This window comes from Thiomonas sp. DCM-2, assembly GCF_056820905.1.
Genome location: NZ_CM165962.1, coordinates 2297041 through 2352897, shown reverse-complemented (window position 1 = coordinate 2352897; position 55857 = coordinate 2297041). Strand labels below are relative to the sequence as shown.

The 55857-nt window shown below is 64.4% G+C and carries 54 protein-coding genes and 2 tRNA genes (2 of these 56 cut by a window edge); 31 read left to right on the top strand and 25 right to left on the bottom strand.

Annotated features, from left to right (window positions below; genetic code table 11):
* The 3 genes from AC1ZQA_RS11310 to AC1ZQA_RS11300 all read left to right on the top strand — a co-directional run.
* Window positions 1-830, top strand: the 3' portion of a protein-coding gene (locus AC1ZQA_RS11310) for an aspartate kinase (RefSeq protein ID WP_482676998.1). 424 nt of this gene lie to the left of the window's left edge; only the last 830 of its 1254 coding nucleotides appear in the window; its start codon lies off the left edge, out of view; its stop codon occupies window positions 828-830.
* Window positions 831-929: 99 nt separating this feature from the next.
* Window positions 930-1020 (top strand) — tRNA-Ser (locus AC1ZQA_RS11305).
* A gap of 241 nt (window positions 1021-1261) precedes the next feature.
* Window positions 1262-2110 carry an undecaprenyl-diphosphate phosphatase gene (locus AC1ZQA_RS11300; protein WP_482676997.1) on the top strand — a complete coding sequence of 283 codons (849 nt, stop codon included), beginning with the start codon at window positions 1262-1264 and terminating at the stop codon, window positions 2108-2110.
* A gap of 34 nt (window positions 2111-2144) precedes the next feature.
* Here AC1ZQA_RS11300 and trmB read toward each other — a convergent pair whose 3' ends face one another.
* The 3 genes from trmB to AC1ZQA_RS11285 form a co-directional block, all read right to left on the bottom strand.
* Window positions 2145-2855 carry a tRNA (guanosine(46)-N7)-methyltransferase TrmB gene (gene trmB, locus AC1ZQA_RS11295; RefSeq protein ID WP_482676996.1) on the bottom strand — a complete coding sequence of 237 codons (711 nt, stop codon included), beginning with the start codon at window positions 2853-2855 and terminating at the stop codon, window positions 2145-2147.
* Window positions 2856-2954: 99 nt separating this feature from the next.
* Complete coding sequence (locus AC1ZQA_RS11290) at window positions 2955-3185, bottom strand: hypothetical protein (RefSeq protein ID WP_482676995.1); 231 nt, start codon at window positions 3183-3185, stop codon at window positions 2955-2957.
* Window positions 3186-3256: 71 nt separating this feature from the next.
* A tRNA-Gly gene (locus AC1ZQA_RS11285) sits at window positions 3257-3330 on the bottom strand.
* Between the two features lie 89 nt (window positions 3331-3419).
* Between AC1ZQA_RS11285 and AC1ZQA_RS11280 the strand changes: the two genes are divergently transcribed.
* The 4 genes from AC1ZQA_RS11280 to AC1ZQA_RS11265 are packed head-to-tail and all read left to right on the top strand — an operon-like array spanning window position 3420 to window position 7444.
* Window positions 3420-3953: a DNA-deoxyinosine glycosylase gene (locus AC1ZQA_RS11280; protein WP_482676994.1), complete on the top strand. Its 534-nt coding sequence runs from the start codon at window positions 3420-3422 to the stop codon at window positions 3951-3953.
* 6 nt (window positions 3954-3959) lie between these two features.
* Window positions 3960-4745 (top strand): class I SAM-dependent methyltransferase, encoded by a 786-nt coding sequence (locus AC1ZQA_RS11275; protein ID WP_482676993.1) that lies wholly within the window; start codon window positions 3960-3962, stop codon window positions 4743-4745.
* A gap of 36 nt (window positions 4746-4781) precedes the next feature.
* The gene (tfpB, locus tag AC1ZQA_RS11270; RefSeq protein WP_482676992.1) at window positions 4782-6617 is read left to right on the top strand and encodes a type IV pilus assembly ATPase TfpB; all 1836 of its coding nucleotides are present in this window, start codon (window positions 4782-4784) and stop codon (window positions 6615-6617) included.
* Between the two features lie 20 nt (window positions 6618-6637).
* The gene (locus AC1ZQA_RS11265; protein ID WP_482676991.1) at window positions 6638-7444 is read left to right on the top strand and encodes a DUF4197 domain-containing protein; all 807 of its coding nucleotides are present in this window, start codon (window positions 6638-6640) and stop codon (window positions 7442-7444) included.
* 93 nt (window positions 7445-7537) lie between these two features.
* Here the strand turns inward: AC1ZQA_RS11265 and AC1ZQA_RS11260 are convergent, their stop codons facing one another.
* The 5 genes from AC1ZQA_RS11260 to AC1ZQA_RS11240 all read right to left on the bottom strand — a co-directional run bounded on the left by AC1ZQA_RS11260 (window position 7538) and on the right by AC1ZQA_RS11240 (window position 10834).
* Window positions 7538-8641, bottom strand: a complete 1104-nt coding sequence (locus tag AC1ZQA_RS11260) for an NAD(P)/FAD-dependent oxidoreductase (RefSeq protein ID WP_482679317.1) — start codon at window positions 8639-8641, stop codon at window positions 7538-7540.
* 69 nt (window positions 8642-8710) lie between these two features.
* The gene (fdxA, locus tag AC1ZQA_RS11255) at window positions 8711-9034 is read right to left on the bottom strand and encodes a ferredoxin FdxA (RefSeq protein ID WP_482676990.1); all 324 of its coding nucleotides are present in this window, start codon (window positions 9032-9034) and stop codon (window positions 8711-8713) included.
* Window positions 9035-9454: 420 nt separating this feature from the next.
* A complete protein-coding gene (locus AC1ZQA_RS11250; RefSeq protein WP_482676989.1) occupies window positions 9455-9916 on the bottom strand; it encodes a DUF6691 family protein in 462 nt (153 codons plus the stop codon).
* 3 nt (window positions 9917-9919) lie between these two features.
* A complete protein-coding gene (locus tag AC1ZQA_RS11245; protein ID WP_482676988.1) occupies window positions 9920-10369 on the bottom strand; it encodes a YeeE/YedE family protein in 450 nt (149 codons plus the stop codon).
* 120 nt (window positions 10370-10489) lie between these two features.
* Window positions 10490-10834 (bottom strand): ArsR/SmtB family transcription factor, encoded by a 345-nt coding sequence (locus AC1ZQA_RS11240; RefSeq protein ID WP_482676987.1) that lies wholly within the window; start codon window positions 10832-10834, stop codon window positions 10490-10492.
* Between the two features lie 93 nt (window positions 10835-10927).
* Here AC1ZQA_RS11240 and AC1ZQA_RS11235 point away from each other — a divergent pair, with 93 nt between their 5' ends.
* From AC1ZQA_RS11235 to clpB, 3 genes are all read left to right on the top strand, one after another.
* Window positions 10928-11794 carry an MBL fold metallo-hydrolase gene (locus AC1ZQA_RS11235; protein WP_482676986.1) on the top strand — a complete coding sequence of 289 codons (867 nt, stop codon included), beginning with the start codon at window positions 10928-10930 and terminating at the stop codon, window positions 11792-11794.
* 51 nt (window positions 11795-11845) lie between these two features.
* On the top strand, window positions 11846-14260 hold the full coding sequence (locus AC1ZQA_RS11230; protein WP_482676985.1) for a Tex family protein: 2415 nt from the start codon (window positions 11846-11848) through the stop codon (window positions 14258-14260).
* A gap of 98 nt (window positions 14261-14358) precedes the next feature.
* A complete protein-coding gene (gene clpB, locus AC1ZQA_RS11225) occupies window positions 14359-16947 on the top strand; it encodes an ATP-dependent chaperone ClpB (RefSeq protein ID WP_482676984.1) in 2589 nt (862 codons plus the stop codon).
* 12 nt (window positions 16948-16959) lie between these two features.
* Here clpB and AC1ZQA_RS11220 read toward each other — a convergent pair whose 3' ends face one another.
* Window positions 16960-18072: a hypothetical protein gene (locus tag AC1ZQA_RS11220; protein WP_482676983.1), complete on the bottom strand. Its 1113-nt coding sequence runs from the start codon at window positions 18070-18072 to the stop codon at window positions 16960-16962.
* Between the two features lie 32 nt (window positions 18073-18104).
* On the opposite strand from AC1ZQA_RS11220, the gene AC1ZQA_RS11215 reads away from it, so the two are divergent.
* A complete protein-coding gene (locus tag AC1ZQA_RS11215; RefSeq protein ID WP_482676982.1) occupies window positions 18105-18734 on the top strand; it encodes an SCO family protein in 630 nt (209 codons plus the stop codon).
* Here AC1ZQA_RS11215 and AC1ZQA_RS11210 read toward each other — a convergent pair whose 3' ends face one another.
* Window positions 18735-18977 (bottom strand): hypothetical protein, encoded by a 243-nt coding sequence (locus AC1ZQA_RS11210; RefSeq protein WP_482676981.1) that lies wholly within the window; start codon window positions 18975-18977, stop codon window positions 18735-18737.
* A 160-nt stretch (window positions 18978-19137) separates the two neighbouring features.
* On the opposite strand from AC1ZQA_RS11210, the gene AC1ZQA_RS11205 reads away from it, so the two are divergent.
* Window positions 19138-19752 (top strand): SCO family protein, encoded by a 615-nt coding sequence (locus AC1ZQA_RS11205; RefSeq protein WP_482676980.1) that lies wholly within the window; start codon window positions 19138-19140, stop codon window positions 19750-19752.
* 69 nt (window positions 19753-19821) lie between these two features.
* Here AC1ZQA_RS11205 and AC1ZQA_RS11200 read toward each other — a convergent pair whose 3' ends face one another.
* The 4 genes from AC1ZQA_RS11200 to AC1ZQA_RS11185 all read right to left on the bottom strand — a co-directional run bounded on the left by AC1ZQA_RS11200 (window position 19822) and on the right by AC1ZQA_RS11185 (window position 24429).
* Complete coding sequence (locus AC1ZQA_RS11200; protein WP_482676979.1) at window positions 19822-21627, bottom strand: TRAP transporter large permease; 1806 nt, start codon at window positions 21625-21627, stop codon at window positions 19822-19824.
* Complete coding sequence (locus AC1ZQA_RS11195; protein ID WP_482676978.1) at window positions 21628-22221, bottom strand: TRAP transporter small permease subunit; 594 nt, start codon at window positions 22219-22221, stop codon at window positions 21628-21630.
* A gap of 220 nt (window positions 22222-22441) precedes the next feature.
* A complete protein-coding gene (gene selD, locus AC1ZQA_RS11190; protein WP_482676977.1) occupies window positions 22442-23509 on the bottom strand; it encodes a selenide, water dikinase SelD in 1068 nt (355 codons plus the stop codon).
* Window positions 23510-23538: 29 nt separating this feature from the next.
* Entirely contained in the window at window positions 23539-24429 is an 891-nt protein-coding gene (locus tag AC1ZQA_RS11185; RefSeq protein ID WP_482676976.1) for a LysR family transcriptional regulator, read from the bottom strand.
* A 278-nt stretch (window positions 24430-24707) separates the two neighbouring features.
* On the opposite strand from AC1ZQA_RS11185, the gene iscR reads away from it, so the two are divergent.
* From iscR to fdx, 7 genes are all read left to right on the top strand, one after another.
* Window positions 24708-25244 carry a Fe-S cluster assembly transcriptional regulator IscR gene (gene iscR, locus AC1ZQA_RS11180; protein WP_482676975.1) on the top strand — a complete coding sequence of 179 codons (537 nt, stop codon included), beginning with the start codon at window positions 24708-24710 and terminating at the stop codon, window positions 25242-25244.
* 127 nt (window positions 25245-25371) lie between these two features.
* Window positions 25372-26592, top strand: a complete 1221-nt coding sequence (locus AC1ZQA_RS11175; protein ID WP_482676974.1) for an IscS subfamily cysteine desulfurase — start codon at window positions 25372-25374, stop codon at window positions 26590-26592.
* 123 nt (window positions 26593-26715) lie between these two features.
* Entirely contained in the window at window positions 26716-27141 is a 426-nt protein-coding gene (gene iscU, locus AC1ZQA_RS11170) for a Fe-S cluster assembly scaffold IscU (protein WP_482676973.1), read from the top strand.
* 48 nt (window positions 27142-27189) lie between these two features.
* Entirely contained in the window at window positions 27190-27513 is a 324-nt protein-coding gene (iscA, locus tag AC1ZQA_RS11165; protein WP_482676972.1) for an iron-sulfur cluster assembly protein IscA, read from the top strand.
* A 38-nt stretch (window positions 27514-27551) separates the two neighbouring features.
* Window positions 27552-28124 carry a Fe-S protein assembly co-chaperone HscB gene (gene hscB / locus AC1ZQA_RS11160; RefSeq protein WP_482676971.1) on the top strand — a complete coding sequence of 191 codons (573 nt, stop codon included), beginning with the start codon at window positions 27552-27554 and terminating at the stop codon, window positions 28122-28124.
* Window positions 28125-28203: 79 nt separating this feature from the next.
* Window positions 28204-30111: a Fe-S protein assembly chaperone HscA gene (gene hscA, locus AC1ZQA_RS11155; protein ID WP_482676970.1), complete on the top strand. Its 1908-nt coding sequence runs from the start codon at window positions 28204-28206 to the stop codon at window positions 30109-30111.
* Window positions 30112-30136: 25 nt separating this feature from the next.
* Entirely contained in the window at window positions 30137-30475 is a 339-nt protein-coding gene (fdx, locus tag AC1ZQA_RS11150) for an ISC system 2Fe-2S type ferredoxin (protein WP_482676969.1), read from the top strand.
* Here the strand turns inward: fdx and AC1ZQA_RS11145 are convergent.
* From AC1ZQA_RS11145 to argA, 4 genes are all read right to left on the bottom strand, one after another.
* Window positions 30472-31881, bottom strand: a complete 1410-nt coding sequence (locus AC1ZQA_RS11145) for an exonuclease domain-containing protein (RefSeq protein WP_482676968.1) — start codon at window positions 31879-31881, stop codon at window positions 30472-30474. The two genes, fdx and AC1ZQA_RS11145, sit on opposite strands and share 4 nt — an antisense overlap.
* A gap of 74 nt (window positions 31882-31955) precedes the next feature.
* Entirely contained in the window at window positions 31956-33230 is a 1275-nt protein-coding gene (locus AC1ZQA_RS11140) for an OmpP1/FadL family transporter (protein WP_482676967.1), read from the bottom strand.
* A 267-nt stretch (window positions 33231-33497) separates the two neighbouring features.
* Window positions 33498-33770: an oxidative damage protection protein gene (locus tag AC1ZQA_RS11135; RefSeq protein WP_482676966.1), complete on the bottom strand. Its 273-nt coding sequence runs from the start codon at window positions 33768-33770 to the stop codon at window positions 33498-33500.
* Window positions 33771-33836: 66 nt separating this feature from the next.
* Window positions 33837-35162, bottom strand: a complete 1326-nt coding sequence (gene argA, locus AC1ZQA_RS11130) for an amino-acid N-acetyltransferase (RefSeq protein WP_482676965.1) — start codon at window positions 35160-35162, stop codon at window positions 33837-33839.
* A 50-nt stretch (window positions 35163-35212) separates the two neighbouring features.
* Here argA and hrpA point away from each other — a divergent pair, with 50 nt between their 5' ends.
* From hrpA to AC1ZQA_RS11085, 9 genes are all read left to right on the top strand, one after another.
* Window positions 35213-39103, top strand: a complete 3891-nt coding sequence (gene hrpA / locus AC1ZQA_RS11125; protein WP_482676964.1) for an ATP-dependent RNA helicase HrpA — start codon at window positions 35213-35215, stop codon at window positions 39101-39103.
* An 81-nt stretch (window positions 39104-39184) separates the two neighbouring features.
* Window positions 39185-41695, top strand: coding sequence for a heavy metal translocating P-type ATPase (locus tag AC1ZQA_RS11120; protein WP_482676963.1), 2511 nt, complete (start codon window positions 39185-39187; stop codon window positions 41693-41695).
* Window positions 41696-41704: 9 nt separating this feature from the next.
* The gene (gene ccoS, locus AC1ZQA_RS11115; protein WP_482676962.1) at window positions 41705-41914 is read left to right on the top strand and encodes a cbb3-type cytochrome oxidase assembly protein CcoS; all 210 of its coding nucleotides are present in this window, start codon (window positions 41705-41707) and stop codon (window positions 41912-41914) included.
* 157 nt (window positions 41915-42071) lie between these two features.
* The gene (gene ccoN / locus AC1ZQA_RS11110) at window positions 42072-43514 is read left to right on the top strand and encodes a cytochrome-c oxidase, cbb3-type subunit I (RefSeq protein ID WP_482676961.1); all 1443 of its coding nucleotides are present in this window, start codon (window positions 42072-42074) and stop codon (window positions 43512-43514) included.
* Window positions 43515-43533: 19 nt separating this feature from the next.
* Window positions 43534-44175: a cytochrome-c oxidase, cbb3-type subunit II gene (ccoO, locus tag AC1ZQA_RS11105; protein WP_482676960.1), complete on the top strand. Its 642-nt coding sequence runs from the start codon at window positions 43534-43536 to the stop codon at window positions 44173-44175.
* Window positions 44176-44184: 9 nt separating this feature from the next.
* Window positions 44185-44379: a cbb3-type cytochrome oxidase subunit 3 gene (locus AC1ZQA_RS11100; protein ID WP_482676959.1), complete on the top strand. Its 195-nt coding sequence runs from the start codon at window positions 44185-44187 to the stop codon at window positions 44377-44379.
* Complete coding sequence (ccoP, locus tag AC1ZQA_RS11095; RefSeq protein ID WP_482676958.1) at window positions 44376-45320, top strand: cytochrome-c oxidase, cbb3-type subunit III; 945 nt, start codon at window positions 44376-44378, stop codon at window positions 45318-45320. Before AC1ZQA_RS11100 ends, ccoP begins: the two co-directional genes overlap by 4 nt.
* A gap of 104 nt (window positions 45321-45424) precedes the next feature.
* Complete coding sequence (gene ccoG / locus AC1ZQA_RS11090; protein ID WP_482676957.1) at window positions 45425-46843, top strand: cytochrome c oxidase accessory protein CcoG; 1419 nt, start codon at window positions 45425-45427, stop codon at window positions 46841-46843.
* A gap of 23 nt (window positions 46844-46866) precedes the next feature.
* Window positions 46867-47346 (top strand): FixH family protein, encoded by a 480-nt coding sequence (locus AC1ZQA_RS11085; RefSeq protein ID WP_482676956.1) that lies wholly within the window; start codon window positions 46867-46869, stop codon window positions 47344-47346.
* Between the two features lie 234 nt (window positions 47347-47580).
* Here AC1ZQA_RS11085 and AC1ZQA_RS11080 read toward each other — a convergent pair whose 3' ends face one another.
* Window positions 47581-48285 (bottom strand): helix-turn-helix domain-containing protein, encoded by a 705-nt coding sequence (locus tag AC1ZQA_RS11080; protein WP_482676955.1) that lies wholly within the window; start codon window positions 48283-48285, stop codon window positions 47581-47583.
* A gap of 91 nt (window positions 48286-48376) precedes the next feature.
* Between AC1ZQA_RS11080 and AC1ZQA_RS11075 the strand changes: the two genes are divergently transcribed.
* Window positions 48377-49117, top strand: coding sequence for a sulfite exporter TauE/SafE family protein (locus AC1ZQA_RS11075; RefSeq protein WP_482676954.1), 741 nt, complete (start codon window positions 48377-48379; stop codon window positions 49115-49117).
* A 6-nt stretch (window positions 49118-49123) separates the two neighbouring features.
* On the opposite strand, the gene AC1ZQA_RS11070 is transcribed toward AC1ZQA_RS11075, so the two are convergent.
* The 5 genes from AC1ZQA_RS11070 to kynB form a co-directional block, all read right to left on the bottom strand.
* Complete coding sequence (locus AC1ZQA_RS11070; RefSeq protein ID WP_482676953.1) at window positions 49124-49666, bottom strand: NUDIX hydrolase; 543 nt, start codon at window positions 49664-49666, stop codon at window positions 49124-49126.
* 70 nt (window positions 49667-49736) lie between these two features.
* Complete coding sequence (locus tag AC1ZQA_RS11065; protein ID WP_482676952.1) at window positions 49737-50225, bottom strand: Lrp/AsnC family transcriptional regulator; 489 nt, start codon at window positions 50223-50225, stop codon at window positions 49737-49739.
* Between the two features lie 7 nt (window positions 50226-50232).
* Window positions 50233-51090: a tryptophan 2,3-dioxygenase gene (kynA, locus tag AC1ZQA_RS11060; RefSeq protein ID WP_482676951.1), complete on the bottom strand. Its 858-nt coding sequence runs from the start codon at window positions 51088-51090 to the stop codon at window positions 50233-50235.
* Window positions 51087-52370, bottom strand: coding sequence for a kynureninase (gene kynU, locus AC1ZQA_RS11055; RefSeq protein ID WP_482676950.1), 1284 nt, complete (start codon window positions 52368-52370; stop codon window positions 51087-51089). Before kynU ends, kynA begins: the two co-directional genes overlap by 4 nt.
* Entirely contained in the window at window positions 52367-53023 is a 657-nt protein-coding gene (kynB, locus tag AC1ZQA_RS11050) for an arylformamidase (RefSeq protein ID WP_482676949.1), read from the bottom strand. Before kynB ends, kynU begins: the two co-directional genes overlap by 4 nt.
* Window positions 53024-53198: 175 nt before the next feature.
* Here kynB and hppD point away from each other — a divergent pair, with 175 nt between their 5' ends.
* Complete coding sequence (hppD, locus tag AC1ZQA_RS11045) at window positions 53199-54305, top strand: 4-hydroxyphenylpyruvate dioxygenase (protein WP_482676948.1); 1107 nt, start codon at window positions 53199-53201, stop codon at window positions 54303-54305.
* Between the two features lie 14 nt (window positions 54306-54319).
* Entirely contained in the window at window positions 54320-55192 is an 873-nt protein-coding gene (gene phhA / locus AC1ZQA_RS11040) for a phenylalanine 4-monooxygenase (RefSeq protein WP_482676947.1), read from the top strand.
* Window positions 55193-55261: 69 nt separating this feature from the next.
* Here phhA and maiA read toward each other — a convergent pair whose 3' ends face one another.
* Window positions 55262-55857, bottom strand: partial view of a maleylacetoacetate isomerase gene (maiA, locus tag AC1ZQA_RS11035; protein WP_482676946.1) — the 3' portion only. Its footprint extends 49 nt past the window's final position; only the last 596 of its 645 coding nucleotides appear in the window; its start codon lies off the right edge, out of view — the gene reads right to left on this strand; it ends in the stop codon at window positions 55262-55264.

Below are 55857 nucleotides of genomic sequence, written 5' to 3'. Positions count from 1 at the left end.
ACGGCAACATCACCACCCTGGGGCGTGGCGGCTCGGACACCTCGGGCGTGGCGCTGGCGGCAGCGCTGCAGGCCGATGAATGCCAGATCTATACCGATGTCGATGGCGTTTACACCACCGACCCGCGCATCGTTCCCGAAGCCCGTCGGCTGGACACCATCACCTTCGAGGAAATGCTGGAAATGGCCAGCCTGGGCTCCAAGGTGCTGCAGATCCGCTCGGTGGAATTCGCCGGCAAGTACAAGGTGCGCCTGCGCGTGCTCTCCAGCCTGACCCCCTGGGACCTTCCGCTGGACCAGGAATCGCGCAGCGGCACACTCATCACCTTCGAGGAAGACGACAACATGGAACAAGCCGTGGTATCGGGCATCGCCTTTGCCCGCGACGAAGCCAAGATCATCGTGGTCGGTGTGCCCGACCGTCCAGGCATCGCCTATCAGATTCTCAGCGCCGTGGGCGACGCCAACATCGAAGTCGACATGATTCTGCAAAACCAGAGCGTGGCCGGCTTCACCGATTTCACCTTCACCGTCGGCCGCGGCGACTACGCCCGCGCCCTCGACATTCTCAAGACCACCGTACAGGCGCACATCGGTGCCAAGGAAATCCTGGGCGATCCGAAAGTCTGCAAGGTCTCCATCGTCGGCATGGGCATGCGCTCGCACGCAGGTGTGGCCAGCAAGATGTTCCGCACGCTGTCAGAAGAGGGGATCAACATTCAGATGATCTCCACCTCGGAAATCAAGGTCTCGGTGGTGATCGACGAAAAGTACATGGAACTCGCCGTGCGCTCCCTGCACAAGGCATTCGACCTGGAACAAACAGCCTGAGCGCCCAAAGTTTTTACAAAAAGGGCAGCAACAGCGCATTGCATGTAATAATTGCGGACTTTGCTGATGGCGTCCCCAAAACGGATTGCCGGGAGCAACGGAGACGTGACCGAGTGGCCGAAGGTGCTCCCCTGCTAAGGGAGTATGCGCCAAAAGCGCATCAAGGGTTCGAATCCCTTCGTCTCCGCCAAGTTCTCTATTCAAGCCCATGATTTCATGGGCTTTTTTCTTTTTTTGTCAAGTGCGGCCTTGCCTGCGGTCTCACTCGCATGTGGAGATGAACGAATTGTCCACAGGTCGCGTCCGCCATGCGCTTTGATTTTGTTTGCAGGCCGCATCCATAGGGGTGTACCCATGTCTGAGCAGACGACGCTGACTTGCAGTGACATCGAGTGCGCGGATAATCGCAACTTTTTGTCACAAGGGTCAGCATGGACGCGCATTCCGCCATCGTGGTGGTCATACTCGGACTGGTCGAGGGCATCACCGAGTTCCTGCCCATTTCCTCCACCGGACATCTCATTCTCGCCGGCAGTCTGCTGGGCTGGGTCAGCGACAAGGCCAAGGTGTTCGAGATCGCCATCCAGAGCGGGGCGATTCTGGCTGTGATGTGGCACTACCGCGCGCGCATCGGCGAGGTGCTTGCCGGACTGGGGGCAAGCGATGCCGCGCGCCGCAACACCGCCTGGCGCTTTGCCGCCAATGTGCTCATCGGCTTCCTTCCGGCGGCCCTCTTGGGACTGCTGTTCGCCAGTGCGATCAAGCGCTGGCTGTTCGCGCCGGTGCCAGTGGCACTGGCCTTCATCATCGGCGGGTTGGTGATTCTCTGGGCCGAGGCCTGGCAGAAGCGCTCGGCGCAGCATGTGCGGATCCACCAGGTGGACGACATGCGCGCGGCCGATGCGCTCAAGGTCGGCCTCGCACAGGCGTTTGCCCTCATCCCGGGCACCAGTCGCTCGGGGGCGTCGATCATCGGCGGCATGTTGTTTGGCCTGAGCCGCGCTGCGGCCACCGAGTTTTCCTTCTTCCTCGCCATTCCCACCCTCTTGGCCGCGACTGTGTACGACCTGGTCAAACACCGCGCCCTGCTCAGCCTGAGCGACCTGCCCACCTTCGGCCTGGGCATGGCAGTGGCTTTCGTCTCGGCCTTGATGGTGGTGCGTTGGCTGCTTCGCTATGTGGGTGGCCACAGCTTCGTGCCATTTGCGTGGTACCGGCTGGTGTTCGGAGCGCTGGTGCTGGTCACCGCCTGGGGCGGCTGGGTGAACTGGTCGGGGTGAGTGCGCCGGGGAAAGGCGCCTGGGGGAAGACGCCTTACCGCGCGGTGAACAACAGATCCCACACGCCGTGGCCGAGGTTCAGGCCGCGGCGCTCGAACTTGCTGACCGGGCGCCAGCTTGGGCGCGGAGCGTAGTCTGCTGCAGTATTGGTCAGCCCGGGGTCGGCGCGCAGCACCTCGAGCATGTGCTCGGCATAAGGTTGCCAGTCGGTCGCGCTGTGCAGATAGCCGCCAGGCCGCAGCCGACTGACCGCAAGTCGCACGAACTCCGGCTGGATCAGCCGACGCTTGTGGTGACGCTTTTTCGGCCAGGGATCGGGAAAGTAGATGTGCAGCCCGGCCAGACTGTGTGGCGCGATCATGTGCTGCAACACCTGCACCGCGTCGTGCTGCACGATGCGCAGATTGGTGAGCTGCGCATCTTCGATGCGCGCAAGCAGCGCGCCCACGCCGGGTGGGTGGACTTCCACACCGATGAAATCGGTCTCGGGCCTGCAGGCTGCGATCTGCGCCGTGGCATCTCCCATGCCGAAGCCGACCTCGAGCACCATCGGCGCAGCGCGGCCGAACACGGCGGGCCAATCCATCGCGGCATCGGCATACGGCACGATCCAGCGCGGACCCAGTTCGGCCAGCGCGCGGCGCTGCGCCTCGGTGGTGCGACCGGCGCGCAGCACAAAGCTGCGGATGCCGCGATTGCGAAGCGCGGCGCGGTCGGAGTCATCGGGTGGGAGGTCTGCCGTCATGGCGAAAGAATCTGGCACGCGCCGGAAGGATGTTGAGTTGAAGGGAATCGAAGGGAGCGATCGTTTCATGGGGCATTTGGCATGTCGTCATGCCGCCAGTTACCCCAGGCAATACCCCGCGAAAAAATCAAGGCGGGGTTCGTTTCCCCCCCCCCCGCTCAAGGAGGACGGGCGACCACGAGAGAAAGTGTACAGAGATGCCGCCAGCACATTGCCCACGTCCTGGCGCTTGTCGGCCAGGATGGCCCACATCTTCTCTGGGGTCAAGCAGGTCTGGATCACCCCGACGACAAACACGATGAGCGCCAGCAGCATCAGCACCTTGGACACTTCAAACGCGAAGAAACTCAGTGTCTTGCCCCGGAGGGGGAGCGCTGCACAAACGGTGCCGAGCGATGGGCTGGAGCGGGTGAAGGGAATCGAACCCTCGTATGCAGCTTGGGAAGCTGCCGTTCTGCCATTGAACTACACCCGCAGTGTGCCAAATTTTTGGATTATAGGCAGGCGGGCCACGCGCCTGCGTTGCGCTGCGAGCGCGCCCCGGACAGAAGCGACAATGGCGACATGCCTTGTCCGTCACATTCCGATTCCGTTCATCTGGCCGCACCGGTGTTGCGCGGGCTGGCGCCGATCGTGCATCCAGGCTGTCGCCTGCTGGTGCTGGGCAGCTTTCCCGGGCAGGCATCGCTGCAGGCGCAGCAGTACTACGCGCATCCACGCAATCAGTTCTGGCCCCTCGTCGGCGATCTGTTCGGTCTGGACCTGATGCGTTTGCCCTACCCGCAGCGCATCGAAGTGGTGCGCGAGCGCGGCCTGGGTATCTGGGATGTGTATGCCCAATGCCGCCGTGCGGGCAGTCTGGACAGCGCCATCGTTGATGCGCAGCCCAACGATCTGCCGGGGCTGATTGTGCGTCTGCCCGCTCTGCGGCTCATCGCGCACAACGGTGGCGAATCCGCCCGTGCGATGCGCATCACCCGCAGCCTTGGCGTCGAGGTGCGCCGCCTGCCGTCCACCAGCCCGGCCAATGCGAGCTGGAGCCTGGAGCGCAAGCGCGCCGCATGGCGCGAGGCCTTTCTTGCAGCAAACCTCATCTGATTCGATATGCCCCGCACACCCACATTCCCCGCTCCCACCCTGTCCGAAGAGGACGGCGTGCGCCATCTGCACCTGGGCACGCCCTGGATTCAGGGCAGCATGCGCATTGCGCGCCCCAACGACATCGAGCTGGACTATGTGCAGCGCATGATGGCGTGGATGCTGCTGCTGCCGGACAAGGCCTGGCGTGGCGGCACGGCGGTGCAGCTCGGCCTGGGTGCGGCGGCGATCACCAAGTTCCTGCGCAAGCGGCTGCGCATGCCCTGTGTGGCGGTGGAGTTGAACCCAGGCGTCATTCTGGCGGCGCATCGCTGGTTTGCGCTGCCCGCGCCCGATGCCAAGCTGCAGGTGCTGTGCATGGACGCCGGTGTGTATGCCGCCGACCCGGCCAACGCGGGCCGAGCCGTTGTGCTGCATGTGGACATGTACGACGAGCAGGCCGCTGCACCCGCGCTCGAATCCGCGGCGTTTTACGCCGACTGCCGCCGAGTGCTGGCAGAGCAGGGTGCGATGGTGGTCAATCTGTTCAGCGGACCGGGCAATGTGCGGGTTCTGGAGCGCAATCTGCAGCGCATCAGTGCCGCGTTCGACCAGCCCGGTGACAGCGTCTGGCAGCTGCCGCCCAACCGTGACGGCAATCTCATCGCCATCGCCCTGCGCGATGCGTCGCAGAGTCCGCTGCCCACGCGCGCGCAGTTGCTGGAGCGCGCCGACGCCGTGGCCGAGCGCACCGGTGGCTTGCCCGCGCGGCGCTGGGCGCGGTTGCTCAAGCGCCTGCGTCCGGCGCGTTGATCCGGCGCGGCAGGGGCCTGCCCTACACTCGGCCTGATGGACGCCCCACGCACTTCCTCCCGCCCCGCAGACCCGCTCAACGTGCCCCATGCGCGCGCTGCACAGACCGCGCCGCCCGCAGCGCAAGGGCGGCTGGATTGGCGCGAGCTGTTGCAGTGGCTGGAGGCCGACGGCCTGATCGACGCCGCCAGCGGTCGCTACGGCTGGGAGCGTTGCGCACATGCCAGCGGCAAGCTGCATCCGCTGCAGCGGGTGGCGCTGGCCGGGCTCAAGCGTCTGAGTGACAGCCGCAGTCTCGATCTGGATGTGCTTACCGAATGGCTGGCGCAGCGCGCCGGGCTGCCGTATCTGCGCGTCGATCCGCTCAAGGTCGAGATCAGCAAGATCGGCGATCTCATGTCCACCAGTTACGCCGAGCGCCACCGCATCCTGCCGGTGGCCGCCGGGCCGAGCGAAGTGACCATTGCCACCTGCGAGCCGTTCGATCGCGGCTGGGTGCCCGAGATGGAGCGCATGCTGCGCCGACCCATCAAGCTGGTGGTGGCCAGCCCGGCGGACATCACCCGCTACACGGTGGAGTTCTTCAACCTCGCGCGCTCGGTCAAGCATGCGCAGAAAAACGGCAGCACCGGCGGCGTCAACCAGTTCGAGCAACTGGTGGAACTTGGCCGCAGCGGCAAGGCGCTCGATGCCAACGACGCCGGGGTGGTGCAGGTGGTCGACTGGCTGTGGCAATACGCCTTCGAGCAGCGGGCCTCCGACATTCACCTGGAGCCGCGGCGCGACATGGGGGTGATCCGCTTTCGCATCGACGGCGTACTGCACACGGTCTATCAGGTGCCCGGCTCGGTGATGGGCGCGATGACCAGCCGGGTCAAGCTGCTCGGCCGCATGGACGTGGTGGAAAAGCGCCGCCCGCAGGATGGCCGCATCAAGACCCGCAGGCCCAGCGGCGACGAGGTGGAACTGCGTCTGGCCACCATGCCCACGGCGTTCGGCGAAAAGCTGGTGATGCGCATTTTCGACCCCGACGTGGTGGTGCGCGACATGCCCGCGCTGGGCTTTCCGCAGCAGGAGGCGCGCGACTGGCAGCGCCTGACCAATCAGCCCAACGGCGTCATCCTGGTCACCGGGCCGACCGGCAGCGGCAAGACCACGACGCTGTATTCCACCCTCAAGCGCCTGGCCACCGAGGAGGTCAACGTCTGCACCGTGGAAGACCCGATCGAGATGGTCGAACCCGCGTTCAACCAGATGCAGGTGCAGCCCGCCATCGACCTCGGCTTTGCCGAAGGACTGCGCGCGCTGATGCGTCAGGACCCGGACATCATCATGGTTGGCGAAATCCGCGACCGCGAAACCGCCGACATGGCGGTGCAGGCCGCGCTCACCGGGCATCTGGTGCTCTCCACCCTGCATACCAACGACGCGCCGTCGAGCATCACCCGCCTGCTCGAACTCGGCGTGCCGTCCTACCTTGCGAGCGCCACGCTGCTGGGCGTGCTGGCGCAGCGCCTGGTGCGCACCTTGTGCCCGCATTGCAAGCAGCCCGACGACACCTTCGACCAGGAGGCGTTTCGCGCCGCGGTCGCGCCGTGGAAGCCGCAGTCCGAAGTGCGGCCTTACCGCCCAGTGGGGTGCGTGGAATGCCGCAACACCGGGTATCTGGGCCGCGTCGGGCTGTACGAGCTGCTCAGCTGCAGCGAGGCGTTGCGCGCGCTGCTGGTGCGCAGCCCGGAGCTGGCGCCGTTGCGCGCGCAGGCGATCAAGGACGGCATGCGCCCGCTGCGCCTGGCCGGGGCCATCAAGGTGGCCGAAGGCATCACCACCCTCGACGAAGTGCTGCGCGCCACCCCCGATCCGCAACGTTGACCACCCATCAGGAGCCGCCGATGAAACCCCGCAGACTTGCCCTTGTCACCCTGTTGTCCCTGAGCGCTGCCGCTCCCGCGCTGGCCTTCGATCTCGGCAATCTCACCAACCAGCTCAGCGGTGCGCTTGGCGCGGCGCAGGCGCCCGCACAGCAGACCACGCCGCAGGGCGGCGGCGCGGCCTCCGGCGGGGTGAATGCGGCAGTTGCGGCGCTGAGCACCGGCGAGGTCGATCAGGGGCTCAAGGAAGCGCTGTCGCGCGGCGCCGACATCGCGGTGAAGGAACTCGGCCGCGAGAACGGCTTTTACGGCAATGCCAAGTGGCGCATCCCCCTGCCGCCCGCAATCGAGAAGGCCAGCGGCCTGATGCGCATGGCCGGCTTGGGCGCGCAGGCCGACCAGCTCGATCTGGCGATCAACCGCGCCGCCGAAGCCGCCGTGCCCGAGGCGAAGACGCTGCTGGTCGGCGCGGTCAAGAGCATGAGCGTGCAGGACGCCAAGGGCATCCTCACCGGGGGCGACGAGGCTGCAACCGACTATTTCAAGCGCAAGACCGAAGCGCCTCTCACGCAGAAATTCCTGCCCATCGTCGCCCGGGCCACCGACAAGGTCGGCCTCGCCCAGACCTACAACCAGTTCGCTGGACAGGCCGCGCAGTTCGGCCTGATCAAGACCGACCAGGCCAGCATCCAGCAATACGTCACCCAGCAGGCGCTCGATCGCCTATACCAAGCCATCGGCGAACAGGAAAAAGCCATTCGCACCGACCCTGTGGGCACCGGAAGCAAGCTCCTGGGCAAGGTGTTCGGGGCGGCATTGGGGCAGTGATGGCGGCAGGCCTGCCGCATGCCCGGCACACACGCCCGCTGATGCGGTGCGCCGGTCAAGGCAGGTCAATGACCGGCGCCCGGCAATCGAGCTTCAGTCGAACTGTGGGGTTTCCACCCCGAGCACCTTGTGCAGCTTGGGGCTGGTGGTGGTGTACTGGAGGTGGATTTTCTTTTCCGGGAAGATGAAGGGCGCTGCACCGAAAGCGGCCAGAGCCGCCTCGTGGAAGCCCGACAGGATGAGTTTCTTTTTCCCGGGATAGGTATTGATGTCGCCAACGGCAAAGATGCCGGGGATGCTGGTCTGGAATCTTTCGGTATCGACGACGAGTTGCTTGCGTTCGATCTCCAGTCCCCAATCGGCAATTGGGCCGAGTTTTGGCGACAGGCCAAAGAACACAAGCAGCATGTCAAGCGGCAGGCGGCGGGTGATGCCATCGTTGCCGGTGACCTTGATCATGTGCAGACGACCTTCGGCGTTTTCTTCATAGCCAGTGACCTGGCCGACGAGAAATTGCATCTCGTGTTGCTCGCACAGGGCGTGCATCTGTGCGACCGAGGCCGGGGCCGCACGGAACCCGTCGCGGCGATGGATGAGGGTGACGCTTTCTGGACGGTGCTCCGTGGTCTGCACGAAATGCAGCGCCCAGTCGAGGGCCGAGTCGCCACCGCCGACGATGACCAGGTTCTTGTCTGCGAACTGCTCTGGATTGCGCACGCGGTAGAACAACTGGCTGCCTTCGAATTTCTCCAGCCCATCCACCTTGAGGGTGCGTGGCTGGAAGGAGCCCACACCGGCTGCGATGAACACGGTCTTGGTCAGCAGTCGGGTGGACTTTGTGGTTTCCACCAGGAAGCGACCATCCGCTTGGGGTTCCAGGGTGGTGACTTCCTGGCCGAGATGCAATGTTGCGCCAAAGGGCTCGATCTGCTTGAGCAGGTTGTCGGTCAGTTCCTGCCCCGTGCAGACGGGCACGGCAGGAATGTCGTAGATCGGTTTGTCTGGGTAAAGCTCCACGCATTGCCCGCCGGGGTGGGCGAGGGTGTCGATGACGTGGGCCTTGATTTCGAGCAGCCCGAGCTCGAAGACCTGGAACAGCCCAACCGGGCCCGCGCCGATGATGACGGCATCTGTCTCGATGATGTCTGTTGCGACCGTGCTGGCCTGCGGGGCGGGAGAAGCGTCGAACATGTCCATGCGGATGGAAAAGGCAAAGGGGAAAGAACGGGGCGGCGTGCCGCTGGATTCACGATGCAAGCGCGATGGTCAGCGCTGCAGGTACTGCATCTTGTCCGGCTTGTCCTTCCATTCGTCCGCATCGTCCGGGGCGGGTTTGCGCTTGGTGATGCTGGGCCACTGGCGCGAGAGTTCGGCGTTGAGCTTGATGAAGGCTTGCTGATCCCCCGGAACGTCCTCCTCGGCATAGATGGCGTTGGCGGGACACTCGGGCACGCAGACCGCGCAATCGATGCATTCGTCCGGATCGATCACGAGAAAGTTCGGGCCTTCGCGAAAGCAGTCCACCGGACAGACATCGACACAGTCGGTGTATTTGCAGCGAATGCAGTTTTCGGTAACGACGAAAGTCATGGGACGGGCTTGAAGGATCAAAAACGTCGAATTTTAACTGTCGACGCTTCGGTCGGTCTGCGTCAGGTCAAAACCCGCTTGCCGCCGTGGCGGTCGCAAAAAAAGCCACCGTGTCCGCCTAGGGCCTGTTCACGCTATTGGTGCACCCGCGTTGCCCCCAGGCGGGGATGGATGCAAGGCGGAGGCCAGGGGCAAGGCTGGACGCCTTGCCCCTGGCTGACAACGCCGCAGACGCACCGCCTGGGGGCAACCCTGCGGGCCGGGGGTCTGGGCGGCGCACTGCTACGTTGCAGTCCGCTTGTGGTGCAACACACCACGGCGCGGCCTGCGCCTCGCATTGCATCCGCCCAGACCCCCGGCGCGGGTGCACCAATAGCGTGAACAGGCCCTAGTGGACAACGGTGGCCCGCTTGTGATCGATCAGGTCTTGCGCGGTGTGGCGAGTTGTGCACTGGACGGGGTGTGCACACGGGAGCCCGCACGCTGCCAGACCTCGAAGGCGATCATGCCCGTGACCATGCTGCCGAAGAACAGCCATTCCTGCCAGGTTGACGCGCCAAGCGAGGCAAGCGACGGTCCCGGGCACAGACCCGTCATGCCCCAGCCCACGCCAAAAATGGCGCTGCCCAGAATGAGCTTGCCGGTGATGCCGCTGGTGGTTGGGAAGGCGACTTTTTCGCCAAGAACCGTCTTGGTCCGGCGCTGTGCCATCTGCATGGGGACAAGCGCCACAAGCACCGCAGTGATCATCACCAGAATGAGGCTCGGGTCCCAGGGGCCGGCGATGTCGAGGAAGGCGATGACCTTGGCAGGATCGGTCATGCCCGAAACCAGCAGGCCGATGCCGAACAGGATGCCGCAGAGAAAGGCGAGTGTTTTCATGACTCAGGCTCCTCCCACCACATGCCGCATGACAAATGTGGTGACGACGCCCATGCCGATGAAGGTGGCTACTGCAGTCATCGAGCGGGGAGAAAAGCGGGCCAGGCCGCACACTCCGTGTCCGCTGGCGCAACCCGATCCCAGCCGCGTGCCGAAGCCGACGATCAACCCGCCGATGGCGATGATGGGCCAGGATTCGCCGTAATGTGCGCCGGGAACCGGACGAAACAGCACCCAGATCAGGGACGCGACAACCAGTCCGCTCAGAAACCACAGCCGCCAGGGCATCGGACGCTTGCCCTGCATGGCCTCGCTGATGGCCCCGCCGAAAATGCCGCTGATCCCGGCGATCTTGCCGCCAGCCAGCGCCATGGCCCCGGCTGCTGCGCCAATCAGCGCCCCGCCGAGAATGGCCGTGCCGGGCGTGAAATGCGCCCAATCGATATGGAACATTTGTCTCTCCTTCGTGACATTGCATGTTGTCTCTGGTTTTATGGACGCCATGCCAGTGATCTGGTCAGGCCGTTTTGCCGTGCCGTGGCGACATGCAAGCGCCGCGGCACAGACACACTCTCATTTGCCCGGCGGATCGCTTCCGCCGTGGCAGTAAATCTGGTAAAGGGTCATCAGGACGGCACTCGCCGCCGGACTGGCCAGGCTGTAATACACGCGCTTGCCTTCGCGACGGGTTTTCACCAGACCCTGGGCGCGCAGCACGGTGAGTTGCTGCGAGAGGGTCGGCTGGCTCACGTCGCAGGTGGCTTCAAGGTCGCTGACGCAGATCTCTCCGCGGTTGATCTGACACAGAATGAGCAAACGATCTGGATTCCCCAGGGTTTTGAGCAAGGCGCCAGCCTGCTCCGAGTTCCGGCGCATGGCGTCGACACTGGGGATTTCATAATCTTGGGCGCTCGACATTGACTTGCCTCAATCAGGTAAAACCTAATAAGAAAACAATATATGCTTTTGTATAGTGTTCCTGCAATGCATCACGCCCTAGGAGATACCCGCATGAGTACGCAGACCCCCACCGTTCAAAGCTGGTTTCACGCGCCCACGTTCACGGCCACCCACTGCATCATCGACCCGCAGACCAGGCACTGCGCCATTCTGGACAGCGTGCTCGACTTCGATTACGCCTCGGGCCGCACCAAGACCGACTTTGCCGACCAGATCGTGGCCTTTGTGCGCGAGCAGGGCCTCACCGTGGACTGGCTGCTCGAGAGCCACGCGCATGCCGACCATCTCTCGGCAGCGCCCTATCTCAAACAAGTGCTCGGCGGGCAGATCGCCATTGGCGAGCACATTCAGGATGTGCAGAAAGTGTTCAGCCAGGTGTTCAACGACCGCACCATGCCCACCGACGGCTCGCCGTTCGATCATCTGTTCAAGGACGGCGAGACCTTTGCCATCGGCAGCTTGCAGGCCCGGGTGATGCACACCCCCGGCCACACCCCGGCGTGCGTGACCTATCTGGTGGGCGACAGTGCCTTTGTCGGTGACACCCTGTTCATGCCGGACTACGGCACGGCGCGCTGCGACTTTCCCGGGGGTGACGCGCACGTGCTTTACCAGTCGGTGCACAAGCTCTACAGCCTGCCGCCGCAGACCAAGCTGTATCTGTGCCACGACTACATGCCTGGCGGGCGCGAGCCGATCTGGCAGACCACGGTGCAGGCCGAGCGCGAGGGCAATATCCAGCTCAACGCCCGCACCACCGAGGAAGAGTTTGTCGCGTTTCGCAAGCAGCGCGATGCCAAGCTGAGCATGCCCGCCCTCATCCTGCCTGCGGTGCAGATCAATGTGCGCGCAGGCGAACTGCCCAGGGCGGAGGGCAACGGGGTGAGCTATCTCAAGGTGCCCGTGAACGCGCTGTAAGCGAACTCTGCAGGGCTGCGGGCTGGTTAGACTGCAGGTTTTTTGCCCGCCATGACCGATTCCGTCCCTGCCACCCACCATCCCCATGCCAATCCGCAGGCCGCAGCACAGCGGGTGTTGCAGGCGCTCAGCGCCGAATTGCAACTGCCCGCTGCGCAGATTCAGGCGGCGATCGAATTGATGGATGGCGGTGCGACCGTGCCCTTCATCGCGCGCTACCGCAAGGAGGTGACGGGCGGCATGAGCGACGATCACCTGCGCACGCTGGAGGAGCGTCTGCTCTATTTGCGCGAGCTCGAAGACCGTCGCGCCGTGGTGCTGCAGTCCATCGCCGAACAGGGCAAGCTCACGCCTGAATTGCAGGCGGCGATTGTCGCGACGATGCAGAAACAGGAGTTGGAAGACCTCTACCTCCCTTACAAGCCGCGCCGTGTGACCCGGGCGCAAAAAGCGCGCGAGGCCGGTCTGGAGCCGCTGGCCGACTTGCTGTGGCAGCAGCCGCAGACCGATCCGCTTCTGGCTGCAGCGGAGTTCGTCCGCGCCCAGGGCAGCGCCGACGCTGCCGACACGTCCACGCCGCAGGCCTGCCTGGACGGCGCACGCGACATCCTGAGCGAGCGCTGGGCCGAAGACCCGGCCGTGGTCGCGCCGATGCGCGAATGGCTCTGGCAGACCGGCCACCTCATCAGCCAGGTGCGTGCCGGAAAGGAGCAGGAGGGCGCCAAGTTTCGCGACTATTTCGACTACGCCGAACCACTGGGCAAGGTGCCCTCGCACCGCGCGCTGGCGGTGCTGCGCGGGCGTGCGCAGGAGGTGCTCGATGTTCGCGTCGACCTGCCGCCGGTGCCAGAAGGCAGCGCGGCGCCCACGCTGGCGGCCATGGCCGAGGGGCGTCTGGCTGTGCTGCTGCGCTGGGGTCATCAGGGCCGTGCCGCGGACGACTGGTTGCGTCGCGTGCTGCAGTGGACCTGGAAGGTCAAGCTCTCGCTGACCCTGGAACGTGAGTTGCTCGCGCGGCTGCGCGAGCAGGCCGAGAGCGTGGCGATCGACGTGTTCGGCGCCAATCTGCGCGATCTGCTGCTGGCTGCACCTGCCGGGGCCAAGGTGGTGATGGGGCTGGACCCCGGCATCCGCACCGGCGTGAAGGTCGCCGTGGTCGATGCCACCGGCAAGCTGCTGGAGACCGCCACCGTCTACCCCTTCGAGCCGCGCCGCGATGTGCAGGGCGCGCTGGCCACGCTGGCGGCGCTGGTGCAGCGTCACGGTGTGCAACTCATTTCCATCGGCAACGGCACCGCCAGTCGCGAGACCGATCTGCTTGCGGCCGAGTTGCTGCGCCTGGTCGCCATGCCCGGACTGACCAAGCTGACCGTGAGCGAGGCCGGTGCCTCGGTGTATTCGGCAAGTGCCCTGGCCAGCCGCGAATTTCCCGATCTGGACGTGAGCCTGCGTGGCGCGGTGTCCATTGCCCGCCGGGTGCAAGACCCGCTGGCCGAACTGGTGAAGATCGACCCCAAGAGCATCGGCGTTGGTCAGTATCAGCACGATGTCAACCAGACCGCGCTGTCGCGCAAGCTCGACGCCATTGTCGAAGACTGCGTGAACGCCGTGGGCGTGGACCTGAACACCGCCTCGGCCCCGCTGCTGGCCCGCGTGGCCGGGCTCAGCCCGCGCATCGCCGAGCAGATCGTGCTGCACCGCGACCAGGCCGGCGCCTTTGCCAACCGGCAAGCCCTCAAGGCCGTGCGCGGCCTGGGCGACAAGACTTTCGAGCAGGCTGCGGGCTTTCTGCGCATCAACGGCGGCGACAACCCGCTCGACCGCACCGGCGTGCACCCCGAGAGCTATCCACTGGTGGAAAAGGTGCTGGCTGCGGCCGGCCAGCCGATCCAGCTGTTGATGGGCAACCGCGACGTGCTGCAGCGCCTGCGCCCCGAGCAGTTTGTGGACGCCCAGTTCGGTGCGTTCACCGTGCGCGACGTGCTGGCCGAGCTGGAAAAGCCCGGCCGCGATCCGCGTCCCGAGTTCCGCACCGCCAAGCTGCTCGACGGCGTGCACGACATCGCCCAGCTTCAGCCGGGCATGCAGCTTGAGGGCACCGTGACCAACGTCACCGCGTTCGGCGCCTTTGTCGACCTCGGCGTGCATCAGGACGGGCTGGTGCACGTCTCGCAGATGGCACAACGCTTCGTGAACGATGCCCGCGAGGTGGTCAAGACCGGCGACATCGTCAAGGTGCGGGTGGTCGAGGTGGACGTGGCACGCAAGCGCATCGCCCTGTCCATGCGCCCGGCCGACCCGGCGCGCGACGGCAACCGGTCGCAGGGCGGCCAAGCGCAGCCCGCACGCCCGCCGCGGCAGGACGGTGGCCGAAGCGGTGACCGGGGCAGCCACCACCGCGCAGGCGGCACCCACGCGCCGCACAGCACCGCGATGGCCGATGCCTTTGCCAAGCTCAGGCGATGACCGGCTTTTTGCTTCCAGATCAACCTCTTTGACATCATCGCGCTTGAAAATCCCCTGCTGACGCCGTATCTATGCGGCAATTCAGGACGGAGGATTCCATGCGGATCGAAAAACTCACCACTCAGTTTCAAGAAGCGCTGGCCGATGCGCAGTCGCTCGCGGTCAATCATGGCAATGCCTACATCGAGCCGGTGCATCTGCTGCACGCGCTGCTGTCGCAGGAGGGCCCGAAGGCGTTGCTGGCCCGCTCGGGGGCCAATGTTCCCGGGATGACGGCTGCCGCGGCGCAGGCCATCGACCGCCTGCCGGAAGTGGAGGGCACCGACGGCAATGTGCAGGTCAGCCGCGAACTCAATGGCCTGCTCAATGTCACCGAAAAAGAGGCGACCAAGCGCAACGACCAGTTCATCGCCAGCGAGCTGTTTCTGCTTGCCGTGGCGGACGACAAGGGCGAGGCTGGACGCATCGCCCGCGAAAACGGGCTGAGCCGCAAGTCTCTGGAGTCCGCCATCGAAGCGGTGCGCGGCGGCCAGGCCGTGGACAGCGCCGAGGCCGAGGGTGCACGCGAATCGCTCAAGAAATACACCATCGACCTCACCGAGCGCGCCCGCCAGGGCAAGCTCGACCCGGTGATCGGCCGCGACGACGAAATCCGTCGCACCATCCAGGTGCTGCAGCGTCGCACCAAGAACAACCCGGTGCTGATCGGCGAGCCGGGCGTGGGCAAGACCGCCATCGTCGAAGGGCTGGCGCAGCGCATCGTCAACGACGAAGTGCCCGACAGCCTGCGCGGCAAGCGCCTGCTGGTGCTCGATATCGCACTGTTGCTGGCCGGGGCCAAGTTCCGCGGCGAGTTCGAGGAGCGGCTGAAGAACGTGCTCAAGGAACTGGCGCAGGACGCTGGCCAGACGCTGGTGTTCATCGACGAAATTCACACCATGGTCGGCGCGGGCAAGGCCGAGGGCGCGATGGATGCGGGCAATATGCTCAAGCCCGCGCTGGCGCGCGGCGAACTGCACTGCATCGGCGCGACCACGCTCGACGAATATCGCAAGTACATCGAAAAGGACGCCGCGCTGGAGCGGCGATTCCAGAAGGTGCTGGTGGATGAGCCCAGCGTGGAAGACACCATCGCCATCCTGCGCGGCCTGCAGGAGAAATACGAGGTGCACCACGGCGTGGAGATCACCGACCCGGCCATCGTCGCTGCGGCCGAGCTGAGCCACCGCTACATCACCGACCGTTTCCTGCCGGACAAGGCCATCGACCTGATCGATGAGGCGGCGGCCAAGATCAAGATCGAGATCGACTCCAAACCGGAGGCGATGGACAAGCTCGACCGTCGGCGCATCCAGCTCAAGATCGAAAAGGCCGCGGTGGAAAAGGAAAAGGACGACGCCTCGCGCAAGCGCCTGGCGCTGATCGACGAGGAGCTCGCCAAGCTCGACCGCGAATACGCCGACCTGGAAGAAATCTGGAAGGCCGAGAAGGCTGCGGTGCAGGGTTCGGCGGCGATCAAGGAAGAAATCGACAAGATCCGCTTCGACATCGAGGAACTCAAGCGCAAGGGCGACTTCAACAAGGTGGCCGAACTGCAATACGGCCGCCTGCCTGAACTCGAGCGCAAGCTGCACGAGGCCCAGGCCAAGGAGACCGCTGCTGGCGAAGACAAACCGCAGGCGCGCCGTCTGCTGCGCACCCAGGTGGGCGCGGAGGAGATTGCCGAGGTGGTCAGCCGCGCCACCGGTATCCCGGTGTCCAAGCTGGTGCAGGGCGAACGCGACAAGCTGGTCCACATGGAAGAACGTCTGCACCGCCGCGTGGTGGGGCAGGACGAGGCCATTCGCGCCGTGTCCGACGCCATCCGCCGTTCGCGTGCCGGGCTGTCCGATCCGCGCAGGCCCTATGGTTCTTTCCTGTTCCTCGGCCCCACTGGCGTGGGCAAGACCGAGCTGACCAAGGCGCTGGCCGAATTTCTGTTCGACACCGACGAGCACATCGTGCGCATCGACATGAGCGAGTTCATGGAGAAGCACTCGGTCGCCCGCCTGATCGGCGCGCCGCCGGGCTATGTCGGCTATGACGAAGGCGGCTATCTCACCGAGGCGGTGCGCCGCAAGCCCTACAGCGTGGTGCTGTTCGACGAGGTGGAGAAAGCGCACCCGGATGTGTTCAACGTGCTGTTGCAGGTGCTCGACGACGGGCGGCTCACCGACGGACAGGGCCGCACCGTGGATTTCAAGAACACGGTGATCGTGATGACCAGCAACCTCGGCTCGCACCAGATCATGGCCATGAGCGGGCAGCCGCAGCAAGCCATCCGCGACGCGGTGTGGGAAGAAGTCAAGGCGCATTTCCGCCCGGAATTCCTCAACCGCATCGACGAGGTGGTGGTGTTCCACGCTCTGGGCGAAAAGCAGATCGCCGAGATTGCGCGCATTCAGTTGCGCGGGCTGGAGGCCCGTCTGGCGCAGCTCGACATGCGGCTCGATATCAGCGACGCGGCACTGGCTGAAATCGCCCGCGCCGGCTTCGATCCGGTGTTTGGTGCACGGCCGCTCAAGCGGGCCATCCAGCAGCGCATCGAAAACCCGCTGGCCAAGCTCATTCTCGAAGGCCGCTTCGGCCCGAAGGACGTGATTCCGGTCAACCTCAAGAACGACCAGATCGTGTTCGAGCGCGGCTGAGCTTGGGCGCGTTCAGCTCTTGATCCACTTGAGGAAGTCGGCGTACGCCTTCGGGCTGCCGACTTCCCAGCCGGTGATCTTGAGCGTGCGGTTGAGCCGCTCGGCTGAAGCGCCCAGCAACGCGGCGCGGGCTGCGTCGATCTGCCCTGCCGGAGTGTTGGGGGCTGCGATCAAAGCCCAGAATGGCATGGGCTGATGCTGCAGAAGCACCCCACCCCTGGCGGTCAATTGCTTTGAAAACACCGGGGTTACTGCGCCTATGACGGCAGTATGCATCTGCTCCATCAGGCCGACCACGGCGTCTTGCGACTTGACCTGTGCCTGGATGGGGGCCGCGTGGGCGTTGTGTTCCTTCCACATTTTCTTGCCGACATGCTCGACCAGACTGTTCTCCACACTGAGGATGACTGCGGAGGGAGAAGTCCAGACCTGAGCAACGGGCACGCAGGTCGCCGGAACTTGTTTGGTCAAACCAAGCACGGCCAGACTCTGGCCACCCAGGGCAATCTCTCCGGGTTTGCCGGGGCAGGGCAGGGCAACTAGGTCTGTGCCGAAACCGATCGAGTCTTTGGCCACTGCAACCAGCTTCCAGCCCTTGGCCAATAACAGCGCAGTCTGGTTGGGCGGTTTGATGAAGGCAAACTGGAACGAACCACTGCCTGTCTGTGCTGTCTTGGCGTCGAACGAGCCGTCCCAGATCATCTTTTGCCCGGTTGCCTTGCCCAGAAGTTCTGCAAACGGAGCACCGATGCTCTGGACTTCCATTTGGTTGCCGTAAAGCAGGCCATTGTTGATGCCCAGCACCGCCTCTGCTGCGAGTGCGGCCTTGTTTGCGGCGCTCGGCGCCGCGTTCGCCGAGCCAGGCAGGCAGAGACAGAGCGCAAGCAATGTGACGACAGAAAAAGCCACGGCCTGGCGGACGGCGCCGGGTAATGCAAGCAGAGGACGTTCCATGAGATTTCCAAAGGAGGGTAAACGCCCTGCAGCATAAATTGTCATGCGGCGCTGCAGACTTATCGCAGCCCCTGATTGCAATCCCGCCTGAAGATTTTTTGTGTGTATCTGGTTGTGATGAACGCAATGGGCGGTGACGGAACCGGAACTATTGGTTCTGCCCAGGCACACTCAAGACACTCTGCACAGGACAAAATCGTCTCATGACCAAGATCATCACCATCGTATGGACTGCGCTGATCGCCATGGCGTTGTCAGGATGCTCGCCGCAGCCGCAACAGCAGAAATGGGCGATGGACTACATCGGCCCCAAGGACATGCTGCCCCTGCAGTTCAGCGACGTGAAGTCCAGCAGCGGCATGCCGGTATCAGCGGCCAACTTTCTCGGCAAGGTGGTGGTGCTGTATTTCGGGTATACCCATTGCCCGGATGTGTGCCCAACGACCATGGCGCATCTGGCGCGTGCGGTGCAATTGCTGGGGCCGCAGGGAAGGGACGTGCAGGTCATCTTTGTCACTGTCGACCCCAGGCGTGACACGCCGCAGGTGCTCGACGCCTATGTGCATGCCTTTCTGTCGAATGGGGTTGGCCTGACTGGCACGGTGGCGCAGACCAGGGCGCTGGCCGATCGCTACCACGTCAGTTACTCCTACGGCAAGCCTGATGCGCATGGCAACTATGTGGTCAACCACAGCGCGGCGATCTACGTATTCGGGCCGCATGGCAACGGACGGCTGATCGGCACCGACCTGACGCCCCCGGCCGGAATCGCGCACGATGTGCATCAGCTTCTGGCCGACGCGCGACCTCGCTGGTGGCAGAACCTGCTGTAATCAGTTGCGGGCGTAGCCCTGGATCTGCAATGGGCGGTGCAACTTGTTGATGACCACAACCCCTCTGCCAGGCGGCAGGGCCGTGATCGACAGGGTTGTGTCATCCGCCGGGGTCAGGTGCAAGACGTCGATGGCAGTCATCGGGGCATGCGGGGCATTGGCGGCATGGACCGTCAGTGCTGCGGTCGCCAGAGTGGTGAGCCCTCCAGCCAGCAGGGCTTTGAGCAAGGCACGTGTGGACATGGTGCATTCCAGAAGGGTTGTAGCGCATTGGAGCGGTTTTGCGCCCGTGGGTTGCATGGGGTGTGGTAAGCAGTTGTGACAGTCCGCCAGGCGCGTGGATTTGTGCGAATGGCACGGCACAATACGGTCAGTGTTGAACAAGGAAATCAGCGGAATCGTCATGTCGTGTTTTCAAACCCTGTCCCGTTCGCGCCGCCTCTTGCTGCTGGGCGCGCTGGCGCTGCCGCTGGCGAGCTGCGGCCACAAGTCCGATCAGACCTGGCAGCTCAACAACATCACCGGTGTGATGCCCGATCTGGAATTCAATCTCACCAACGATCTGGGGCAGAAGGTCACCGCGCAGAATTACAGGGGCAAGATCGTGCTGCTGTATTTCGGCTACACCCATTGCCCGGATGTGTGCCCGACCACCATGCAATTGATGTCGAACGCGGTGCAGCAACTCGGCCCCGAAGCCAAGGATGTGCGCATTCTGTTTGTCAGCGTCGATCCCAAGCGCGACAGCGACGCCATTCTCAAGGCCTACACCCAGGCCTTCAGCCCCAATGCGGTGGGGCTGACCGGCACGATGAAGCAAATCGATGCCATCACCCGCCGCTACCGCGTGGCGTTCAGCTACGGCAAGCCCGATGCGCAGGGCAACTATGTGGTCGACCACAGCGCCGGCGTGTATATCTTCGGCCGCAGCGGGCGCATCCACCTGCTGGGCTCGGACACCAACCCGCCCACAGCCTGGGTGCATGATCTCAGGCAGTTGATTGCAGACGAAAGCTGAGTTTTGAGCACGCGCTGCAAATGAAAAAGGCCCGGGCTGTCCGGGCCTTTTTCATCAGCGGCAGACGGGCTATTTCGATGCGCCACTGGCCGCTTGCTCGGGCTGCAGAGCGCGCATCACCGCGGCGGCGGGGTCTTCCTCGGCCGCCGGGGCCGCCGGGGCGCTGCCGCCTTCGGCGGGTGTCGCTTCCGAACCACCGAAGCTCGGCGGGGCGATGGACTCATAGCTGTTGTCATCCATCGGTGCAGTGATTTGCACTTTGTCGATATCCACCGCCTTGTGATGATCCAGGCCGCTGGTCACCAGGCCAGGGAAGGCGATGATCAGGCCCACCATGATGATTTGAATCAGCACGAACGGTACCGCGCCCCAGTAGATCTGCCCAGTGGTGACGCGCGCGATGCGCTTGCCGGTTTCCTTGTCGGTGTAGTCGTCCTTGGCGGCAACGCTGCGCAGATAGAACAGCGCAAAGCCGAAGGGCGGGTGCATGAACGAGGTCTGCATGTTCACTGCCAGCAGCACACCGAACCAGATCAGGTCGATGCCCAGCTTCTCGGCCACCGGCCCGAGCAGCGGAATGATGATGAACGACAGCTCGAAAAAGTCGAGGAAGAACGCCAGCACGAACACCAGGATGTTGACCACGATGAGAAAGCCCAGCACACCGCCCGGCAGGCTGGTGAGCAGGTGCTCCACCCAGACACGGCCATCCAGACCCTGGAACACCAGATTGAACACCGTGGAGCCGATCAGGATGAACAGCACGAAGGTGGACAGTTTGGTCGTGGTGTTGAGCGCCTGCTTGAGCAGACGCATGTCGAGGCGCTTGCGCATGACTGCCATGATCAGCGCACCCACCGCACCCATCGCCCCACCCTCGGTCGGCGTGGCCACGCCGAGGAAGATGGTGCCCAGCACGAGGAAGATGAGCGTGAGCGGCGGCACCAGCGCGAAGGTCACGCGCTCGGCCAGGCGCGACAGCAGGTTCAGCCGCAGCGCGCGGTTGAGCAGCGCCAACACCAGCGACAGGATGACGCCGAAGGTCAGCGCCACTACGATGGTCTCATCCAGCGCCGCGGTGACCTCGTGACCGGCGCGCCAACTCAGCAGCGCGCTGTAGTTGTTCGACAGCACGATGCTGGAGATCAGCACCAGCCCAAACAGAATGCCCAGGGAACGCAGGCCGCTGTCGCCATTGGGTTCGCGGATGGTGCGGGCCTCCGGCGGGAGCGCCGGAGCCCATTGTGGTCTGAGCATCGTGATGCCGATGACATAGCCGAGATACAGCCCCGTGAGGATGAAGCCGGGGATGAACGCGCCCCTGTACATGTCGCCCACGCTGCGACCGAGCTGATCGGCCATGACGATGAGCACCAGAGACGGCGGAATGATCTGCGCCAGAGTGCCCGAAGCGGCAATCACGCCCGATGCCAGACGGCGGTCATAGCCGTAGCGCAGCATGATGGGCAGCGAGATCAGCCCCATCGAAATCACCGAGGCCGCCACCACGCCGGTGGTTGCCGCCAGCAGCGCGCCCACCAGAATGACCGCGATGGCCAGGCCGCCGCGGATCGGGCCGAACAGCTGGCCAATGGTCTCCAGCAGGTCTTCGGCCATGCCGCTGCGCTCGAGCAGCAGGCCCATGAAGGTGAAGAAAGGAATGGCCAGCAGCGTGTCGTTCTGCATGATGCCGATGATGCGCAGCGGAATGGCCTCAAGCAGCGCCTGGGGCATCAGCCCCAGCTCCACGCCGATGAAGCCGAACAGCAAGCCGCAGGCGGCCAGGCTGAACGCCACCGGAAAACCCACCAGCAAGAACACGACCAGCGCCGCGAACATGATGGGCGCGATATTCGCGATGAGGAAGGCGGTCATTTACTTGGCCTCCTTCTGCTTCTGCGCCAGAACGAATTCGGCGAGTTCCTCTTCGGCGGTCTTCTCGTTCTTTTTCACCAGCGGATCGTCGATCAGCCCGCGCAGAAACGCCACGCGCTTGATCAGCTCGGACACGCCCTGCAATCCGAGCAGGGAAAAGCCGATGGGCAAGAGGATGTAGACCGGCCAGCGGATCAGCCCGCCGGCGTTGCTCGACATTTCACCCGAGGCCATGGCGTTGATGACCGTGGGCAAGGACAGTCGCACCACCTCGAAGACGAAGGGGAACAGGAAGAACACGATGCCGATGATGTCGATCCAGTTGCGCCCGCGCGGCGAGAGTTTGCTGGAGAGCACGTCGATGCGCACATGTTCGTTGTGTAAAAAGGTGTAGCCGGCCGCCAGCAGAAACACGGCAGCGAACAGATACCACTGGATTTCCAGAAAGGCATTCGAGCTGTAGTCGAAGGCCTTGCGCACGACGGCATTGATCGCGCTGATGATGGCGGAGGCCAGAATGAGCCAGAGAGCAAAGCGGCCCACGCGGTCGTTGAGCCAGTCAATCCCGCGGGACAGGGCAAGTAAGGCGTTCAAGACATCTCCCGATTGTTTTGTGAACGATTTGGTCGTGGCTGTTGTCCGCAAACATTGTCATCACGATGCGGCCGTGGGCGACAAGATGGAAACAAGCTGCGGCCGAAGTATAGAGATGTAACAAAATCGGGCTGAAGGGTTCAGGCCCGGGTTTGCCCGAATGCGAGGGGGTGAAGCAGTCGTGCGCGCGGCGGCGGTAATCGCCACCACAGCGCGCTGATCAGGCGCGCACGTCGATTCCGGCGGCGCCGTGCGCGAGCGAGCCAATCATGGCAGCCTGCGCAAAGCCTTCGTCGCGGAAGATGCCCAGCACCGTCTCCACCTGGTCGGGGGCGCAGGCGACGAGCAGACCGCCGGAGGTCTGCGGATCGGTCAACAGGGTGCGGGCCAGCGGGTCGAGATCTGCGGCCAGCGCGACTTCAGCCCCATAGCTGGCCCAATTGCGGCCAGAGGCGCCAGTCGCCATGCCGGCGCGGGCCAGATCCATCACGCCTTCGATCAGGGGCACGCGGGAGAACTCCACGCTCGCGCGCAGACCAGCACCCCGACAGACCTCCAGCAAATGGCCGAGCAGGCCAAAGCCGGTGACATCGGTGATGGCGTGCACGCCGTCCAATTGCGCCAGACGCTTGCCCGGGGTGTTGAGCTTTGTGGTGGTGGCAATCATGCGGGCGTAGCCGTTCGCATCGAGAGCCTCTTTTTTGAGCGCGGCAGACTGGATGCCTACGCCCAGTGGCTTGCCCAGCACGATCACATCTCCCGCCCTGGCGCTGTCGTTGCGACGGATGTGGTTCGGATGCGCCAGACCCATGACCACCAGCCCGTAGATGGGTTCGACCGAGTCGATGCTGTGCCCTCCGGCGATAGGAATGCCGGCTTGCGCGCAGACCGTTTCGCCACCACGCAGAATGGCGGACACGGTGTCCAGCGGAAGCACGCCGATGGGCATGCCCACCAGGGCCAGCGCCATGATGGGCGTGCCGCCCATGGCGTACACGTCGGAGATGGCGTTGGTCGCGGCGATGCGGCCGAAGTCGAACGGATCATCGACGATGGGCATGAAAAAGTCGGTGGTGGCGATCAAGGCCTGTTCGGGATTGAGCAGGTAGACCGCCGCGTCGTCGGACGATTCGGTGCCCACCAGCAGCGCCTCGGGGCGTGGCAGCAGCGGCGCATGTTTTTTCAGAATCTCGCTCAACACGTTCGGCGCGATCTTGCAGCCGCAACCGCCACCGTGCGACAGCGAGGACAGGCGGGGTGCAGACGAGGGGGCAGTGGGCTGGTTCATGGCGAAATTGCTTGGGACGTTTCGGAGTGTCAGATCGGGGCGGTGTCGTCCTGCCAGTCGTGGCAGAACTGCAGGAAGCGGGCCAGGGCTTGCGAAAAACTCTTTTTCTGGTGGTGCACGATGTAGAGCGAACGGTGCATGGGCGGGAGCGGGCTGCGCACCGTGACCAGACGGCCGCGTTCCAGCGCGTCGCGCACCAGCCGACGTGGAATACACGCCAGACCCAGCCCGGCAATGGCGGCGGCGCGGATCGACTCGGAACTGCCGAGCACCATGGCATGTTCGAAGCCCTGCAAGTGTTCCAGCAGCAAGGCTTCTACTGTTTCGCGTGTGCCGGAGCCCGGCTCGCGCAACAGCCAGCGCGCGGTGCGCAGATCGTCCAGGCTGACCTCGCGTCCGGCCAGCGGGCTATCCGGCGCGCACACCACGACCAGCGTATCCCTGAGCCAAGGGCGAATGACCAGATCGTCGCGATGGCAGGCGCCTTCGACCAGACCGAGGTCGACCTCGAATTGCGCCACCGCGTCGGCAATCGCCTGTGTGTTGCCGACGCGCAGACAGAACTGCGCCGCCGGAAAGTCGCGGCAGAACGCCGCCATGATGTCGGGCAGGATGGCATTGCCGACCGTGCTGCTGGCGCCGATGCGCAGCGCTGCGGCACCCGCGCTGAACAGGTCTTCGATGCCGCGCGTCTGATCCAGGATGGCCATGGCACGCGGCAGCAGCAGGCGGCCGGAATCGTTGAGCACCAGGCGCTTGCCCACGCGGTCGAACACGCGCTCGCCGAGTTGCGTTTCCAGTTCCGCCAGGGCTGCGCTCACCGCCGATTGCGACATGGCCAGCGTGTCGCCCGCAGCCGTGGCGCTGCGACTGTGCGCGATTTCCACCAGCACCTCCATCTGCCGCAGGGTCAGTCGCATCGCATTGATTGATTCTGTGGATTCATTTCAAAACAAGCATAAGACAGGTGGCTGGATTTTTATCGTCTGCGGCGCCAAAAAAACCTTTCTGGCCTGGGAACTTTGGTCCTGGAGAAAAATCTGAGTTGTTGACGAAAACGATCGGGATTTGTAACATTGGCCCTCTCGTTTCGTCGGGTATTGTTCACTCCGGCACTGTGTAATGTCAGCTGCAGCCACCCAGGCAAAGGCGCAAGACGTTGCAACTGGCCGCCACTGATCTGTTGAGGAGAGCCGCCATGCGACTGACCACCAAAGGACGTTTTGCAGTGACCGCCATGATTGACGTGGCGATGCGTCAACATCTGGGCCCTGTGACCCTGGCTGGCATCAGCCAGCGTCAGCATATTTCCCTGTCCTATCTCGAACAACTCTTCGGCAAGCTGCGCCGCCATGAACTGGTTGATTCCGTTCGCGGGCCCGGCGGTGGCTACACCCTGTCGCGCAAGTCCGAAGAAATCAGCATTGCCGACATCATCATTGCCGTCGATGAACCGCTCGACGCCACGCAGTGCGGCGGCAAGGAAAACTGCCACGGCGAGGACGCAGGCCCCTGCATGACCCATGACCTGTGGGCGCAGCTCAATGCCAAGATGGTGGAGTTTCTCGACTCGGTCAACCTCAAGGGTCTGGTGGAACAGAACCTCGCCAAGGGCGTGACCGTGGAAGAGGTGGCCGTCACCCGCAAGCCCGTGTCGTCCCTGCCAGTGACGGCCAAGCCGATCAAGGTCAAGGCGCCCAACTCGGTCTTCAATCTGGCGCAGACCCTGGGTTGACGCCTCGAGGCGTCGAGGCTGAAACCTGGCCGACTCCTGTTCGTCTGTTGTCCTGGCAGCCCGGCGCGCGGTTGCAACCGCCGCTGGTGCTGCACCACATAAAAACCGTTCCCTGAGCATTCTCATCATGTCCACGACACCTCATCTGCCCATCTACATGGACTACGCCGCGACCACACCGGTCGATCCCCGCGTGGTCGATGCCATGATTCCCTGGCTGCGCGAGCATTTCGGCAATCCGGCGTCGCGCAGTCATGCCTGGGGCTGGGAGGCCGAAGCCGCGGTGGAGACGGCGCGCGAGCAGGTCGCTGCGCTGATCAATGCCGACCCCAAGGAGATCATCTGGACTTCCGGTGCCACTGAATCGAACAATCTCGCCATCAAGGGTGCTGCCGAGTTTTATCAGGGCAAGGGCAAGCACATCGTCACCGTCAAGACCGAGCACAAGGCTGTGCTCGACACGGTGCGCGAAATGGAGCGCCGCGGCTTCGAGGCAACGTATCTCGACGTGCAGTCCAACGGTCTGCTCGACCTCGACGTGTTCAAGGCGGCGCTTCGACCCGACACCATTCTGGTGTCGGTCATGCTGGTGAACAACGAGATCGGCGTGATTCAGGACATCCCCGAGATCGGCCGCATCTGCCGCGAGCGCGGCATCATTTTTCATGTGGACGCTGCGCAGGCCACCGGCAAGATGGTGATCGACTTGCAGGCCTGGCCGGTCGACCTGATGAGCCTGGCCTCGCACAAGACCTATGGCCCCAAGGGCATCGGCGCGCTCTACGTGCGGCGCAAGCCACGGGTGCGTCTGATCCCGCAAATGCACGGCGGTGGCCACGAGCGCGGCCTGCGCTCGGGCACGCTGCCCACGCACCAGATCGTCGGCATGGGAGAGGCCTTCCGCATTGCCAAGGCCGAGATGGGTGCGGGCATCGAGCGTGCGCGCATGCTGCAGCAGCGCCTGCTCGACGGGCTGAAAGACATCGAAGAGGTTTATGTCAACGGCGATCTGGAACGCCGCGTGCCGCACAACCTCAACATCAGCTTCAACTATGTCGAGGGCGAGTCGCTCATCATGGCCATCAAGGGCATTGCAGTGTCCAGCGGATCGGCCTGCACCTCGGCCAGCCTGGAGCCGTCCTATGTGCTGCGCGCCCTGGGTCGCAGCGACGAGCTGGCGCATTCCTCGCTGCGCATGACCATCGGCCGCTACACCACCGAGGAAGAGATCGACTCTGCGGTGCGCCAGTTGCGCGACAGCGTGGCCAAGCTGCGCGACCTTTCTCCGCTGTGGGACATGTACAAGGAAGGCATCGACATCAGCACCATCCAGTGGGCCGCGCATTGACCTCGCATCGGCCTCACAATGGCCCTCCCGCATCAGGGTTGTCCGAATAGCCGACAATAGCGATCAAGATTAAAACGCAGGTGTCAGCCCTATGCGGCGGACCTGCATCAAGGAGAACGCATCATGGCCTATAGCGACAAAGTTGTGGATCACTATGAAAACCCGCGGAACGTTGGCTCGTTTGCCAAGGACGATCCGCAGGTGGGTACCGGCATGGTGGGTGCGCCAGCCTGTGGCGATGTCATGAAGCTGCAGATCCGCGTGAACGACCAGGGTGTGATCGAGGACGCCCGCTTCAAGACCTATGGCTGCGGTTCGGCCATTGCCTCCTCGTCCCTGGTGACGGAATGGGTCAAGGGCAAGACGCTGGATCAGGCGCTGGAAATTCGCAACAGCCAGATTGCGGAGGAACTGGCGCTGCCACCAGTGAAAATCCACTGCTCCATCCTGGCGGAAGACGCCATCAAGGCCGCAGTGAGCGACTATCAGCAGCGGCACGGGCTCGGCGCCGCGCAGGCGCCGCGCAGCGCCGAGGCGCAGACGGCCTGACTCAGACCGCCTGACGCAGACCGTTCCACACCACGGAAAGACATCAGCATGGCAGTCACATTGACCGAACGCGCTGCGCAGCAGGTGCAGCGCCATCTCGCCAAACGTGGCTCGGGCGTTGGCGTGCGTCTGGGCGTCAAGACCACGGGCTGTTCCGGCATGGCCTACAAGCTCGAATTCGTCGACCATGCATCCTCGGAAGACCAGACTTTCGAGAGCCACGGCGTGAAGATCCTGGTCGATCCCAAGAGCCTGGCCTATGTCGATGGCACCGAACTCGATTTTGTGCGCCAGGGCTTGAACGAAGGTTTTGCGTTCAACAACCCGAACGAAAAAGACCGCTGCGGCTGCGGCGAGTCGTTCCGTATCTGATCCGGCAAGATCATGTGCCGTTCCATGCAGACGTCTTGATGGATTTGTCCCATTCGCCTCGGTCGTCTCAGTTGCCGCGCTTGCCGGAGTCGCACTTCGACCTGTTCGGCCTTCCCGAAAAGTTTGCACTCGATCTGGCACAGTTGGAGCGTGCCCGGCTCGCGGTGCAGACGCAGATCCATCCAGACCGGTTTGCCGCTGGCACAGACCGCGACAAGCGCCTGGCCATGCAGTGGGCCGCTCAGGCCAACGCCGCGTACCTCGTCCTGAAGAATCCGGTGCAGCGGGCAGCCTACCTGTGCGAACGCCGCGGGGTGCCGGTGCAGGCGGAGAACAATACCGCCATGCCCGCCGATTTCTTAATGCAGCAGATGCAATGGCGCGAAGCCCTTGAGGAACTGCGTGATGCGGCGGATGCGGCGGGTTTGCAGGCCTTGCATGCGCAAGTGCAGGCGCAGCGCACGCAGCGCATGGCCGCCATCACCCAGGCGCTCGACGTGGACAATGCTCCGCAGATTGCTGCCGAGCAGGTGCGCGCCTTGCTCTTCCTGGACCGCTTCATTGAAGAATTGCGCCGCGCCGCAGACGCCCTGCCGCAACGCTCCGATTGATACCGCACTGATCCTTCGCGACGTGCCCCGCAGACTGATCGCCTGATTCTGCGGCCGACGCGACAACGCATTCCTCCACATGGCTCTGCTGCAAATCTCCGAACCTGGGCAATCGCCCGACCCGCATCAGCATCGGCGCGCTGTCGGCATCGACCTGGGCACCACCCACTCCCTCGTTGCCGCAGTGCGCAGCGGTGCGCCGCAGTGTCTGCCGGATGCACAGGGCCAGGTGCTGCTGCCTTCCGTTGTGCACTACCACGCCGATGGCCGCGCCGAAGTGGGGCTTCGCGCCCGCGAGGAGCAGGCGCTCGACCCGGCCAATACCATCGTGTCCGTCAAGCGCTTCATGGGGCGCAGTCCGGCTGATCTGCCCGAACACGCGCTGGCGCATTACCGCATCGCAGACGATCCGCGCATGGTGCGCTTTCAGACTGCGGCGGGCGAAATGACCCCGGTTCAGGTGTCGGCCGATATCTTGCGCGTGTTGCGCTGGCGTGCCGAAGAGACCCTGGGCGGCGAACTGCTCGGCGCGGTGATCACCGTCCCCGCGTATTTCGACGACGGCCAGCGCCAGGCCACCAAGGACGCGGCGCAGTTGGCCGGGCTGCATGTGCTGCGGCTGATCAATGAGCCCACAGCAGCCGCGCTGGCCTATGGCCTCGACCGCGGTGCCGAAGGTCTGTATGTGGTTTACGACCTCGGAGGCGGCACATTCGATCTGTCCGTGCTGCGTCTGAGCAAAGGCGTGTTCGAGGTGGTCGCCACCAGCGGCGACACCGCCCTGGGGGGCGACGATTTCGATCAGCGCCTGATGGACCTGATGCTGACCCAGGCAGGTGGTCCCGCGCTGTGGTCCGCACTGACCCCCAGTCAGCAGCGTCAGTGGCGCATGGCGGCACGCACGGCCAAAGAGGCTCTGAGCGACCATGACAGCACATCCTGCTCGGCACCTTTGCCTGATGGCACCACCTGGAGCGGAACGCTGCGCCGTGCAGAGTTCGAGCAGGTCAGCGCCGATCTGGTGCAACGCACCCTGAGCCTGTTGCGCCGCGCCCTGAGCGATGCCCAGGTGCAGGCAGCCGAGGTGCAGGGCGTGGTCCTAGTGGGCGGGGCCACACGCATGCCCATGGTTCGCGCAGCGGTGCAGCACGCCATGGGCAAGGCGCCGCTGACGGACCTCGACCCCGATCAGGTGGTGGCGCTGGGCGCAGCCATACAGGCCAATGCGCTGGCCGGCAATGCCGGGGCGGACGATGTGCTGCTGCTCGACGTCATTGCCCTGTCGCTCGGCATAGAAACCATGGGCGGGCTGGTCGAGCACATCCTGCCGCGCAACAGCACCATTCCCCAGGCGCGTTCGCAGGACTTCACCACTTTTCGCGATGGCCAGACCGCCATGGCCATTCATGTGGTGCAGGGCGAACGCGAACTGGTGAGCGACTGCCGCTCGCTGGCGCGCTTCGAGCTGCGTGGCATCCCACCGATGGTGGCGGGGGCCGCGCGCATCCGCGTGACGTTCGCCGTGGATGCCGACGGCCTGCTTGAAGTCAGCGCCCAGGAACTCACCACCGGGGTGCAGGCGCAGGTGCAGGTCAAACCGGCCTATGGGCTGGACGACGCGCAGATAGCGCAGATGCTGCAGGACAGCTTTGCCCACGCCCAGGACGACCGCACCGCGCGCATGCTGCAGGAAGCCCGGGTGGATGCGCAGGCGCTGCTCGCCGCCACGCGAACCGCCATGCAGCTTGACCGCGATCTGCTCAGCCCAGAAGAAGACGCCCTGATTCATGCCGGCATGGCCGCGTTGGCGCAGGCCGAGCAGGGCGCAGACATCGATCAGATTCGCAACGCCACCGACGCGCTGACCCGCCAGACCGACGCCTTCGCCGCGCGCCGCATGAACCGCAGCATTCAGCGCGCCCTTTCGGGCCAGTCGGTCGACCAGATCGCACGGCTGACCGACGCGCAGCCCTCCGGCACACGCTGAACCATTTCCCCTCTCTTTCCGCACCATGCCCATCATCACCGTCCTGCCGCACTCCGAATACTGTCCTGAAGGCAAGCAGGTGCGTGCCGGGCGTGGCACGTCCATTTGTGAAGCCTTGCTGGAAAATGGCGTGCCCATCGAGCATGCCTGCGACATGCAGTGCGCCTGCACCACCTGCCACGTGGTCGTGCGCAAAGGCTATGAAAGCCTGGGCGAGCCCGACGAAAGCGAGGAAGACCTGCTCGACCGCGCCTGGGGCCTGGAGCCCACGTCGCGTCTGTCCTGTCAGGCCATCCTGTCCGATCAGGACGTGACCATCGAGATTCCTAAATACTCGATCAACCACGCCAAGGAGCACGGTTAGGCAAGCCGCAGCAGACCGGGTGGCGGCCCCTTGGCCCCCAGCAATCGGCTCAGCAACAAGCGATAGGTATCGAGGTCGAAGCCGCCCGGCGCGTCGTCACGCCGGCCTTCGAGCAGATCGCTCAGTTCCGTCTGGCTTCGCACTGTGGCGAGATGCCGCCACTGATCGAACACATGAATGTCCGTGCGTTCGCGCTGTGCGTCATGCTCGCGCAGGCCGATCGGCCCGGCATAGGGCCAGGCTCGCAGCCGCTCCGCTGCCAGTGCCAATTGCAGGCGGACATGGTGTTGCTCGGCAGTCTCCAGCCCACAGCAGACCCCTTTGCACCGACCGATCTGTTGCGCAAAGCACCGCCCCTTGCCCGATTCCAGTCCCAGAGCCTGCGGGCATAGTCCGTGACGTTCCGCCAGCGTGCGCAGGCTCTCGACTGCTTGTCGCTTGCTGCGATAGGTGCCATACAGGCGCTGGAACTGCCGCGGATCGAGATCGTTACCACGCACCAGGGTGAGCAGTGGTCGGGCATCCGGGCTGTCCGCCAGACGCCACGCACACAACTGGCGTTCGCTGCGCAATTGCCGGTTGAGCAGGGGCTGCAGGGACTTGACCAGCCGCGCTTCCAGCAACAGGGCACCAAGTTCTCCAGCGGTCTCTCGCCACTCCACTCGCCGTACCTCCTGCGCGATGCGCATCTCCTTCGCGTCGCGGTGATCGGCCTGAAAGTGCGACAAAACCCGGCTGCGCAGCCGCACGCTTTTGCCGACGTAGAGCGGAATCTCACCCTCGCCATAGAAAAGATAGACGCCAGGGCCGTCGGGAATGTCGTCGATCGGTGTTTCCAGTTGCGGCGGCACGCTGGCGCTGCCACGCAGCAACTCCTGTGCAGCAGCCCGCACCACAGGCGCGCCGCGTTCCGCCATGGCGATTCCCAGCCACGCGTGCAGCAACTCCACGTCCCCCATGGCGCGGTGCCGTGCCGTGGTGTGCAGGCCATGACGGCGCATGATGGCGTCCAGCCCGTGTCCGCGCGCCTGCGGGTACAGCTTGCGCGACAGGCGCACGGTGCACAGCGTTTTCACCCGCAGGTCCACACCTTCACGTGCCGCCGCCTGCTTGAGAAACCCATGATCGAAACGCACGTTGTGCGCCACCAGAACCGCGCCGTCGAGCAGCGCGAGCAAGTCCGGCAGTACCGCGCCAAATTCGGGCGCATCCGCCACCATGGCGTCGTCGATCCCGGTGAGTTGCTGAATGAACGGCGGGATGCGCTGCCCCGGCTGGACCAACCGGCTCCACTTCGCCACCACATTGCCCTGTTCCACCCGCATCGCGGCCACTTCGGTGATGCGGTCATGCACAGGGTTTGAGCCGGTGGTCTCGAGGTCGAGCAGAACGTAGCAGGGCAGCATGATGCAATTGTCTCTGCAACGAACAAAAAAACCGCGGCATCAGCCGCGGTTCGTCGAACGGGTGATGGACTGGATCAGTATTTCCAGCCCAGCGACACACCCAGGACGTTTTGGCTCATGCTGAGCGTTTCGGTCCCGGTAAAGCCGAAGTTGCCCGGCAATGGTCCCGAGACCGAATTGCCGAATGCGTGGACATAGTCGAATGAGACTTCCATGTTCTTCGCCACGGCATAGGTCGCGCCCAGGGTCAGGTGATCTTTGACCACGCCGGGTGCCAGGGTATTGAACAGAATGTTGGACGAGTCGATCGGGTTATCGCCATGGTTCCAGCCCGCGCGCACCGTCAGCGCTTCGTTGACCTGGTATGCGACGCCCAGCTTATAGACATTGATGCTCTTCCAGGAGAAACCCGGGCCATTGGTCTGGCCGCCGAGCTGCCCGGGAAGCATGCCATTTGCGATCGCGGGGATGCTGCCGTAGTCGATGCGCACCACATCAGCGGCAACGGTCAACGCTGGCGTTGCTTTCCACGCAACACCGACACCGTAGTTCGCCGGAATGTTGAATTTTCCACCCTCGGCGAACAAGCCGCTGTACTTGCCGAAACTCTGCATATGCGTTTCAGACTGGTACGTTGCGCCTAGGGACAGCGTCGGTGTGAGCTGCCCGATCCAGCCGATCCGCACTCCTACACCATTCGAATCCGAATGGCCATTATCGGAGCAGTTCGAGGGCGCCGCCGAAAGAAAGGGGCCGTTTGGATTATTTGTAATGGGGAAGTGGCAAAGAGCCTGCAAACCATTCGCCCGGAAAGATTGATGAACCAAATTCAGTGCAATCCCGATCGAGTTCGAGTCATTTACTTTCATCGCAAAGGTCGGCGCGATGAACAGCTGCTGCAGGTCTACGCCAGTGCCTTTCTGGAAAGGCGGAAAAATATTCGAGTAACCCGTGTTCAGGCCACCGTTGCCATAGACGCTCACACCAACCGACATCGTCGGGTTGAGCATGTAGTTCACGCCAAATTCAGGAATGATGAATGTTTTGGTATCGTTGCCGCCGTAGCTGCCGCCAACTGGAGAGCCCATGAAGGTCGCGTCCGAGCTGAGGCTGGCGTTACGCTTGGGCTGGAATGCGCTCACGCCAAAATCCAGGCGATTGCCAATATCGACCATTCCGGCAGGGTTGATTGCGGCAGCTAGGGCATCTTGCGGGAAAGCGATCCCAACGCCACCCATCCCCACGGATTTCACACTGAACCCAGGTTGAAAATAACCGTTGGTCGCGTGCGCAGCGGGAAGGGCGATGCCGGCCAGGGCCAGCGCGAGTGCCAGTTTCTTGAATTGCATTCTGTTATCTCCTACCGGGTGGGAAACCCGGCCTCCATCGGTGGTTGATAGCGCCGCAGAATCACGGCGATGGCTCGAAATACTGAATTGAGTATTTGAGGCTTTCAGGATGGTAGGAGAGCCAGCGCATACACCACATTGTGTTTAGTGTTGATTGCACAACAATGTGAATTGTTGTAGCAGTCAGCCGATCCGCTGCCCAAAAATACTGCCAACAGTATGCGCGGCAAGTGCCGCTGTTGATTTCAGAGGTGCGCAGCGGCGGGCTCAGGCCGTGGGTGGCACATAGCCTTGTGGCATTTCGGCGCCTTCGCCGAAAAAATATTTCTCCATCTGCCGCGCCAGGTATTGGCGGGCGCGGGCGTCGGCGAGGTTGAGACGGTTTTCATTGACCAGCATGGTCTGGTGCTTGAGCCAGGCTGCCCAGGCTTCCTTGGATACGTTGTTGTAAATGCGCGCACCGAGTTCGCCGGGGTAGGGGGCGAAATCGAGGCCTTCCGCCTCGCGGCCGAGTTTGATGCAGTGGATCATGCGGGTCATGGGGGTGTCCTGTCAGGATGAAAGAAAAGGGGCGACGGTGCCTGGATGGCCGTCGTCTGGAGAGGATCAGTTCAGGTGCTTGACCAGCACACGCGAGCGGCGCTGGTCGTCGTAGCGCAAGCGGCGCTCGGGCGGCAGCCATTCGCGCTCGACCAGCACGAAGCCGCGCTTGAGGAACCAGTGCATGGTGCGGGTGGTGAGCACGAAAATGCTCTGCAGGCCCTGCGCGCGGGCGCGCTGTTCGATGTGCTTGAGGATGCGCTCGCCGTCGCCCTGTCCCTGCGCCGATGGGTGGACGGTGAGCGCGGCCATTTCGCCGGTCTTGTGTGCCGGGTAGGGGTAGAGCGCGGCGCAACCGAAGATGATGCCGTCGTGCTCGAGCACGGTGTAATAGCCGATGTCGCGCTCGATTTCGGTGCGGCTGCGCTTGACCAGCACGCCCTGCTCCTCCAGCGGCTCGATCAGTTGCAGGATGCCGCCGACGTCGTCTGCGGTGGCCTGGCGCAGATGTTCGAGGTGCTCGTCGGCGATCATGGTGCCCACACCGTCGTGGGTGAACAGTTCGAGCAGCAGCGAGCCGTCGATTGCAAACGGCACGATGTGCGCGCGCGCCACGCCGCCGCGCACCGCGCGCACCGCGTGGCGCAGGTAGAACGCAGTGTCGGTCGGTTGCTGCGGGTCGGGCAGGCGGGCGAGCAGTTGCTCGGCCTGCGCCACGGTGAGCTCGGGAATGAGGTTGTGCGCGTCGTCGATCACGCCATCCACCTCGGTGATGAGGATGAGCTTTTCCGCCTTGATCGCCGCCCCGACGCTGCTGGCCACGTCTTCCATGCTGAGGTTGAAGGCTTCGCCAGTGGGGGAATAGCCGAAGGGCGACATCAGCACGACCGCGCCATATTCCAGCGCGCGCTGGATGGTGGGCGCATCGACCTTGCGCACCAGTCCGGTGTGTTGGAAGTCCAGGCCGTCGATCACCCCCACGGGGCGGGCAATGATGAAATTGCCCGACACCACGCGGACCGTCGCCCCGGCCATCGGCGTGTTGGGCAGGCCTTGCGAGAAGGTGGCCTCGATCTCGAAGCGCAGTTGCCCGGCGGCTTCCTGCGCGGCGTCGAGCGCCACCTCGTCTGTCACGCGCATGCCGTGCGAGTAGCGCGCCCCCACGCCCTTTTCGCGCAACTGGGCCTCGACCTGCGGGCGAAAGCCATGCACCAGCACGATGCGCACGCCCATTGCCGTGAGCAATGCCACATCCTGCACCAGGGCATTGAGCAGCCCGGCGGCGATCAGTTCGCCGGCAATGGCCACGACGAAGGTCTTGCCGCGATGGGCGTGGATGTAAGGCGCGACGGAGCGCAGCCAACCGACGAATTGTTCTTGCTGGGCAATCATGCCGCGATTATCCGAAAATGGCGGGTTGCTTTCCGATTTTGTTGTCTTCCATGCCCGAACAGATCTTCGCCCGTCCACCCCACCCGCGCAGGCCCGCGACACCGCGCCCGCCCGTGGCGGCCACGCCGGTGGGCGCGGTGCGGTTTCCGGAAGGCTTGCCGGTGTCGCAGCGGCGCGAGGACATCGCGCAGGCGCTGCGCGATCATCAGGTGATCATCGTCTGCGGCGAGACCGGCTCGGGCAAGACCACGCAACTGCCGAAGATCGCGCTGTCGATCGGCCGCGGTCTGGGCGCGGGCGGCAGCGGGCTGATCGGCCATACCCAGCCGCGGCGGCTGGCGGCGGTGAGCATCGCCCGGCGCATCGCGCAAGAGCTGGACAGCGAACTCGGGCAGATCGCCGGCTACAAGGTGCGGTTCAACGACCGGCTGCAGCCCGGCGCGTCGGTCAAGCTGATGACCGACGGCATTCTGCTGGCCGAGACGCAAAGCGACCCGCTGCTGCGTGCGTATGACACGCTGATCATCGATGAGGCACACGAGCGCAGCCTGAACATCGACGTGCTGCTCGGGTATCTGAAGCAGTTGCTGCCAAGGCGGCCCGATCTGAAGCTCATCGTCACCTCGGCAACCATCGACGCCGAGCGCTTTGCCGAGCATTTCCGCTCGGCCAAGGGGCCGGCGCCGGTGATCGAAGTCTCGGGGCGGCTGTACCCGGTGGAGGTGCGCTGGCGGCCGTTCGGCCAGGACAAGGGCGACGACCGCGACCAGGCCGCGGCGATCTGCGATGCGGTCGACGAACTGTGGCGGATCGGGCCGGGCGACATTCTGGTGTTCCTGCCCGGCGAGCGCGAGATTCGCGACACCGAGGCCGCGCTGCGCAAGCATCATCTGCAGACCGGGCGGCAGGCGGTGGACATCCTGCCGCTGTATGCGCGGCTGTCGCAGGCCGAGCAGGAGCGCGTGTTCGCCAGCGGCGGCGCAAGGCGCATCGTGCTGGCGACCAATGTGGCCGAGACCTCGCTGACCGTGCCGGGCATTCGTTATGTCATCGATGCCGGGCTGGCGCGGGTCAAGCGCTACAGCTACCGCAACAAGGTCGAGCTGCTGCAGGTCGAGCCGATCAGCCAGGCCGCGGCGCAGCAGCGCGCAGGGCGCTGCGGGCGGGTGGCCAACGGCGTGTGCATCCGGCTGTATGACGAAGCCGACTTTCTGTCGCGCCCGCGCTTCACCACCCCGGAGGTGCTGCGTTCGTCGCTGGCGACGGTGATTCTGCGGATGAAATCGCTTGGGCTCGATGCGATCGAGGACTTCCCGTTCATCGACGCGCCGCCGGGCAAGGCGATTGCCGACGGCTATCAACTGCTGGCCGAGCTCGGCGCGGTCGATGCGCGCAACGCGCTCACGCCGCTGGGCCGGGAGCTCGCGCGCCTGCCGCTCGACCCGCGCATCGGCCGCATGATTCTGGAAGCGCGCAACCGCGAGTCGCTCGCCGAAGTGCTGATCATCGCCGCGGCGCTGTCGGTGCAGGACCCGCGTGAGCGTCCCGCCGAAGCCCAGCAGGCGGCCGACGAGGCGCACCGGAAATTCGCCGACGAGCGTTCGGAGTTTCTCGGCTGGCTCAAACTCTGGGCGCACTACAACGCAGCGGTCGAACACAAAAAGTCGCAGCGCAAGCTGTGGGCCGACCTGCGCGGCCAATTCCTTTCGCCGCTGCGGCTGCGCGAGTGGCACGATGTGCACAGCCAACTCCACACCCTGGTCGCCGAGCAGGGCTGGCGGCTCAACACCGCCCCGGCGACCTATGAACAAATCCACTGCGCGCTGCTCGCCGGGCTGCTGGGCAACATCGGCTACCGTGGCGACGACGACCCGGCGTATCTGGGCGCGCGCGGCATCCGTTTCGCCATCCACCCCTCCTCGCCGCTCGGGCGCAAGGCCGGGCGCTGGATCATGGCCGCCGAACTGGTCGACACCACCCGGCTGTACGCCCGCGGCGTGGCGCGCATCGAGCCGCAGTGGCTGGAGGCCGTGGGCGCGCATCTGCTCAAGACCAGTCTGCTCGACCCGCACTGGGAAAAGCGCCCGGCGCAGGTGACTGCGTTCGAGCGCGCCACGCTCTACGGGCTGGTGGTCTACAACCAGCGGCGGGTGGACTTCGGCCGCTTCGACCCCGCGCAGGCGCGCGACATCTTCATCCGGCAGGCGCTGGTCGAGGGCGAGTGGGACTGCAAATGGCCGTTCTTCGCGCACAACCGCGCGCTGATCGCCGAGATCGAGAAACTCGAGCACAAGGCGCGGCGCCTGGACGTGCTGGTCGATGACGAACTGATCTACGCCTTTTACGACCGGCACATCCCGGCAGACGTGCACAGTGGCGCAAGTTTCGACCGCTGGTACCGCGACGCGGTGCGCACGACCCCCCGGCTGCTGTTCCTGCAGCGCGACGAACTGATGCGCCACGAGGCTGCGGGCATCACCACCGAGACGTTTCCCAACCGCCTGCGGCTGGGCGCGCTCGAATTGCAGCTCGAATACACCTTCGACCCCGGCGGCACGCGCGACGGGGTCACGGTGCTCGCGCCGCTGGCCGCGCTCAACCAGATTCCGGCGCAGCGGCTGCAATGGCTGGTGCCGGGCCTGCTCAAGGAAAAGATGTTTGCGCTGCTCAAAAGCCTGCCGCAGCGCCCGCGCGCGCGGCTGGTGCCGCTGCCGCAGACCGCCGAGGAGTTCGCGCAGCAGCTCACCGCGCCCGAGCGCTTCGGCCAGGGCGACCTGCTCGATGCGCTGCGCGATCTGGTGCGCGAGCGCACCGGGCTGGCGCTGCAGCGCACCGACTTCAAGCTCGAAACCCTGGGGCCGCATCTGTTTTTTCATGTGCAGGTGATCGACGCGCACGGCCGCCGCATCGACTCCGGGCGCGACATCGACAAGCTGCGCGCCGACCACGGCCAGGCCTCGCGCAGCGCCTTTGCCGAACTCGCCAAGCTGCGCACGCGCCTTCCGCAACGCGAGGCGCAGACGCCTGCGGCGTCGCCGCAGGGCACGAACGCTCCCCCGGTTGCCGTGCCAACCGACCAGCCCGCCGATGCGCTCCGGGGCCTGACCGACTGGAGCTTCGACGCACTGCCCGAGTTGCTGGAACTGCGCCGCGGCGCGCACACCCTGATTGGTTTTCCCGCACTGCTCGACAAGGGCAGCGTGGTCGATGTGGAGGTGTTCGACACCGCCGAGGAGGCCGCGCGTCTGCACCGCGGCGGTCTGCGGCGGCTGTTCGCGCTGCAGTTGCGCGAGCAGATCCGGCATGCGGAAAAGAGCCTGCCCGGATTTCAGCAGTCCGCGATGCTGTTCCTGTCGCTGGGCACCGCCGAGATCCTGCGCACGCAGATCATCGACGCCGCGCTCGACCGCGCCTTTCTGTCTGAGCCGTTGCCAGCGGACAAGGCCGCGTTCGCGCAGCGGCTGGCCGAGGGCAAACCGCGATTTCAGCTACTCGCCGCCGAGGTGGCGCGGCTGGCCGGGCAGATTCTCGAAGGGTATGCGCAGGTTCAGAAAAAACTGGCCGGGTTCAAGAACCAGCCCGAGCTGACAGCAGACATTCGCGCGCAGCTGCAGGCGCTGCTGCCCGCACAGTTCATCGCCCAGACCCCGGTGGCGCAGATCGGCCATTTCCCGCGCTATCTGCAGGCCATCCTGCGGCGGCTGGACAAGTTCCGTGCCGATCCGGAACGCGACGCCCAGTTGCGCGCCCAGCTCGCGCCCTGGCTTTCGCGCTGGCAGCGCGAGGCGGCGCAGTATCGGGGCATCCTGCCGCAGCGGCTGCAGGACTTGCGCTGGCTGCTCGAGGAGCTGCGGGTGTCGCTGTTCGCGCAGGAGCTGCGCACGCCGATGCCGGTGTCGCTCAAGCGTCTGGAAAAGGTCTGGGCGCAGTGGGAAGGGTGATGCGGGTTTACCCGCATCAACAGATAGAAACTCCTTGATACATCTCAAGACGGCCCGATGCCGGACTTCTACGATGCAGGCATGTCGAGTTCCAGTCTTCCCCTGATCGGCGCCCGCGGGCAGCAAGAGGCGCCTGTGCCCCTGTCCGGCGACGGCGGCTGCTATCACTGCAGTCTGCCGCTGGGCCAATCGCCGGTGCGCATGGAACTCGATGGCCAGTGGCGCAGCTTCTGTTGCCAGGGCTGCGCGGCCGCTGCCGAGATCATTGTGCAGGGCGGGTTGTGCGCGTATTACGACCGCCGCACCGCTGGCGAAGGCGCGATCGCTGCGCTGCCGCCAGAGGAAATCGACCGGCTGCATCAACAATGGATGGCGCTGGCCGATCCCGCTTTTCTCGCCGCCTACGCCACTGCGCTGGGTGACGACAAGTGGAGCACCCAGATCGCCGTGGACGGCATTCACTGCGGCGCCTGCGTCTGGCTGATCGAGCAGCGGCTGCGCGCGATTCCCGGCGTGCTGGCCGCAACGGTCAACTACTCCACGCGCCGGGTTGCGCTGCAATGGGACGCGCGCACGGTGCAACTGCCACAGGTGTTCCAGGCGCTGGCCGAGGTGGGTTACCGGCCGTTGCCCAACGCGCGGCATCAGAGTGAACTCAGCCACCGCCGCGCGCGGCGTCTGGCGATACTGCGCACCCTGGTTGCCTGGCTGGCGATGATGCAGGTGATGATGTTCGCCTGGCCCGGCTATATCGACCCCGAGGGGTTGAACTCGGCTGAGCAGGGCATTTTCCAGTGGGGCAGCCTGGCGCTGACCCTGCCGGCGCTGCTGTTCTCCGGCTGGCCGTTCCTGATGGGCGCGCTGCGTGATGTGCGCAATCGCCGTCTGGGGATGGACGTGCCGGTCACCCTCGGCTTGTGGAGTGCGTTTGCCGCAAGCGTGTGGAGCGTGGCGCATGGACAAAGCCATGTGTATTTCGATTCGGTGGTGATGTTTCTCGCGCTGCTGCTCACCGCGCGGCTGATCGAGGACGGGCTGCGCCAGCGCAGTCTCAACGCCGCCGAAGAGCTGATGGAGCAACTGCCCGCCGCGGTGCGGGTGCGCGCCAGCGCCGCGGACGATTGGCGCAGCGTGGCCATCACCCAGGTGCGCGCGGGCGACGAGGTCGAGCTGCCCAGTGGCAGCGCTGCCGCGGTGGACGGCGTGGTGATCGGCGGCAGTTCGCTGGTCGATGAGGCGCTGCTCACCGGCGAGAGCCGCGCAGTGCCCAAGCAGGTGGGCGACACTGTGCTGGCCGGCAGCATGAACCGCCAGTCGCCGCTGGTGCTGCGCGCAACACAGACCGGCGCTGGCACGCGCATCGCGCAGATGGTCGAGCTGATGCAGCATGCGCTGGCGAGCAAGCCACGCTCGGCGCAGATCGCCGATGTCGCGGCGCAGTGGTTCACTGCGGGGCTGTTGCTGGTGGCGCTGTTCACGGTGGGGCTGTGGTGGTGGCTGGACCCGGCGCGCATCATGCCCACGCTGATCGCGGTGCTGGTGGTGAGCTGCCCCTGCGCGCTGTCGCTCGCGGTGCCGGCAGCGCTGGCCGCGTCCACCGCGCAGCTGTCGCGCCACGGGGTGCTGCTGGCGCGCGGGCATGCGCTCGATCGCGCGCCCAGGGTCGATCTATGGCTGTTCGACAAGACCGGCACGCTGACCACGGCCGAGCCCGTGGTCGCGCAGGTACGGGTGCTCGACCCGGAGTTCACGAGTGAGCGGGTGCTGGCGCTGGCGCGGGCGATGGAGCAGGGGGTGCAGCATCCGCTGGCGCGTGCCTTCGCTGCCTCGGCGGCAGAAGGCGACCCCGTCGAGCCCGTGCAGGATCTGCGCGTCGTCGCGCATGGCGGCCTGCAGGCCCAGTGGCGCGGGCATACATTGCGCCTGGGGAATGCGGCGTTTTCCGGCGTTGCCGATGCGGCGCCGCCTGAGCGCAGCGACATCCCGCTGACCCGCCTCGGCCTGAGCCTCGATCAGCGGCCGCTGGCCGTATTCGACATTGCAGAAACCCTGCGTCCGGGCGCAATGCAAGCCCTGCAGGCCTTGCGCAGCAGCGGGGCCGAGGTGGCTGTGCTCTCGGGGGATGCGCCGCGCACCGTGCAGGCATGGGCAGCGCAACTTGGGGTTGCGCAGGCCGAGGGCGGGCTGAGCCCGGAAGACAAGCTCGCGCGTGTGCGCCAGTTGCGCGCCCAGGGCAGGGTGGTGGCGATGGTGGGCGACGGCGTGAATGACGCCCCGGTGCTGGCCGCTGCCGATCTGTCCGTGAGTTTCGCAGGCGCCGCGCCGATTGCACGGGCCGGAGCGGATGTCATCCTGCACCATCCCGACATGCGGGCCCTGCCCCGGCTGGTGGACACAGGCCGCCGCACGGTGGGCGTGATGCGGCAAAACCTGATCTGGGCCGTGGTCTACAACCTGCTGGCCATTCCCCTGGCCGTGGCGGGCTACATCACACCCGTCTGGGCTGCTGTGGGGATGAGTTCTTCCTCCCTGCTGGTGGTGCTCAATGCCGCCCGGCTGGCGCGGCGCGAGCGATCAGCAAGAACGCGCTGAAGGCGGAACATGGAAGGCTCCCTGCTCATCCTCATTCCCATCAGCGTGGTGCTGGTGCTGCTCATCGTGGGGGTGTTGTGGTGGGCTGCGCGCAGCGGCCAGTTCGACGATATGGAAGGCCCGGCGCACGCCATTCTGATGGATGACGACAGTCCAAGGACTGATGTGAAAACGGACAAGGCAGCCAGCGAAAGCGCGCCGACCAAGTCGCCTGACTGATGCGAAATGCGGCGGTGTGTCGCATTGACACATCCGCATCCCTAGTGCTTTCCCTTACTCGTTGCAATGTGTTGATACATGTCAACTTGGTGTATCTATAAGTAAATGATGATGTTCTACATTACGGTTCGTTTCCTTTTATCAACAGGTGGAGCAGATGAGTGATCTGACGCTGAAGCAGACATACAACTATGCGCTGGTGCGCAAATTCACGGTGATGACCTTGGTCTGGGCCGTCGTGGGCATGCTGGTCGGCGTGTTCATCGCGGTGCAACTGGTCCTGCCCGACATGACCTATGGCATGGAATGGCTGAGCTGGGGTCGCCTGCGTCCCCTGCACACCAACGCGGTGATCTTCGGGTTCGGCGGCACGGCACTGTTCGCCACCTCCTACTACATCGTGCAGCGCACCTGCCAGGTGCCGTTGTTCGCGCCCAAGCTGGCCGAGTTCACCTTCTGGGGCTGGACGGCGGTGATCGTGCTGTGCGCCATCACCTATCCGCTGGGCATCACCAGCGCCAAGGAATATGCCGAACAGGAATGGCCGATCAGCCTGTTGATCGTCGTGACCTGGGTGGCCTATGCCATCGTGTTCTTCGGCACGGTGTTCAAGCGCAAGACCCCGCACATCTACGTGGCCAACTGGTTCTTCGGCGCCTACATCATCACCATCGCCTTGCTCTACATCGTCAACAACATCAAGCTGCCGATCAGCCTGCTCTCCTGGAAGAGCTACTCGGTCTATGGCGGCGCACAGGACGCGATGATTCAGTGGTGGTACGGCCACAACGCGGTGGGCTTCTTCCTGACCACCTCGTTCCTGGGCATGATGTACTACTTCATCCCCAAGCAGGCCGAGCGCCCGGTGTATTCCTACCGCCTGTCGATCGTGCACTTCTGGGCGCTGATCTTCACCTATATGTGGGCCGGCCCGCACCACCTGCTCTACACCGCGCTGCCCGACTGGACGCAATCGCTGGGCATGGTGTTCTCGCTCATCCTGCTCGCACCCTCCTGGGGCGGCATGATCAACGGCATGATGACCCTCTCGGGCGCCTGGTACAAGCTGCGTGAAGATCCCATCCTGAAGTTCCTGATCACCGCGCTGTCGTTCTACGGCATGTCGACCTTCGAAGGACCGATGCTGTCGGTCAAGACGGTGAGCGCGCTGGGCCACTACACCGACTGGATCATCGGCCATGTGCACTCTGGTGCCATGGGCTGGGTGGGCATGATCACCATGGGCAGCCTGTACTACCTGATCCCGCGCCTGTGGGGCCAGACCCAGATGTGGAGCAAGAAGCTCATCGAAGTCCACTTCTGGACCGCGACCATCGGTGTGGTGCTCTACATCGCCTCGCTGTGGGTGGCCGGCGTGACCGAGGGCCTGATGTGGCGTGCCATGCAAGCCGATGGCTCGCTGACCTACAGCTTCATCGAAAGCGTCAAGGCCGTCATTCCGCTTTACGTCATCCGTGCCATTGGCGGATCGATCTACCTGTTCGGCATGTGCCTGATGGTCTACAACGCCTATCGCACCATCCGTCAGGGCAAGCCTGTCGACGCCCCGGTGCCCGCGCTGGCCCCGGCCCACGCCTGATCACTATCCGGAGACATTCATGGCTTCTTTCAGTCACGAGACCATCGAGAAAAACGTGGGTCTGATGATCGTGCTGGTTGCGATTGTCGTCAGCATTGCCGGGCTGGTTCAGCTCGTGCCCTTGTTCTTCGACAAGAGCACCACCCAGCCCATTCCTGGCGTCAAGCCATACACCGCCTTGCAGCTCGAGGGGCGCGATGTGTATCTGGCCGAGGGCTGCTATCTCTGCCACTCGCAGATGATCCGCCCGCTGCGCGCGGAGGTCGAACGTTACGGTCACTACTCGGTGGCTGGCGAGTCGGTTTACGACCACCCGTTCCAGTGGGGCAGCAAGCGCACCGGCCCGGATCTGGCGCGCGTGGGCGGCAAGTACTCGGACGAATGGCAGCGCCTGCACCTGCGTCAGCCACGCAACCTGGTTCCCGAAAGCATCATGCCGGCCTATACCTGGCTGCAGCACCAGCCTGCTGATGCCGGGCAGATCCAGGCCAAGATGCGCGCCATGCGCACGTTGGGTGTGCCCTACACCGACGCCCAAATTGCTGCAGCTCCGCAGGAGCTCGAAGGCAAGACCAAGGAAGATGCGCTGATCGCTTATCTCCAGGGGCTGGGCACGGCGCTGAGCAACTACAAGTCCAAGGCCAACTACATCAACTACTGAGGAAGCGTCATGTCCTTTGGCTCGATCGTTCTCGTTCTCTCCATGGTGGTTTTCGCTGCCATTGTGTGGTGGGCGTTTTCTCCGCGTTTCAAGAAAACGCATGAAAAGGACGGAATGATCCCCTTCCTTGACTCCAAGAATCATCCGCCCGAGTCCTTCGACAAGGGCGGTGACTCCAAGACCTCCGACAAGTCCAAATCATGAACCAGTTCTATTCCCCCGGGTGGGCCTTCTGGATCGGCGGCGTCACCATTGTTTCCATCATTTCCCTGTTCCTGTTCCTGCGCGGCACTGCCAAGCAGACCGTGTTCCGAGACAAGGCGGGCAATCCCATCGCCACCACCGGCCACGTCTGGGACGGCGATCTGCAGGAGTTCAACAACCCGCTGCCGCGCTGGTGGATGGGCCTGTTCATCCTCACCTTGGTGTTCGGCGCGGTCTATCTGACGCTGTACGGCGGCCTGGCGTTCTACAAGGGCGTGCTCGGCTTTTCCAGCGACAAGATGTACCAGCAGGAATCTGCCGCGTTCGAAGCGCGCGTCGAACCGCTGTATGCCGCGTACATGAAGACGCCCATCCCCGAATTGGCAGCCAATCCGACGGCCATGGCCACTGGGCAGCGCATGTTCCTGACCTACTGCTCCCAGTGCCACGGCTCCGACGCAGGCGGCACCAAGGGTTTCCCCAACCTCACCATCCACAACGCCAATGCCTGGTTGTATGGCAACAGTCCCGACGTTCTGGTGGAAACCATCACCAACGGCCGTCTGGGCATGATGCCTCCAATGGAAGCGGCTGTCGGTGGCAAACCGGGTGTACTGGCCGTCGCCAACTATGTGCGCAGCCTCAGCGGCATGAACCATGACGCGAAGCTGGCTGCGCAAGGCAAGCCCTTGTTCGCCACGGCCTGTGCTGGCTGCCATGGCGCCGATGGCACCGGCAACAAGGCGCTGGGCGCGCCCGATCTGGCCGATCCGAAGCGCCAATGGCTGTTCGGCTCCAGCATCGAAACCATTTCGCACACCATTGAAAAGGGCCGTGCCGGACAGATGCCGGCGCAGAAGGACTTCCTCTCGCCAGAGAAGATCCATCTGCTCGCAGCCTATGTCTACAGCATCAGTCATGGGGCAGCAGCGGCCAAGTAAGCCGCCGTCCCCTGCATGAGATTTTTCCGGCATCGCTTCGGGGTGCACGCTGTGCGCCCCGAAGCCGCTTGAATCACCCCCGATTTTTGAGCCACGACCGCGCAATGAACGCCAAGGCACCTGAGCCCAACGAAGACGATATCTCGGCCTCTGAAGAGTGGCTTTATGAGGTTCGCAAAAAAATCTACTCCCGCTCGGTCACCGGCTGGTTCAACAACTGGCGTGTGTTCATGGTGGTGTTCACGCAGGCGCTGTTCTACGGGCTGCCCTGGCTGCGATGGGATGGCAGGCAGGCGGTGCTGCTCGATCTGTCCACCCGCAAGTTCTATTTCTTCGGCATGATCCTGTGGCCGCAGGACGTGATCTTTCTCGCCCTGCTGCTGATCATTTCCGCCTACGGGCTGTTCCTGTTCACGGCCATCGCCGGGCGTCTGTTCTGCGGCTATGCCTGTCCGCAGACGGTCTACACCGAAATTTTCATGTGGATCGAACGCAAGGTCGAGGGAGATCGTCTGGCGCGCATCCGTCTGGACGGTTCGGACTGGAACGCAAAAAAAATCAGCAAAAAAGCCCTCAAGCACGGCCTGTGGATCGCAGTGGCCCTGTGGACGGGGTTCACCTTCGTCGGCTACTTCACGCCCATCCTGGCGCTGGCAGGGCAGGTGATGAGTCTGAGCCTGAGCCCCTGGCAGACCTTCTGGATTCTGTTCTACGGCTTCGCCACGTATGGCAATGCCGGATTCATGCGCGAGCAGGTGTGCAAATACATGTGTCCCTACGCGCGCTTCCAGTCGGTCATGATCGACAAGGACACCCTGATCGTCACCTACGACACCGAGCGTGGCGAGCCGCGGGGAAAGCGCGGCAAGAATGTCGATCCGCGTGCGCAGGGCAAGGGGGATTGCGTGGACTGCAGCATCTGCGTGCAGGTCTGTCCGACCGGCATCGACATCCGCGATGGGCTGCAGTACATGTGCATCGGCTGCGGTGCCTGTGTGGACGCATGTGATCAGGTGATGGACAAGGTGGGCTATCCGCGCGGCCTGATTCGTTACTCCAGCGAAAACGCGCTGAAGAACAAGTGGACCAAGCGCCAGCAGTGGGCGCATCTGTTCCGCCCGCGCATTCTCATTTACTCGGCGCTGCTGTTGGTCATGGTGGGGCTATTCGTTGGCGGCCTGGCCACGCGCGATCCGCTGAAGATGAACATCATGCGCGATCGCGGGGTACTCTCGCGCGAGATCCCGGGCGGCTTGGTGGAAAACATCTATCAGATCCAGTTGATGAACACCACGGAAACCGCAAGGAAGATCCGCATCGAGGTCAAGGGAATCGACGGCGTCGCTGTGCATGACCGCAATGTCTACGAGGTGCCGGCGTCGACCAATATCCTGGAACCGCTGGAAGTCACCATCCCGGTCGACAATGCGAAAAAAGGCATCTACAAGATCGACATCACCGCCGTGTCAGAGGATGCAACGCCGATTTCCGCATCCAGCAAAACCACATTCATCGTGCCCTGAGCGCACGCCTCACCGGAGTTGACATGCACGCCGCCGCCCCCCGCCCCTGGTACCGCGAACCCTGGCCCTGGTTTCTCATTACCTTGCCCCTGATCGCGGTGGTCGCCAGTTTCTACACCATCTATCTTGCAACGCGCGCCCCGGACAGTCTGGTGACCGATCACTACTACAAGAAGGGACTCGCTGTTGGCGGGGATATTCAGCGCGAGCGGCATGCGCAGGCTCTGCATCTCACCGGGGTCATGTCGGTTGCAGCAGGGCGCATTGATCTGAAACTCAATCAGCCCATTGCGCAGCACACCCTGCGTCTGACGCTGCGCCATCCCCTGTCGAATCAGAAGGATGTGCAGATCGATCTGCATCGCAACGCCTCGGGGCTTTACAGCGCGTTTTCTCCGCCTCTGGAAGCCGTGCGCTACCGGGTGCACGTCGAAACCGCAGATTGGCGCCTGGCGGGCGTGTGGGTTCCCGGAACGATGCTGACACTTGAGCCGGGCGTTTAGGGCAACACTGAATCAGTCCTTGTGATGATGTGCGCCGGGCGGCGGGATGGGATGCAAGGCGCACACCACAGCCATAGCCCGAGCTATGGCGAGGATGTGCAACGCCGCAGACCGCCTGCAGGCCGGATGCGCAGCGCGCAGGGGACTTGTTCAGTGTTGCCTTAACTAAAAAGGGCTCCGCATGGAGCCCTTGTGCCAAAGGCAAAAGAGAGCCGCTGAACTGCCGACAAGCTCTCAGCTCTGCGGCATGAGAAGTTCTGCCAGGGCCTTGCGATCGGTGATGCGGATCTGGCGTTGCGCCACATGAATCAGTCCGGCGGAGTGGAACTTGGACATCAGGCGGCTGACCGTCTCCAGTTTCAGACCGAGGTAACTGCCGATTTCTTCCCGGCTCATGCGCAGCACAAACTCATCGGGCGAGAGGCCGCGCGCCTTGAAGCGCTCGGACAGATCGAGCAAAAACCGTGCGAGCCGCTCATCGGCGTGCATGCTGCCCAGAGAAAACTGGTCTTGCTGCGCTCGGATGAGCTTGTTGCCGACGATGCAGTGCAATTGATGTTGCAGCGAGGGCAGATCGCGGGTGGTGGTTTCCAGGGCGCGCAGATCGATTTCGCAGGCCTCGCTGTCTTCGAGTGCCACGGTGTCGGTGAAGTAGGTATGCTGGCCCAATCCTTCCAGACCCATCAGTTCACCCGGAATGTGGAAGCCGACAATCTGCTCACGGCCATCCGGGCTGGTGACATATGACTTGAACGAGCCTGCATGCACCGAATAGACCTTGGTCATCGACTGGCCGGCACTGAACAGCATCTCGCCCTTCTGCACGCGGACGGTGGCCTGGATCACGTCGCGGATGCGCCCCATTTCCGACGGTTGCAGCGCGATCGGCAAACAGAATTTGCTTTGAAAGCACACATCGCAGGGATGGGGTTTTTCCATCTGCGTGGCGGTTGGAGTCGGGGTCGATTTCATAAATTGCGATGTTGCGATATTTGCTTCGATTGGTGTTTGCAGAATACAGCAGAATGCGATGAATACAACCATTCCACTGACCCTTTTGTTGATGGGGCTCACGGGCGGGCTGCACTGCGCGGCGATGTGCGGCGGTTTGGTCGTGGCGTCCGAACGGGCCCAGTCCGAGCATGTGCTGCTCCCTGCACGGCGGCTTTTTCTCAATCAGGTGCAATTGCAGAGCGCACGGGTGTTGTCCTACGCCATTCTGGGGGGAATCGCCGGGCTGATCGGCGCGGGCGTTTGGGCCGCCAGCGCGCGTCCTGTGCAACTGACTTTGTTCACCCTGGGCAATCTGGTGCTGGTTGCCGTCGGGCTGTGGATGGTGCTGCAGCAGGTGGCTTCTCCGCGCTGGATGGCCTGGCAGCAGAAATGGGTCGGCGGTGGCTGGCTCGGGCGCGGCCTCACGCGGCTGACGCAGCCGCTGCTGTCGCGGCTGCTGCCGTTCAATACCCTGCCCAAGCGGATTGCTGCCGGCTTGCTCTGGGGGCTGTTGCCCTGCGGGTTGGTGTACTCGGCGCTGTCTCTTGCCTTTCTCAGCGCCACGGCCTGGGAAGGTGCGCTGGCCATGCTGGCCTTCGGTCTGGGAACGCTGCCGCACATGTTGTTTGCCGGTCACACCCTGCGGTGGATCAGCCAGCGAACCAACCAACGCTGGTTTCATATCGCCGCGGGGACCGTGTTGCTGTTGTTCGCCGCCTACGGATTCTGGAAACTGTTCAACGCCAGCACCGAGTTGCCCATGGGGGGTTGCGCCTGAGAGGGGTCAGGTGATGTCGAAGGTGTGGATCTGGAAGCGCCCGGCGCGCTGATCTGCGAAGTAGCGCTTCAGGGTTTGCGCCACACTGCGAAAGGCGATCTGTTCCCAAGGAATATCGGCCTCATGGAACAGTTTCACTTCCAGGCTTTCCTCGCCAGCCAGCCATCGCGGCTGGGCGAGCTGCCCACGGTAGAAGAAATACACCTGACTGGCGGGCAGCACATTGATGACCGCGTACAGCCCGCCGAGTGTCACCTCCGCGCCAGCCTCTTCGCGGGTTTCGCGCAGGGCACCGCCTTCAGTGCTCTCGCCCAGCTCCATGAAGCCAGCGGGCAAGGTCCACAGCCCGTAACGCGGTTCGATCGCACGTCGGCAAAGCAACACCTGTTGCTCCCAGGCTGGAATGGTGCCAACGATGTTGCGCGGATTCTCGTACTGGATATGGCCGCAGGCTGGACAGACGGCGCGAGGCCGGGAGTCGCCCTCGGGCACGCGGTAAGTGACTGCTGCGCCGCAGGCAGTGCAATGGCGGATGGGCGGGTTGTGCATGGGATGAGTGGACAGGTCAGACGCCAGCTTATTGCGAAACCCGGCGCGGTGAAACCTCGGACTTGTGCTTTCAGACCGAGATGCCGCTGAACGGCTTGACCTCGGTCAGAACGAAGCTGGATTTCACATCTTCCACGCTTTCGTGCTTGAGCAGGGTTTCGAGCACGAAATGGGCGTAGTGTTCCATGTCCTGCACATGCACGCGCAGCAGGTAGTCCATCTCCCCGGTCATCGCCAGACATTCCACCACCTCGGGCCAGCCCTGCACCGCGGCGCGGAACAGCTCCTGCGGCGAGCGCTGGCTGTTGGCGCGGTGTTTTTCCAGGCGCACGCTCAGCAGTGCGCTCAACCCCAGCCCGAGGGCGCGTGGGCTGACCACCGCACGGTAGCCTTCGACGACGCCAATCTGCTCGAGCCGTCGGATGCGCCGCTGCACCGCCGAGGCCGACAGGCCGATCTGCTCGGCCAGCCGCTCCTGCGTGAGCCGTGCATCCTGCTGCAGGAGGGCCAGCAGCTTGCGGTCGATACGGTCGAGCGCGTCGGGCGAGGGCTTGCGCATGGCAGTCTCACAAATCGGTGCGCACCGCCCACAGCTCGGGGAACAGCACCGTGTCGAGCATGTTGCGCAGGTAGGACACCCCGCTGGTGCCGCCGGTGCCGCGCTTGAAGCCGATGATCCGCTCGACCGTGGTGACATGGCGAAAGCGCCACAGCCGTAATGCATCCTCCAGGTCGACCAGTTCTTCGCCCAGTTGGTACAGATCCCAGTGCGGCTCCGGCGCGCGGTACACGGTCAGCCAGGCCTGCCGCACGGTGTCGCTGGCGGTGTAGGGCTGGGTCCAGTCGCGCTCGAGGTGGTCTTGTGCGATCGGCAGGCCGCGGCGGGCGAGCAGTTGCAGGGTTTGGTCGTACAGGCTGGGCGCGCGCCACGCGGCGTCGACCGCGGCGAGCCGGTCTGGCCGGTGGGCGTGCGGGCGCAGCATGGCCGCGTTCTTGTTGCCCAGCGCAAACTCGATGCAGCGGTATTGCCAGCTCTGGAAGCCGCTGGACGATGCCAGATACGGCCGCAGCGCGGTGTATTCGCTCGGGGTCATGGTCGCGAGCACGTCCCAGGCGTGCACCAGCTGCTCCAGGATGCGCGACACGCGCGACAGCATCTTGAATGCAGCGGGCAGCGCGTCGGTGCGGATCTGGTCACGCGCGGCATGCAGTTCGTGCAGCATCAGTTTCATCCACAGCTCGCTGGTCTGGTGCTGGATGATGAACAGCATCTCGTTGTGCGCGCCAGACAGCGGGTGTTGCGCGTCGAGCAGGGCGTCGAGATGCAGATAGTCGCCGTAGCTCATCGACTCTGAAAAATCGAGTTTTGCGCCCTCTGCGTGAAGCTGCGCCTCGCCGCGAGCGGGTTGCTGTGCGGTGCTCATGTCACGGCCGCCTTGCGGGCATGGCGTGCCTCGCGCCAGATGCCGCGGTCGAGCACCTCGCGCAGCGCCTGCACCGCGTCGAACACGTCGACGAAGCGCAGGTACAGCGGGGTGAAGCCGAAGCGCAGCAGATCGGGATCGCCGTGCGCGCTGTCTCCGGCGCGGAAGTCGCCGATCACGCCGCGCTCGATCAGCGCCTGCATCACCGCGTAGCCGTCGCCGTCGAAGGTCAGCGACACCTGGCTGCCGCGCCGCTCGGGCTCGATCGGGGTGGCGATCGTCACCGGGTGTGCGCCGAGTTGCTGCTGCACCAGGCGGATGAACAGATCGCTCAAGGCCAGCGACTTGCGCCGCAGCGCGGTCATGCCGCCCAGCGGCTCGGCAGCGAGCACCGTGTCCACGCCACACTCCAGCGCGGCCAGCGACAGCAGGGTCGGGGTGCCGCAGAGGTAGCGGGCGATGCCTTGCGCCGGCTGGTAGTCCGGGGTGAACACGAAAGGCGCAGCATGTCCGTGCCAGCCGGAGAGCGGCTGCTGCACTCGGTCGACATGGCGTGCATGTACCCAGACGAAAGCGGGCGCGCCCGGACCGCCGTTGAGATATTTATAGCCGCAGCCGATGGCGAAATCGGCTTGCGCGCCGTTGAGATCGACCGGCACCGCGCCGGCCGAATGCGCCAGGTCCCACACCGTCAACGCGCCTGCGGCATGGGCAGCGGCCGTGACTGCGGCCATGTCGTGCAGCGCGCCGCTGCGGTAGTTCACCTGGGTGAGCAACAGCACGGCGACATCGTCGCGCAGGCGGCTCGCGGCCTGGCCCTGTTCGACCAGTTCGAGTCGTGCGCCGTACTGCGCGGCGAGCGACTGCGCGATGTACAGATCGGTCGGGAAATTCTCGCGCTCGGAGACGATGACGCGGCGCTGCGGCGCGTCGATGCGGGCGATGGATAGCGCCGTACTGAGCACCTTGTACAGATTGATCGAGGAGGAATCGGTCACCACCAGTTCGTTCGGTGCGGCGCCGACCAGGCGGGCGATCTTGTCGCCCAGGCGCTGCGGCAGGCCGATCCAGCCCGCCGTGTTCCAGCTGCGGATCAGCCCCTGCCCCCATTCGTCGGCGATCACCTGCTGCACGCGGGCTGCAGTGGCGCGGGGCAGAGCGCCGAGCGAGTTGCCGTCGAGATAGATCGCACCGTCCGGCAGAACGAACTGCTTGCGCAGCGCGGCCAGGGGATCGTCGGCGTCGAGCGCGCTGCAGTCTGTGCGTTGGATCAGGGTCATGGCGATTGCGCGGGAGAGGGGGCGGGGGAAACGGGGCGGCGCAGCACCGCGCGCACCGGCGAGGCGCAGGCGCCCAGCAGCTTGAGCGGCAGGGCGATGAGTTCGTAGTCGCCCTCGGGCACGTCGTCGAGCACCAGGTTTTCGAGCACGCGCAGATCGTGGCGCAGCAGGCGGGAGTGACTGTCCAGGGTCTTGCTGCTTGCCGGGTCGACAGAGGGCGTGTCCAGGCCGATCAGCCGCACGCCATGCGCGGCCAGCCAGTCCACGGTGTCGGGCGCGAATGCGGCGAATTGCGCCGACCAGACCGTCAGCGCCTGGCGGCGGGTGCGCACCAGCACCCGCGGCGGAAGGTCGGCCTGCGCATGCAGGAGATGACGCACTGCGATCAGATCTTCGCAGTCCAGCGCGTGGATCACGCGGCAGGGGCCGAGGTAAGGCGCGAGATCGACCGTGTCGATGCTCGGGGCGTGGTTCGCGTAATGCAGCGGCGCGTCGGCGTGCGCGCCGACATGCGGCGACATCCGCACCGCGCTGAGGTTGACTGGGCAGCCGGGGCCGAGCCGGGCGGTCCACTCCAGGCTGTAGGGAGCGTCACCCGGGAAGATCGGGGCGGACGGGGAGATGGTGGGCGAGATGTCCCACAAGCGGGTCATGGCGCGGCGCTCGGGTGCTTGGATGCGGCTTTGCGGATGTGTGCAGCTTAGGCCATGCTATTGCGGAAACCGCGCAGGATTTACCCGAATCGGTTAGAAAACACGCGCAGAACGACGAAAACCTGCGCAGGCCAGCGCCTACATTGTGTGCACCCGCAAACCAGGAGCACATCGCATGGACACCGCGTCTTCCTCGAACCCCATGGGCACCGACGGCTTCGAGTTCGTCGAATATGCCGCGCCCGACCCGGCCCAGCTCGGCGCGCTGTTCCAGCAACTCGGCTTCAAGGCCATCGCCCGGCATCGCCACAAGGACGTGACGCTGTGGCGGCAGGGCGGCATCCATTTCATCGTCAACGCCGAACCCGATTCGTTCGCGCAGCGCTTTGCGCGGCTGCACGGCCCGAGCATTTGCGCGATTGCGTTTCGCGTCAACGACGCGGCTGCGGCGTACCGCCGCGCGCTGGAACTCGGCGCCTGGGGATTCGATGCGCACAGCGGCCCGATGGAGCTCAACATCCCGGCGATCAAGGGCATCGGCGACAGCCTGATCTATTTCGTCGACCGCTGGCGCGGCAAGGGCGGGCGCAACGGCGGCATCGGCGACATCTCGATCTACGACGTCGATTTCGAGCCGCTCGACGGCGCTGGGGCCGAGCACCTTGGCGCCGGGCTGACCACGATCGACCACCTCACGCACAACGTGCACAGAGGCCGCATGGGCGAGTGGGCCGACTTCTATACCCGGCTGTTCAATTTCCGCGAGATTCGGTATTTCGACATCGAGGGGCAGGTGACCGGAGTCAAGAGCAAGGCGATGACCAGCCCGTGCGGCAAGATCCGCATTCCGATCAACGAGGAGGGGCAGGAACGGGCCGGGCAGATTCAGGAATACCTCGACCGCTATCACGGCGAGGGCATCCAGCACATTGCCCTGGCAACCGACGACATTTTCGCCACGGTCGAGGCCTTGCGCCGCGCCGGGGTGCAGTTTCTCGACACCCCGGACACCTACTACGAACTGCTCGACCGCCGATTGCCCGGGCATGGCGAGGATGTGGCGCGGCTGCGCGCCAACCGCATTCTGCTCGATGGCGCGACCCAGCCGCAGCGCCGACTACTGCTGCAAATCTTCACCCAGACCGTGATCGGCCCGATCTTTTTCGAGATCATCCAGCGCAAGGGCGACCAGGGTTTTGGCGAAGGCAATTTCAAGGCGCTGTTCGAAAGCATCGAACTCGACCAGATGCGCCGCGGTGTGCTGCAGACGCAGCCCGTCTGATCTGCGAGGCTCCCATGTCCAGCGTTCCCGTGACCTATGGCGAAGCCAGCATCACCCCGCGTGGCGACTATACCCATTGCGCCGCGGACTACACCTGCGCGCAGCACTGGGAGCGCTACACACCACAGGAGCATGCGCTGTTTTCCCGGCTGTATGCGCGGCAGATGGCGCTGGTGCCGGGCCGGGCGTGCGATGCGTTCGTGCGCGCGCTGCCCAACTTGCAGGCGCAGGACGGCATTCCGCGGTTCGAGGACATCAACGCGAGCTTGCTGCCGACCACCGGCTGGGAGATCGTCGCGGTGCCCGGGCTGATTCCGGAAGCCGCGTTCTTTTCTCTGCTCAGCCGCCGAAGGTTTCCGGTGACGGTGTGGTTGCGCCGTCCCGAGGAGTTCGACTACATCGTCGAGCCCGACCTGTTCCACGACCTGTTCGGCCACGTGCCGCTGCTGTTCGAGCCGCGCTTTGCCGACTCCATGCAGGCCTTCGGCGCGGGCGGGCTCAAGGCCGACGGGCAACATGCGCTGCAGTATCTGGCGCGGCTGTACTGGTACACGGTCGAGTTCGGCCTGCTGCGCACGCCGCAGGGCCTGCGCATCTACGGGGCGGGCATTCTGTCGTCTGGCGGCGAGATCGAACACAGCCTTTTCAGCCCGCAGGCGCGGCGGCTGCGCTTCGATTTGCTGCGCCTGCTGCGCAGCCGCTACCGCATCGACAGCTTTCAGGCCACCTATTTCATCATCGACGACTTCGAGCAACTGTTCAATGCCACCGCACCCGATTTCACCCCGCTCTACGCCCAGGCCGCAGCGCTGCCCGATATCGCCCCGGGCGTGGTGTTGCCGGGCGAGGTGGTCGAGACGCTGGGCGTCCGTGGCGCGCGCGTTTGAGCATTTGAGCTTGGGTGTACCTCTTCCTCACCCCAACCGCACCCGTGGGAGGGAGCAGGCCTGACGACCTCACTCCGCGTCGGGCTGCCGCGCCGGCGCGGCGCGGGCGAACGCGTCCAGCGTCTCGCATGTGGCGCAGATGCGCTGCACCGTCGGTAGCCCATCCAGGCTGCAGCCAAAGCGCCGGGCGTTGAACACCTGCGGCACCAGGCAGCAATCGGCCAGCGTGGGCGCATCGCCATGGCAGAACCGGCCGGTGCGCGCATCTTGGGCAAGCATTTTTTCGACCGCCTGCAGCCCGCGTTCGACCCAGTGGCAGTACCACTGCGTCTTCTGCGTCTCGCTGAGGCCGAAGCGCTGGGTGAGGTGTTGCAGCACCCGCAGGTTGTTGATCGGGTGGATGTCGCAGGCAATCGTCTGGGCGATGGCGCGGATGCGCGCGCGGTCTGCAGCCTTGCCCGGCAGCAGCGGCGGGGTGGGGTGGGTTTCGTCGAGGTATTCGATGATGGCCAGCGACTGGGTGAGGATTTGCCCGTCGTCGTCCAGCGTTGGCACAGTCTCGTTGGGGTTGAGCGCGGCATAGGCGGGGTCATGCTGCTGGCCGCCGCCTTTGAGCAGATGCACCGGCACCGCATCGAACGCCAGACCCTTGAGATGCAGCGCGA

Coding starts and splice junctions, on each gene's coding strand:
- AC1ZQA_RS11300 (WP_482676997.1), top strand. CDS start 1,262: ATGGACGCGCATTCCGCCATCGTGGTGGTCATACTCGGACTGGTCGAG.
- trmB (WP_482676996.1), bottom strand. CDS start 2,855: ATGACGGCAGACCTCCCACCCGATGACTCCGACCGCGCCGCGCTTCGC.
- AC1ZQA_RS11280 (WP_482676994.1), top strand. CDS start 3,420: ATGCCTTGTCCGTCACATTCCGATTCCGTTCATCTGGCCGCACCGGTG.
- AC1ZQA_RS11275 (WP_482676993.1), top strand. CDS start 3,960: ATGCCCCGCACACCCACATTCCCCGCTCCCACCCTGTCCGAAGAGGAC.
- tfpB (WP_482676992.1), top strand. CDS start 4,782: ATGGACGCCCCACGCACTTCCTCCCGCCCCGCAGACCCGCTCAACGTG.
- AC1ZQA_RS11265 (WP_482676991.1), top strand. CDS start 6,638: ATGAAACCCCGCAGACTTGCCCTTGTCACCCTGTTGTCCCTGAGCGCT.
- AC1ZQA_RS11260 (WP_482679317.1), bottom strand. CDS start 8,641: ATGGACATGTTCGACGCTTCTCCCGCCCCGCAGGCCAGCACGGTCGCA.
- fdxA (WP_482676990.1), bottom strand. CDS start 9,034: ATGACTTTCGTCGTTACCGAAAACTGCATTCGCTGCAAATACACCGAC.
- AC1ZQA_RS11250 (WP_482676989.1), bottom strand. CDS start 9,916: ATGAAAACACTCGCCTTTCTCTGCGGCATCCTGTTCGGCATCGGCCTG.
- AC1ZQA_RS11245 (WP_482676988.1), bottom strand. CDS start 10,369: ATGTTCCATATCGATTGGGCGCATTTCACGCCCGGCACGGCCATTCTC.
- AC1ZQA_RS11240 (WP_482676987.1), bottom strand. CDS start 10,834: ATGTCGAGCGCCCAAGATTATGAAATCCCCAGTGTCGACGCCATGCGC.
- AC1ZQA_RS11235 (WP_482676986.1), top strand. CDS start 10,928: ATGAGTACGCAGACCCCCACCGTTCAAAGCTGGTTTCACGCGCCCACG.
- AC1ZQA_RS11230 (WP_482676985.1), top strand. CDS start 11,846: ATGACCGATTCCGTCCCTGCCACCCACCATCCCCATGCCAATCCGCAG.
- clpB (WP_482676984.1), top strand. CDS start 14,359: ATGCGGATCGAAAAACTCACCACTCAGTTTCAAGAAGCGCTGGCCGAT.
- AC1ZQA_RS11215 (WP_482676982.1), top strand. CDS start 18,105: ATGACCAAGATCATCACCATCGTATGGACTGCGCTGATCGCCATGGCG.
- AC1ZQA_RS11210 (WP_482676981.1), bottom strand. CDS start 18,977: ATGTCCACACGTGCCTTGCTCAAAGCCCTGCTGGCTGGAGGGCTCACC.
- AC1ZQA_RS11205 (WP_482676980.1), top strand. CDS start 19,138: ATGTCGTGTTTTCAAACCCTGTCCCGTTCGCGCCGCCTCTTGCTGCTG.
- AC1ZQA_RS11200 (WP_482676979.1), bottom strand. CDS start 21,627: ATGACCGCCTTCCTCATCGCGAATATCGCGCCCATCATGTTCGCGGCG.
- selD (WP_482676977.1), bottom strand. CDS start 23,509: ATGAACCAGCCCACTGCCCCCTCGTCTGCACCCCGCCTGTCCTCGCTG.
- AC1ZQA_RS11185 (WP_482676976.1), bottom strand. CDS start 24,429: ATGCGACTGACCCTGCGGCAGATGGAGGTGCTGGTGGAAATCGCGCAC.
- iscR (WP_482676975.1), top strand. CDS start 24,708: ATGCGACTGACCACCAAAGGACGTTTTGCAGTGACCGCCATGATTGAC.
- AC1ZQA_RS11175 (WP_482676974.1), top strand. CDS start 25,372: ATGTCCACGACACCTCATCTGCCCATCTACATGGACTACGCCGCGACC.
- iscU (WP_482676973.1), top strand. CDS start 26,716: ATGGCCTATAGCGACAAAGTTGTGGATCACTATGAAAACCCGCGGAAC.
- iscA (WP_482676972.1), top strand. CDS start 27,190: ATGGCAGTCACATTGACCGAACGCGCTGCGCAGCAGGTGCAGCGCCAT.
- hscB (WP_482676971.1), top strand. CDS start 27,552: ATGGATTTGTCCCATTCGCCTCGGTCGTCTCAGTTGCCGCGCTTGCCG.
- hscA (WP_482676970.1), top strand. CDS start 28,204: ATGGCTCTGCTGCAAATCTCCGAACCTGGGCAATCGCCCGACCCGCAT.
- fdx (WP_482676969.1), top strand. CDS start 30,137: ATGCCCATCATCACCGTCCTGCCGCACTCCGAATACTGTCCTGAAGGC.
- AC1ZQA_RS11145 (WP_482676968.1), bottom strand. CDS start 31,881: ATGCTGCCCTGCTACGTTCTGCTCGACCTCGAGACCACCGGCTCAAAC.
- AC1ZQA_RS11140 (WP_482676967.1), bottom strand. CDS start 33,230: ATGCAATTCAAGAAACTGGCACTCGCGCTGGCCCTGGCCGGCATCGCC.
- AC1ZQA_RS11135 (WP_482676966.1), bottom strand. CDS start 33,770: ATGACCCGCATGATCCACTGCATCAAACTCGGCCGCGAGGCGGAAGGC.
- argA (WP_482676965.1), bottom strand. CDS start 35,162: ATGATTGCCCAGCAAGAACAATTCGTCGGTTGGCTGCGCTCCGTCGCG.
- hrpA (WP_482676964.1), top strand. CDS start 35,213: ATGCCCGAACAGATCTTCGCCCGTCCACCCCACCCGCGCAGGCCCGCG.
- AC1ZQA_RS11120 (WP_482676963.1), top strand. CDS start 39,185: ATGTCGAGTTCCAGTCTTCCCCTGATCGGCGCCCGCGGGCAGCAAGAG.
- ccoS (WP_482676962.1), top strand. CDS start 41,705: ATGGAAGGCTCCCTGCTCATCCTCATTCCCATCAGCGTGGTGCTGGTG.
- ccoN (WP_482676961.1), top strand. CDS start 42,072: ATGAGTGATCTGACGCTGAAGCAGACATACAACTATGCGCTGGTGCGC.
- ccoO (WP_482676960.1), top strand. CDS start 43,534: ATGGCTTCTTTCAGTCACGAGACCATCGAGAAAAACGTGGGTCTGATG.
- AC1ZQA_RS11100 (WP_482676959.1), top strand. CDS start 44,185: ATGTCCTTTGGCTCGATCGTTCTCGTTCTCTCCATGGTGGTTTTCGCT.
- ccoP (WP_482676958.1), top strand. CDS start 44,376: ATGAACCAGTTCTATTCCCCCGGGTGGGCCTTCTGGATCGGCGGCGTC.
- ccoG (WP_482676957.1), top strand. CDS start 45,425: ATGAACGCCAAGGCACCTGAGCCCAACGAAGACGATATCTCGGCCTCT.
- AC1ZQA_RS11085 (WP_482676956.1), top strand. CDS start 46,867: ATGCACGCCGCCGCCCCCCGCCCCTGGTACCGCGAACCCTGGCCCTGG.
- AC1ZQA_RS11080 (WP_482676955.1), bottom strand. CDS start 48,285: ATGGAAAAACCCCATCCCTGCGATGTGTGCTTTCAAAGCAAATTCTGT.
- AC1ZQA_RS11075 (WP_482676954.1), top strand. CDS start 48,377: ATGAATACAACCATTCCACTGACCCTTTTGTTGATGGGGCTCACGGGC.
- AC1ZQA_RS11070 (WP_482676953.1), bottom strand. CDS start 49,666: ATGCACAACCCGCCCATCCGCCATTGCACTGCCTGCGGCGCAGCAGTC.
- AC1ZQA_RS11065 (WP_482676952.1), bottom strand. CDS start 50,225: ATGCGCAAGCCCTCGCCCGACGCGCTCGACCGTATCGACCGCAAGCTG.
- kynA (WP_482676951.1), bottom strand. CDS start 51,090: ATGAGCACCGCACAGCAACCCGCTCGCGGCGAGGCGCAGCTTCACGCA.
- kynU (WP_482676950.1), bottom strand. CDS start 52,370: ATGACCCTGATCCAACGCACAGACTGCAGCGCGCTCGACGCCGACGAT.
- kynB (WP_482676949.1), bottom strand. CDS start 53,023: ATGACCCGCTTGTGGGACATCTCGCCCACCATCTCCCCGTCCGCCCCG.
- hppD (WP_482676948.1), top strand. CDS start 53,199: ATGGACACCGCGTCTTCCTCGAACCCCATGGGCACCGACGGCTTCGAG.
- phhA (WP_482676947.1), top strand. CDS start 54,320: ATGTCCAGCGTTCCCGTGACCTATGGCGAAGCCAGCATCACCCCGCGT.